Here is a 57671-nt window from a genome sequence, read left to right on the forward strand (position 1 = left end):
GCAGTGGGTTCATCCATGATCAAGACTTTAGGATCAAAGGCGGCCGCGCGGGCGATGGCGATAGCCTGGCGTTGTCCGCCAGACAGATTGCGCACCAGCAAACGTGTGTCGGGAATGGAAATGCCCAGACCTTTCAGCATTTCCCGCGCATCGGTATGCATTTTTTCCTGATCGAGAAAGGGGATGCCGAGAATCGATTTCATCGGCTCGCGTCCCATAAACAGGTTGCCTGCCACATCGACCGTGTCGCACAGCGACAGATCCTGATAAACCATTTCGATATGGCAACGGCGTGAATCCGCAGGATTACTGAAATGCTGCGGTTCTCCATCAATACGAATCGTGCCGCTGGTGGGCACCACTGCGCCAGACAGTACCTTGGTCAGCGTGGACTTGCCCGCGCCGTTATCGCCCACCAGGCCCAGCACTTCGCCAGGCGCCAGCTGTAAATTGACGCCGCGCAGGGAACGTATCGCGCCGTAGGTTTTGGTGATATTCACCATCTCTACCCGTGCCGGGGCAGTATGTAATTGCTGCATTCGATAACTCCCATCACCACTCACGGGAAAAGCTGAACGGAGGTAAAAAAGCGTTATCCTGCACGGTTTACGCCCTTGTAAACCGGTTTACCTGCCAGATAAAGCCTTTATACATAACCTCTGAACAACCGCTGTAACGATATTTGCTTGCCAGATACGCTATTGCAGCATCCGTGCCAGCCTGCAACACAGGCATTACACACGCGGCTTAACCAGTTGTTTTTAAACACGTTTAAATGTTAATTTCTGGTAAACCGGTTTACTAACTATAACGCTGAGAAATTAAAAAGCTCGTTATTTGCGCTAAAATTGTGCGGTTTTGCGCCATTTTGGGACGCAGTTAGCAAATTTGTATGGAATCACGCGCCACCCATTCCACCGCAAGACGGGTTTCGGCGGGGATATCGGCTTCGTCATTCAGGATGCGCAGCATGATGTTAACCGCGGTCTGGCCCAGTTCCCGGGCGGGCTGGCGAATGGTGGAAATGCGGGGTTGGGTAAAATCTGCATAGGTGGCGTCGTCGAATCCCACCAGCGACAGCGCCTCGGGAGCCCGCAGCCCGCGCGCGCGCAGGCCATCCAGCAAGCCCAGCACCAGATAATCACTGGCGGCAAACACGGCGGTCGGGCGGTGCGTCCGGCTGAACAGATGCTGAAGCGCCTGTTCACCAAAGGTGCGCTGGTATTCGCCGTACATCACCCACTCGGGCGGAACCTCCAGGCCTGCCTGCTTCATGGCGGTGCAGAAACCCTGATAGCGTTCGCGCACGCTCATCAGTTCATCCGGCCCGCCCACAAACGCGATATGACGATGACCGGCAGCGATCAGTTTTTCGGTGGCAATGCGACCGCCCTGCACGTTATCGGCAAAGACTTTTGGCACCAGGCTGCCGGGAATATCTTCATCCAGCAGCACGATGCGCTGATGGCGGTTAATTTCCTTACGCAGCAGGCCGTTATCCGGGTGGTTGGTGGTAAACAGCAGGCCATCCACCTGGCAGGTATCCAGCCAGCGAATAAACTGGCTTTCTTTGCCGGGATGGTTACGGGTGATACACAGCACCAGGCTGTAGCCGTGGGCCGAGGCGGCTTCTTCGGCGGCATCGGCCAGTTCGGCAAAGAAGGGGTTGGTAATATCGGGCAAGACCAGGCCTAAGGTTTCGCTGCCGCCCTTGCTCAGACGGCGCGCCAGGCTGTTGCCGCGATAATCCAGTTGGCGAATGGCGGCTTCGATACGGTCGATGGTGTCCTGCGGCAGCATAATGCTTTGATTCATATAGCGGGATACGGTCGCTTTCGACAGCCCGGCCAGCGTCGCTACGTCGGATAACAGCACCCGTTTTTTACTCATATCCACAGCCATATTGCTCAGAATCGGCTATCTGTAACACAGTTACGCGCACCGGATACAGTATTTTTGCGTCAGGCCTGGCGATAAAATATTCGCTTGACAAAATCTGAGCGGAAGAGAATGGTAGAGTGAGTTTACCGCATTACCCGGGAGTCACTCCCAAACCGGCTTAACCCGTTTCAGGTGTTCACCATAATGGACAGTGAACAGAAACGACGTTATTCAGGTTCAGGCTGAATAAGCCCTTCCTACGATATTTGCCCGCCAACAATAATCCCTCTGCATTTCGATGCGGAGATCGACTGGTTATCGCGTATTCCCGACGAGGAATTTTATGATGATGTCATTTAACACCAGAAAATTGCGTTCTGTTGCGCTGGCAACGGGCTTACTGGCAGCGGGTTCTGTTTTTTCTTTGGCTCACGCAGCACCGACTTATGCGCTGGTACAGATTAACCAGCAGGCCCTGTTTTTTAATCAGATGAATAAGGGCGCACAGGAGGCGGCGAAAGCCAGCGGTAAAGAAGTAGTGATTTTTAACGCCAACGATAATCCCGTATCGCAAAACGACGCCATTGAAAATTATATTCAGCAGGGCGTAAAGGGCATTATGGTGGACGCGATTGATGTGAACGGCATCATGCCTGCAATTAAAGAAGCGGCTGCCGCAAAAATTCCGGTGATTGCGATTGATGCGGTATTACCGGCTGGTCCACAGGCGGCGCAGGTGGGCGTGGATAATCTGGAAGGCGGTAAGATTATCGGTAAATATTTTGTCGACTATGTGGCAAAAAATATGGGTGGCAAAGCACGGCTGGGGATTGTGGGAGCACTGAATTCTGCGGTCCAAAACCAGCGTCAAAAAGGCTTTGAAGACACCATCAAGAGCAATCCTGGCATCACCGTGGCCGATGTGGTTGACGGTCAGAACGTGCAGGATAACGCGATGACGGCGGCTGAGAACCTGATCACCGGGAACCCGGACTTAACGGCCATTTATGCCACCGGCGAACCGGCCTTACTGGGGGCGATTGCGGCCGTGGAGAACCAGGGACGCCAGAAAGACATCAAGGTGTTCGGCTGGGATCTGACCTCAAAGGCTATCACCGGCATTGATAACGGTTACGTCACGGCGGTGTTGCAGCAGGACCCGAAAAAAATGGGGGAAGAAGCCGTGAAGGCGCTGAACCAGATTACCGCAGGCAAAAGCGTACCCAAAACCATACTGGTACCGGCCACGGTCGTGACCAAAGCTAACGTCGACAGCTACCGCGCGATGTTTAAGTAACCGATGCCTCGCCGCCTGCACGCAGTAGCGCGGCGAGTTCGTTGACGGAGGGGAAGGCGCTTAGCGTGCCACGGCGACTCACCGTTATGGCGGCGGCCTGGCTGGCATGAGTAAGCGCTAACTTATCTGTCTGAACCTGACGGATGAGCGCCGACGCCAGCATCACCGCAAGAAAGGTATCGCCTGCGCCGGTGGTATCCAGCGCCTGAACGGGCTGGGCCGGGCAAAACGTACGCTGGGAGCCCTGAATCAGCCAGGCACCGGCGCTACCGTGAGTAATCACTAACGTTTTGACCGCTTCAGGCTGCAACTGCCGGGCTTCGTGCTGATTCACCACGGCAATATCCACCAGCGGCCAGCAGGCACTAAATCCGGCATGGACTGGCGAAGGATTAAACACGGTGATCAGGCCACGCGATTTCGCCAGCCGGAACAGCGCATGGGTTTTCTCTGGCGAGAAATTGCCCTGTTGTAGCAGCATATCGCCTGGGCGAGCCGCCGCCAGATGGCTGACGATCGTGTCGAGGCTCAACGCCTCGGCGGCCCCGGTGCTGGTAATAATGGCGTTGTCACCGTCCGCGCTGTTTAAAATAAGCGAGGTATCGCTAAAGGGGTGAACAGGTTCAGCCGGCAGCAAATAAAGCGGCTCCTGCGTGAGCTGCTGGCGAATCCATATTCCATTACTGTCTTCTCCCGTTGCGGCTATTAAATGGGTTTCAATGCCGCAGCGGGATAACAGAATGGCCTGATTCGCGCCTTTGCCGCCGATATCCTGCGACATTTTATTTCCATGAATGGATGCGCCTTTTAGCGGAATATCGGCAATGGACCAGGTTTCATCGACAGTGATATTTCCGGCCACATACACACGCATAGTGTTTCCCTGAACAGGATGAAGAAAAGATGGTTGCTATATCAGCAGGAAAAAATGATGCAATACAAGCGATATTTTCCCGCCCTAAAGCGGTGATTGGCGTTATTCACTGTGACCCGTTTCCCGGTGCGCCACAATATCGGGGGAAACCGGTTAAGGCGATAATTGAGCGCGCCCTGCGGGATGCGGAAAATTATATTTGCGGTGGCGTTCATGGCCTGATCATTGAAAACCACGGCGATATTCCGTTTTCAAAACCCGAGGATATTGGCCCGGAAACGTCCGCTTTGATGGCGGTCATCACGGAAAAAGTGCGTGAACGTTTCGGTGTGCCATTGGGGATTAACGTATTAGCCAATGCGGCACTGCCGGCCTTTGCCACCGCGCTGGCGGGCGGAGCCGATTTTATCCGCGTTAATCAGTGGGCCAACGCCTATATCGCCAATGAAGGCTTTATAGAAGGCGCTGCCGCCAAAGCCCTGCGCTATCGCAGCCAGCTGCGCGCCGAACATATCCGGGTGTTTGCCGACAGCCACGTCAAACACGGCAGCCATGCGATTGTGGCCGACCGCTCTATCCAGGAGCTGACGCGCGATGTCGACTTCTTTGACGCGGACGCGGTGATCGCCACCGGACAGCGCACCGGCGACAGCGCCACCCTGGACGAGATCGACGACATTCGTGCTGCCACCGCCTTGCCGCTGCTGGTGGGCTCGGGCGTGACGCCAGCCAATGTCTGCCAGATTCTGGGCCGCACCCAGGGCGTGATTGTCGCCAGCGCGCTCAAGGTGGATGGCGTGTGGTGGAACAATGTGGATCTGGAAAGGGTGAAACACTTTATGGCCGTGGCGCAGGCGGCGCTGGATAAGGCGTAGCCGCCGTTTAGCGCCAGCCACAGACAACAAAAAACCCCGCTGGTGAGGCGAGGTTTTTTGTTTACATCAGCACGGTTAAGTGCGGTGCACACCATGCAGTATCAACGTTTTGAAATATACGAACAAATCCGCTATAGCGCAAGTGGGTGAGGTTTTATTGTTCGTTCTTCCTTAGCCGTTATGCGGCAGCGCTCGTAATAACGGGTCTTAACGCTTTGTCTATAAAGTTATTTTGTTATGCTTTTCCACGTTGATAGTGATGTGCTCTGAGGCCGCACCGGGTTGTGAAAGCGGCATTCCATGACAGACAAGTCCTGGCTGAAACGGGTGGTGCCGTCAGTGCCTTAACCTCCTGGGGCACATCATGCAGTATCAACCTGATCAGCCTGTCACAGGCAGCGGAAAGGTACGCAGGCTGAAAGTGCTCCTGACCACAGGAGTCAGCGTATGAGATGGATAGAAATCGCACGCGTATTTCTGAAGCTCATGGTTGCGCTACTGCAACTGCTTGAAATTATCGTGAAGACCTTCAGGTAAATCACGTTCAGGCCGCACCTAAGGGAGGTGATATTCACCTCCCTTTAACAAGGCGGTTGAAAAGAGGAACAGCGCCGTTGTAACTCAGGCCAGCCAGCCTTTTACCACCGGCAGCACCGCCGGAATCTGCGACAGCAGGTAGAGAATCAGGCCGATGGTGCCGCCCACCAGCGTCCCGTTGATGCGGATGAACTGCAGGTCTTTACCGATGTTGAGTTCGATCTGCCGGGACATATCACGGGCATCCCAGCTTTTCACGGTGTCGCTGATATGGCGCGTCAGAAAGCCGGCAAACTCAGGCGCAACGCTGCGGGCGGCGTCTTCCAGATGCTGATTCATGGAGCTGCGCAGCCCTTCATCGGCGGCCAGGGTTTCACCCAGCCACAGCGCCGCCAGACGGACTTTGTCCTGCACTTTTGAATCGTCGCTGCTCAGATCGGCTTTCAGCCAGTTACGCAGATCGCCCCAGAGTTCACCGATATAGCGGTTGAGCGTAGGATCGTCTTTTAACCAGCCTTTGATCACCTCTGCGCGCTCGGCCATTTCGGGATCGTTTTTAAGCTTCTCAATCAAACGATCCACCGCACGGTTAAAACCCAGACGCAGCTCATGGCCCTGATCCAGCGCCACATCGTCCAGCAGGGAATCCACCGCATTGGCCACCAGCTCTGCGCTGTGCTCGCCCAGCCATTCAGTTGGCAACATTTTTGCTTTGATAGGGTGCTCGCGCTTCAGCCAGCGCACCAGCTGGCTGGCGATAAACTCCCGGGTACTGGGCTTATGTAGCAGACGCAGCAGCTGATCCACCGCCGCATCCAGCAGTTCCTGATGACGGTTGTTTTTGGTCAGGCTTTCCAGCATCAGCGCGCCGCTCTGACTGAGATCCACCTTGTCGATCGCCTTATGCACGGCCCGGCGGATAAAGTGCTGAATCCGGGCATCATCTGTCAGATCAAGAAAGCCACGCATCACCTGTAACAGATGGCGGCCGATCCGATCGGCATTGCCGGGGGCGCTCAGCCACGAAGCTAACATCTGAGAAGGATCGTGACGGCGGATCAGGTTCAGCAGCGAATCGGTATCTAAAAACTTTTCCTGCACGAAGCGACCAAGATTTTCCCCGATACGATCTTTATTCCGCGGGATGATCGCCGTATGACGGGCGATAAAGGGCACCGGCACGCGCCGAAACAGCGCGACCACCGCAAACCAGTCGGCCAGCGCACCGACCATCGCAGCTTCGGCAATGGCTTTGATGCCGCTAACGTAAAAGTTGGGCGGCAGAAACAGGGTGACCACAAAGGTGGCGGCGGCAAGCAGCAGCAGCGACAGCGCCAGACGTTTCGTCCGTTTTAGTTCGAGTTGTTTATCCATATCCTGATCTTAGCAGCTTGCCTGATAAGTAAGTGAAAAATGCCCGACTGCGCCCGTGCGCCACAGGTCAGAATGGTACTGAATCCTACCCTGTTATTCGGCGAACGCTCCCCGAATCGGACTGTTCCTAAAACTAATCACCGTGAGAATTACCACTCTGATAAACAGTTACACCAGGGTACATTTCGGGTGCAGTCTCAATACGTTGACGCATCTTATCCATGGAACCAGACCAGGAGAATCACGTGAAAGCAATCGCAACGGCAACCGCAAGTCTGTTGATGTTAATGAGTGGCGTGACCGCGCAGGCAGAAGGGCTCACCACCTCGGCGGATGGTAAAAACCTGACCGTCAGCTTCGGCCAGCCCACCATCAAGCAGGTGCTGCACTACCGTAAAATGTACGACAAAAAACCCTTCCCCGATGCCGAGATTTATTACTACGACAACGGCACCTATAAAATCATCTCGCAGGGCGAAAACCACTACGGCGTTTACGTGATGCAGGGTAAGTTCGATGATGAGACCTTTACCGTGCGCTTTATCTCACTGCCGTCCACTGACTGGGGCAATAAAACCGCCTTCCACCAGTTAACCTTTGTGCGCGGCGACAAGCAGAACGTGTTTATCCAGAACGCGATTGTGGATACCGGCGAGGCGATTGCCCAGCAGAACGGCACTTATACGCAGGAAAAGAACACCGTGACCAATCCGGTGTCCACCAGCTGGAAACACAAGTAATCGCAAGGTGGCGGCCTGGCTGCCACCGACTTTTACCGATGGCGACCGCCTGAGAAGGGCACCGCACAGGGCGCGGCCAGCGTCAATAACAGGCGCTGGGCCATGCTTACCCAGGCGCACAACGACTGCCGCTGGCAGGGTTGCCAACAGACTGGCCTGGGGCGTGCGGATATTTAAAAGCCAGCCGCCGTCAGCCCTGAGAATGGGCAAGGCATCAGGCAGGATTGCCCGCCGCCCTCAGATTGACGTCTGCTCCTTTACTTCTGAACCTCTATTTCTCCACCTCTTCAAAATTCAGCAGCGTGACGCCAATGCCTTGTTGCGCGTGCGTCACGTTTTTGCGCAGTGCCACCTGCACCTTGCCCTGCAACATCACCACGTAAGGCGAGTTCTGCTGTAACTGCTGTTGCAGGGACACATAATCGGCCCGACGCTGTGCGGCATCGCTTTCTCCGGCGGCTTTGCGGGTCAGAGCGCTCAGTTCGGGAATATCCCAGCCCACGCGCCAGGCCAGGGTTTTGCTGCCGTTGGGTACGTTATAGGCGAAGGTGCTGGCGTTGGTGTTCGGGTCGATATAGTCCGCGCCCCAGTAGGTAAAGATGGACTCGAAGTTGCGGCTGCGCATTTTGCTCCACAGCTCCGATTCCGCCACCGGCTGGATATCCAGATTCACATCCGCTTTGGCAAAGCTCGACTGCAGCGCCTGGGCGATATCGATATAAGGCGGCTGATTCACCACCGACAGCGCGATATGCGCGCCGGGCTTAATGCCGCCTTTGGCTAAGATCGCTTTGGCTTTTTCGACATCGTAGTGGAACGGTGTGGTCTCCAGCGCGCCGTCAAAACCCTGCGGCAGGAAGCTCTGGTGCACGCGGTATTGCCCTTTCAGCAACTGATTCGCCAGGCTGTCGTAGTCCACCAGCCAGCGCGCTGCCTGCCATAAGGCCGGATTGCCCAGCGCAGGCTGCTGCGGGCTTTTGGTGTTAAAACCCAGGTAGTAGATCAGACTGGAGGGAAAGGCGGCGATGTGCACGTTGGGATCGCTTTTCAGCGAGGCAAGCTGATCCGGCCCCAACTGGTACGCCGCATCCACATCGCCCTGCTGGATCAACAGCCGACGGGTGCCCGGATCGGCCACGCCTTTCAGCAGTACCCGTTTCAGGTGCGATTTCTGCGTGCTGTTGGGATTGGCCTCCAGCACCAGAGCCTGCAGGGGCACAAACTGTTTGATCGCATAGGCCGCGCTGCCCGCCGAGTGGGTTTTCAGCCAGCCATTGCCGAAGTCGTTGTTGGCGGCATGCGACTGCGCCAGCTTGCTGTCAACGATGGAGGAGACGGACGCGGTCAGCAGGTGCAGGGCCAGATCCTGCCCGATCTCTGCCGGCCAGCGCAGCTCCACCTGATGGTCGTTAATAATGGTGAATTGCTGGTCGATATTTTCCGGCGTCCAGCCAAATTCCCCAAGGATAAACGAGGGCGCTTTGTTCAGCTTCACCGCGCGGGTTAAAGAGAACACCACATCCTGCGCCGTTAACGGATTACCGCTGGCAAAGCGCGCCTGCGGGTTCAGGTCAAACACCAGGCTGTGCGGCGTTTTACCCGGCTGCCAGCGCAGCGCCGCCAGCGGGGACAGTTTTTGCGGGTCCTGATTGTCCGGCTGGAGTAAGGTCTGATAGATATTGCGCAGGCTGCCGGTACTGACGGTTTCAAAGCTTTCCGCCGGATCGAAACTGATAATGCCGTCCAGCGGCACGGCGACCACGAAGGTATCTTTCGGCGTCGTCGCGTGGGCGGCAGAGGAGAGAGCAAGGGCGGTAAGCAGGAGCAGCGGTTTGCGCATAGCGGTTATCCTTAATGATTGATAACCCTACTTTAACCCGCGCCAGAGCAGGTCAAAATGCCGGTTTGTTCTGAGCTATGCCAGTTTCGTCTTAGCCGATTTGTCTTAGGTGACAGGCCGCCCAACAGCGGGCGGCTCAGGCCGTCAGTGGAAAGTGTGAATGACTTCCAGCACGCCGTTGATGATGAACTGCACGCCCATGCACACCAGCAGGAAGCCCATCAGGCGCGAGATCGCCTCAATGCCGCCTTTGCCCACCAGCCGCATGATCGCCCCCGAACTGCGCAGGGAAATCCATAAAATCACGCTCACTACCAGGAAGGTCAGCACCGGGGCCACGTTGAGTACCCAGGCGGGAAAATCTACCCCGCTGCGCACCGTGGAGGCCGATGAAATGATCATCGCGATCGTCCCCGGCCCGGCGGTGCTTGGCATCGCCAGCGGGACAAAGGCGATGTTCACCGGTTCCTGCGCGGTTTCCAGCTCATCGTGCTTGTGTTTGGCTTCAACTGAGTGGCCCACCGGCTTCGCCGGAAACAGCATGCGAAAACCAATAAAGGCCACGATCAGCCCGCCCGCGATGCGCAGCCCCGGAATGGAGATGCCGAAGGTGTGCAACACTGCGCTGCCCGCGTACCAGGCCACCATCATGATGGCGAACACATAAATGCTCGCCTGCAGCGCCTGACGGTTGCGCTCCTGAAAACTCATCTCACCGGCCAGGCCCAAAAACAGCGCCACGGTGGTAAGCGGGTTGGCGAGCGGCAGTATCACCACTAAGCCCAACCCGATCGCTTTGATTAACTCCAGCATACCTTAACCCGCTTAATGTTTCGGACGTTCCAGCGCTTCCAGCAGTTCCGGGAAGAAGTCTTGCAGGATCTCCGGCGTCATCAGCTCCGGGTACTGCATCAGGTGCTCGCGGATACGTTCATTCACGTCCGGGATCAGGCGCTGTGCGGCATCGCTGGCGCTGATCTTGTGCTTTTTCATGCTGCGCAGCAGGTCGGCGGGCAGGTTGTCTTCGTCTTCGCTGTCTTCCACCATCTCCAGCGCATCCAGCTCGTCGAACATCTCCATCAGGGCTTCGGTCTGCGGCGTGCGGGATTCATATTCGCGCGGATGTTCCTGCTCCAGATAACGCAGCATGGCGCGCATCGGCGTGCCGTCGGGCGAAGAGGGCGGTTCGGTTGCGAACCAGGTCAGCATCTGGTGGCTGGTAATCTGGTGGACGTGATAGCCCTGATCCACCAGTTCGTCGGCCAGCAGTTCGGCGCTTTCGTTTTCGATCAAACAGATATGCGTGCGGTTAGGATCGTACTGTTCGAGCCACTGGTAGATCTCTTCGATCACGCCGTCGTCGTACTCGAACTTTTTATTAACGAAGCTCCCTTCTGACGCATTTACGCAGGCTGTGATCAGGTCTGGATCGAAGTAAATGGCGATGTTGATACCTTTCATGCGTGCTGTCCTGTTCAAATCAAAACATCACTATAACGCTCAACGCATTAAGAAGGGAAACTTATGGCTAAAGGTGTTGGGATTCAGGGTGATGCATGCGGTAAACAGGGCGGGAATGCGCGGGGAGAATGCCGTGCGGGAAGAGGCGATTGACCTGCCAGCACGGGGCTGGCAGGTGGTTGTCAGGAGATAAAGTTTTTACCCTGTTTCAGCACCACGTCACAGGCTTTGGTTTTCAGCTTCTCGCCCATTGGGGAGTTGCTGAGGCTTTGCAGGTTCAGCTGCTGACCATTGCCGGTGTTCAGCAGCCCGGCCACGCCCTGGGTGTAATCCGGTTTCTGCTGCTGTGCGGCGGTGGTATCCAGGCCAAGCTTGCTCAGCACCTGGTCCTTCACCGACTGCACGTTGTTTTTCACCACGTTGTGCTCAACGCAGTACTGCATGACGCCGGCGGCGTTGGTCATGCTGTTGGCGCTCATGGCTTTGTCGTTGCTGTTGAGCAGGCTGGTAATGGAGGACATCGACAGCCCGCCGTTCTGCTGACCGGATGCACCGTTATTTTGCTGGCTCAGCTGGTTGGCGGCGCTGCTGAGTTGATCCTGCCAGCTTGCTGCTGACGCATTGCCCGCCAGCAGCAGGGCTGCCAGGGTGCAGAGAATATGGCGCTTTTTCATTTCGACCTCGGTTTGGTTTTATGCTTCATGCTGTTAAGAGGCGGTGCGGATGAGAAAGTTCCGACGGTATGATGAGGGGAAGGCGGTTTGGGAGGATTCTGGCAGCGTGAAAGGGCGGGTTTGCCGGGTTCCGTGTGTTTTTTCGCCGCTTAGCGCACAACACAGCGGAATAGGGTTGCGTGCTGGGCACGTAACGGTATAATCCCCAACGTTTTCCGCATCCTCTTCAGTGCCGAAGTGGCGAAATCGGTAGACGCAGTTGATTCAAAATCAACCATCGAAAGATGTGCCGGTTCGAGTCCGGCCTTCGGCACCAAGTGAAGTGAGTTGTAGGACTAAGAAGCTGCCTGAGGGCGGCTTTTTTTGTGTCTGAAATTATAAATTTTTAGTTGAAAATTATTTCAAATACCTAATTATAACCTTGAGGACGTACATAATTCATTAATTAGAAATTAGAAATTAGAAATTAGAAATTAGAAATTAGAAATTAGAAATTAGAAATTAGAAATTAGAAATTAGTTCGATATTTTTATGCATAAATTTTTTTAAATTAACCTAATTTGTATGTTTCAATAATTAATCTAATAAATACTATGCGGCCATCAAGGCATTCCGGATTGTATCTCATATCGCAGTGTAAATCAGAAATCATATAGCCCTGATTAAATATTTATAATCCCATTTGATGAAATAATATTTTTTTAAAAAAATTTCAATAGTTAAGGGCTTTATAAAAAAATAAGAAAAGCATTGAAAATTAAAAATTATAGTGATAAATGTTTAGGACTACACTGCAGCTTTCTTATTTGAAAACAGCAGTGTAGTCCTATGATATTATTAATTAATAAAGTCTAAGCCTATTCTTGACTTTGATACTCCTAATCTACTTAGTAAGTTCAAGGCATATTCATATCTTAACTCAGCTATTATCTCTGCGTCTGTGGTCAAAATATTCACATCGTTACCTTTAGGAGAGGGTTCGGCATATTTTAAAGTAACCTTTTTATCGTCCTCATTAAATACGCCTTGTCTATCAACATAATAATCCCTCGCCTTAGGATTTGCTTTTCCATCGAGACCATAAGTAAAGCTAAGTATTTTTATTTCTTCATCTTTGTTATGATGACGAATAAAAAGAAGATTATTCTGTGTTGCATATTTGAGTATTTCTTTTGTTTCATCTATTTTCGATAGTTTTGGCAATTGAGAAATTCCAAGGGAATCGCACATACTTTCTCGCATGTTCCTCAAGGCTATTCTTGCATCATACATTTGTACTAAAGTCACAGATATAAGATCATTATCACTATTTTTTTGGCCGGGAACAAGATCACACATTGGTGTTAAACAAAGCCAATAATTTCCATTAAAAGTCAATATATGACCAGTTACTAAGTGATGTGTGCTGATTTTCTTTGAACAACTGAAACAATTAGCTTGAATAACTTGGTCAGTAATATTTTCAAGTGTCTCTTTTTCAATAAAGTAGTCAAGAGGATTTTCCATTTTATTTATTGAGTTAACTAAACTAATAGTGAAATCATCAAGGCTATGTTTTATTTCGTAAGCAAGTTCTTCCCACAATTTGGTCACCGCTTGCCAGGCAGAAGTTTTGATAGCGAGATTATCATTGTTTAAAAGTTCTTTAAGCCAAGCCGCCTGAAGTAACTTTTTATTAAGAATATTACTTGCAGCGTAACTGCCATTAGATTCAATTTCATGTCTAAGTTTAGACAATACCAATTTATGCGGGTGAGGTTTAGACTCTGCCATCGCTTCAATAAGTTGATCTGGAATTTCACTAATAGGTGTATCTTTTTTTCCTAACACAGTTAGAAATAAGTCTTCAGTTTTTACCCAATTACATTTTTCATTTTTTCCCCATTCGAAAAATTTTGATGTGCTTTCCGAAAAGAAATTTTCATGGAATTTAAATTTTTCAAACGACAACCACCTCAAGAGGTCTCGTTTGCTTATTTCAATACTTTCAGGCTTGCTATCATATAAAGATTTGAATACATCTAAATATACATGCTCAAAACGAGGATCTTGAATTTTATTCTTGAACGTATTGATAATAAATAACAAATCGATAGTGGATATTGAAGAAAGAATCATTTCTTTTATGTTGTAGTTTTCAATTTCCCAATCATCAAGAGCTGAATTTATTTTTGCTAATTCTCTTTCAGAAATTATACAAATTTTAGGTTTTTCTTGTAACGAAATAATTATATCAATCAGTACATCTTGAACCGTACCTTTATCACCTGTATAACCTTTAGTATGGACGGCAACAATATTATAATGCCTGTTACTTGATAAGTTTTTAATTATATCGATTGATTTTTTACAATATCCTGAATCTTCACCATCGAGATGATAGTCAAGGATTAAAAGGTCGCTATGGTGAAGTCTGTTAGAGACTGTTCCTAATTCTATATTTGTCTCTTGGCCATTGTATATGTCTAGTAGCCAGTTATATTTTACATCGCGGCTCACTTCTACTATATCTCTAAGCCTTCCAATATTTTCTTCTTTGAAATTATTCGGCTTTCTTGAGATTAATTCATCTAAAGTAGGATATTCATCATCAATTACAGTCACCGTTCGGATCGGCTCAATATAGGCTATCTTTAAATGTGGCCTGTAATCAAAAGCAATGTTAGTTTGCATTTTTCAATCCTTTAAAAATGATGGCAAAGTTAGCACCATTTAAAATCTTTTTTTCATCACGGGTTTCATAAAAAATTGAATGACCACTGACTGCAAGATTTTGTTTACAAAGATACAGTCCGACACCACGACCACCTCTTTGCTTTTTCGAAAAGAATATAGTGAATAACTCGTCTACATCATCCATGTCAACGCCAGGACCAGTGTCGGAAACATATACAATGCCATCTTTAACATCGAATAATATTTCCTTGGTAAGTGTTTCGGTTTCCTTTACCCAATATCTTGAATTATTGACCAAATTAATGAAAACGGGATATATGCGTGATGGTTGCTCATATATGGCTAATTTTTCAAAATCGCTGGTGCATCTAAAATAGATGCTATCATTTTCTAATTTGTTTTTGAAAAAATTGTTAACATATGTGTATATATCCAGTCCTGTTAGTAACGCACGGACTTTTTCTCCAGATAATTTAAGAGGGCTTAAAAACCGCCAAGAATCACTTAAAGACTCATGAGCATTAGTTATACTTAACAATGCACTTTTTTGCAATGGATCAAGTGACGAACTACTCAAATTTTTGATTCCGCGCTCAATAGTCATGTCAAATCCTTCAATCTCATGACCTATTATTTCAACAGTAATCCCTAACTGCGCTAACGCATTGACTTGTTCAACTTGCTTTTTCAAACGTGAGTTTTCATTAACTGAAACAATAGCTAAACTTTCCAGGTCTATTTGTTCCTTGAGGTTTTCGAATGCTGAAATATAAGGAGATAATTTTTGTGTTACTTCTATATCTTGAATTTGATAATCTAGTTCTATTAACTCGAGGGTTTGTTTAAGACCAATTTTTTTATTATCAAGATCAGTAAGATACGCTGATACCTTTTCATGAAAAGCTTTATTTATCGCACTAACTGTTTCTTCAAATCTCTCTTGTTCATCTTTAAGAGATTGTCTTCCTTTTGTAGCCAATTTTCGTATCTTTGCATGCAATATAGCCGCTTTACTACGAAAATCTTTCGCAGCTATTTCAATATCATCTTTAACAACTAATTGTTCTAAAGCGAAACTCAATGAGCTATTTATGTCTTTTAACTGGCGCTTTGCATCTAATTCTATATCTCTGTATTCCCTGTAATCTTTTTCAATACTGCCTAAACTCCGTGGCACAGCTCCTAAAGAATAAGATTTTAGCTCGGCATCGAGTTTATCAACTTCTTCTCGTAAAAAGAGAAGTTCTTCTTGATCTATATTTTTATTTTCGATGGTTAAACTTTTAGATATTTCGGATAAATTATTATTGATTAGACTGAGTTTGTTTATATTATTTTGTATGGATGCTTTAATTCTTTTTAATTCTTTTTTAAGAAGTTTTTTCCTGTCTTCTTCAGCCTTGGATGCATTATATTTTGCATTAATTTCTTCGAGTTTTTCTTCTCTAATATGAGAAGAACGGCCAATGAATTTTTTAGCAACTTCAACTAATATATGCTCTACAACTTCTCGAAAAATTTTGGAAGCTTTATTATCGATTATCCCTTCTCGCCCTGCTTTATCACGGAGATTAGGGTTGTGTTCTTTAGTTATTGATACACCACCAAAACAGGCTCTATTACTAAACATATACAGACCTGCATTTTTAGTACGTCTTTTTTCAATTTCAAAAAAATCGTTATCTTCCCTACCATATGGCATAACTCGTAAGTGATCACGAAATACCATTACGCCGCCAAACTGTTCACGTATTGTATCAAATTTAGTATGTTGTTCATCGGACAGTGTCGTATTCTTTTTTTGTACTTCAAATGTACCTAACCTCATGAAGAAAGGACCAAATCTAGTATCAATTCTTGTCTTATAATTAGTTTTTGGTTTTATAGTTATATTTTCGTACCACTCTCCAAAAGCTTTAACTCTTCCACTAAAAAAACCAGTTTCGTCAATATTCCCCTCAACTATATGCTCTAATTGTTCAAAATCGGTTATATCGAAATTTCTCACCTCATCAATAATCAATCTCTGGAGGTTACCATTCCACACTAATACGCTTGTTTTAAAATCAGAAACCTTACTTTCATCGTCACGGCGGAATGGATTAACGAAACTATTTAAGGTTTGTATAAAGCGCTCTTTAGCTCTAAGTTCAGAACCTTCCGCCTCTGAACCTGATTCTAAAGATAATTGGGCTGTCAAATCATAATGTATATCAGCAATGAACATTGCAGTACCACATTCTGAATTATTTTGCCAAACGGGCCAAGATTGAAAATGTTTTTCTGTAAAATAAACATCTATAGCGGTTTTTTCAATTGCAAGTTGCGTAATTTCTTTCTTTTGCTCGGTTTCTAACTCGCTAAATGCAGTCCAAGCACTTTCAATTCTTTTATCACGTGAGGCATCTTTTCCATCCCCCCAAATATTACTCATTAATGCATCAAACATGTCAGGTAATATATTTGATAGCTCACTTTTTGAATTGAACTCGGTAATGGGTATACTTATATCATTGAGCATTAAAAAAGGATTTTCAAATAATCTCCAGTCAAGCAAACATGCTACATAATTATTATTTTTCTTTTTTGATATGAGTAGCATCAAAGAGCCTAAAGCAGCGCAGGACAATCTACCGATACCCTTTTGACCTTGCTTCTCTCTTTTATCGACTATACCGTTACGTTCTTCTATAGGAACTTCTTTATTTGTTGCTTTAGATTCAGTGCCAACTGTTAGCCATTTATTGATTACATCTTCAATTGACATTCCATGACCGTTGTCGACAAGTGTGGCAACAGGAATTTCTCCATCAAAAATATTAAGCGATACACTTGTTGCATATGCATCGTATGAATTTTTCCATAACTCCGAAATAGCTGTAGGACAGTCGGCTATTTGCTCTCTGCCTAAGTGATCAATGGTTCTTGCTCTTGTTTGAAAATTAGCTGAAATAACCATTTTCGCCTCTTGAGATTATTTTAATTTTTCTGAAAATTAGACTATAAGTTGTGAGATTGATGATATTAATATTTCTCCGAGAAGAGGAGGGACTGCATTGCCTATTTGCCTAGCTTGTTCTGTTGTATTTCCTGTAAACAGGAAATCATCTGGGAACGTTTGAAGCCGTGCTGCATGTCTTAAGGTAATTCCATGGTTTTTCCACGGATGAACGAATCTTCCTTTAGATGGGTTATGGCACCCAGTTGTGATAGTATTTGAGGGCAAATGTATCATCATTCTGCCATATACATCTTTGTGTCCTTCATACCCGTCACTGTGACATTTTAATTGAAATTCTAATCCAGCATCAGCACGACTACCGTTTAAAACTGTAGCATTAAAACGCGCCTCCATATTTGGAGTAGGTTTCATATGTATGTTACAAGGATCATTTATATTTACAGGACTAGATTCAAACTCTAAGCTTTCAAGCATTTTAAGAATTTCATCTTTATTATAGTTTTTCTTTTTACTAAAATGTTCTGATAAATATCTTTCAATCAAAGCTGGAGTCAGTTTCTCGAAAACGGAAGATGCTGTACGCCACGCTTTTTTTCCATCAAACTTAACTTCAAAAGAAGATGGGCTAAAATGTGTTTTTAAAGGAGGGAAATGAATTTCTTTTTTATCTTTATAAATATCATTTCTTACACCCAAAATGAAAACTCTTTTACGATTCTGTGGTACCCCATAATCTCTTGCATTCAATATGGAGCAATGAGTAAGTGTATAATTATTGTCTTTAGATAGTTTTTTAAAATCGTCTAAGTAACTTTTGTGACGCTCCCATAGAAGACCTGATACATTTTCAACTAAGAATATTTTTGGCTGAAACTCATCAACAAAAGCAAAATACCTTAAGAGTAATTTATTTCGTGGATCATTAACGCCCGAATCTTTTAATCTGTGGCTTGAGAAACCTTGACAAGGTGGCCCACCAAGAATCAATGATAATTCTTTTTTTTCTAATTTTAATTCAGCTCTAAGCTCTTTAGGGCTTACTAAAAGTATATCTTTTTGTAAAAGCTTTGTTTCTCGTTTCAAACGATTAATTAAATTTTCTTTATACGTATGAGCGGCAGCCTTGTCGAATTCAATTGCAGCGACAACATCAACATATCCTAAATTATGAGCAGCTAAACTAAAACCACCTGCTCCCGCAAATAAATCTAATGCTTTCATGGCTTTCCGAATAAAGGTTAAAACTTTTCCATTATACATTATTCATATTAAATGACAAGCTTTGTTTTTGTTGTGATTTAATTGGAATAACATGTTATTACCCTTTCACTTCTTGAAAATTATGATTTTAAACAAGAATAATTTTAACCTGTTTTTATCTATTGAGTGTTTTCATTTCACTGCATTTAAAATGTATGATTAGAGTTAATTATTCACTGACTATTTTATAACTATCTATACGAAATTTCCTGTGATTGCGTATGGCACTATACACCTTCGCTAAATCTGCTTCCGTCATAGCAACCCTGCATCTGCTTACAACATAACAAACCCCACTCGCCCCCACCTCCGCAGGGGCAAGCCCATCAATCCTTACCAGTCAGTCAACCCAATCGCCTTCATCACCCGTTTTCTCATATGCACAGGCAGTGACGCCAGTTCCTCGATCGATCTCACCCGCGTCCCGTTGATCACGTCCCTGGGTTTAAAGCTGATAATGATCCGCCCCCAGGTCACTTTCACATCCAGTTGCACCCCAATGGGAAAACCCGCTGTTTTCAACCAACAGCCTTTAAGCGTAATCGCCGGAATGCGGCGGTAATCTGGAGTGCGGGTCACATAACCCACGGTCGCATAGCGCTGGGTGTAGTTTGTCTCTTTAGCTTCGTGGTGGCCTGAAATACAATCGCTGGCAGTCATGATTACTATTCCTTACTTAATAGTGATTGTGATCAGCGATGCGGATGTGTTGCCCCACATTCGTATCGCGCTAAATTACCTGATGATTTAATCAGGGAGGCAGGAATGCATCGAGTGTGAAAAGAGAAAACTGCGAAAGGGCACGCAGAAAGATCTCGCTGATTTCAGAGAAGTTCATCGATTTTCGACCTGTATCCAGCTTCCCTCTTTGCCATCTCACAGACATATGAAAATCCAGGTAGATCAAGGCAGTTTCAAGCGCGGTTGAGGCTGGGGCAGACTGTTAAAAACACGCGATTTGAGCCGGTGTCAGGGAAGGGGGCGTTTTCTGTCGCATAACCACATTTCCCTGTCATGAAGACGCGTCATTAAAGGATGTGTGCTGCGTTCATGAAAAATGCTGTTTTAGCTGTCATGGGTAAGGTGTAACGATGCGCCTGAATATCTGAGACATCGGTTCGTAGTTCACATAAACACCGTCTATATTAGCCTGAACCCATTCTTCTGGTGCGATATGGTCCCAGTCAAGGTCGTAACCAGCAGCAAGAGAAAGATGCTCAAATAATAAGCGCTGGACTCTGCCATTCCCTTCGCGAAAGGGATGTATCATGTTAAATTCGCAGTAGTATTCAGCCGCTTTATCGCAGAAAGCATCTTTAGAAAGACCCGACAGCCAGTTATCGTTGTTTAATTTAGTGAATAATTTATTGGCTTCAGCGGTGATCCTGTCGCAATGACAAAACCGTGTCCCGCCTTTAGAAATATCTACGGTTCGCAGCGTACCTGCCCATTCATAGAGATTTGAAAAAAGCTGTCTGTGAAGCTGGCACATATAAGCCAGGTTGTAGGGTGGCTGGCTGAACACGATGTCGTTCACTGTTATCGCAGTGATCTCTCTTTCAGCCTTTTCAAGCACATCGGTCTCTTCGATATTGAGCTTGTTTTTTAATACAGCGCTACCCGGATAGCAGTAATGATCATTAGCGGCATCATACTTATCCATAAGCATTACCTCCTGTATTTTTTCAGGACACTTTCCAGCGATGGTTTTTCATTTGAAATATCAATGTCGATACCTTCCAGCTTTGAGCTACCTTTGAATTTTTTTAATTTTGTTTGCTCGTAATGCGCGTAAGGATCAAAAACGCCTGAACAAAAAACAAAAATGAATGAATCAACTTTTTGCTTCAGTTCCGTCCAGCTTTTGGCTTTGACATTGATTGTCAGAATGTCCGACACTTCTTGTTTTGATTGCTTAAAGTCTTCTTTATTACAGGCAGACTCTAATGCCTCTTTGTTTGAAGAGACAATGTTCTTAAGCTTTTTAATTTTAATGAAGAAGGAATCCCAGCCATTAACCTCGAGCTTATTATTCAGTTCTTGTTCAAAACTGTTCTTAAGCTCGAAGTAGGAGCCAAATTTTCTGAGATCATCTGTTGTCGATGCTTTCAATACTTCGCTTACTTTCATATCGATTAACACCTTCATCACCAATAGGCGGTCTATTATACAATTAGAGCGAGAAGGATGCGCAGAGATTTTGTGAGGCATGGCCCGATACCTGCACAGCAGAGCATCCACAGGCCAGCCAACGTAAAATTTGGCACATGTCCCTCAGCATAAGCCAGTTAATCAGCCTGTCCTGTGTTCAGACATGGCTGCCAGCCACAGGTTTACTGAAAATAAACGCCGTGCCTCAAGGTAACGCTTGCAGCCTGTCCACCCTGAGCGGTTCACCCAGGTCCGCGCAGAACCCAGCCCCTGAGACAGGGAGGGGTTTTGCTCGTTAACACAGTCCTGAGCGTTAACGCCTCATCTCCTTCACGCGACCAGCGCTTTTCTCAGGCTTTTCGTTCTGTGCGACATGCCCAGTGCGCCCCTCACTCACCCAAAACCCACTCCATCTCCACCCACATCAAAAAAATTTTAAAAAAAATTATTTTTTACGATCCATTCAGCCTGTTTTTTTCTCAGAAATATCCCTGGTAGATAAAAATAAAATCGGTGTCAGATAGGGAAATAAAGTCTGCCTTCGGAATAAGGCAGTATCTTATATAAGAAAGATCTGATGGCCTTAATAACACAATAACTCTTTTTAATTAACATGCGGCGTTTTAAGTGTATTGCCTAATTAAAAAACCGCCACTAGAATGCGCCGTGTCCGATAATGACGTTCTGTAACATGTTTATGTAAGACGATCATTACGGTATGCCAGGGAGGCAATTCCCTCGATCACCCTGGCATGGCATATCATGAAATATGCCATCTGATATCATGCTCATATTACTTAATCGTAATAATAAAATAAGGAAATCACAGATGAAAAAAATCAATATGTCTGAAGCAAGCGCAGTTGTCGGTGGAACAACAACGTGTGTAAACAGCTTTGAGCTGAACCTGGTGGGCGACGCCACGGTATGTAACGCAGTAAAAACCTGTACCGATAAAAATGGTGTGGTGACGAAAACTTTCACCCCAGCCGCTATCATCAACTGCGGAAACGCAGGCTAAGATATCGCTCTTTATCACTAAATAAGAGTAAATTTCAGTAATATTTATTCTTAAAGGCGTTGTGTATTATATACAACGCCTTCCTGATAAATACTGAATGTGCCTTATTGTTGTATTCAGGATCGAAGCCCGCCATGAAAAAAAGAATTTCTTACGTGCTGGCCTATACCGTCTTTGTTGCGGTTATTTCAGCAGTGATTACCACCGCCTGGTTCCATATCTTCGTGTTAAATCAAACCAGCAGTGCAGAACAGCAGGTGCTGACCTCGCTTTCTACCGAGAAACTGGATAAAAGCCCGATTGCCGACGGCGACGATATTATCGAGATCTTCTCTTACGGCTGCCATTATTGTGAGATCAACGAAAAGAACGTAGACGAGCTGGAAAAACGGATGCCGCCAGGTAAAAAGCTGGTGCGTTTACACCTCAGCCTGGACAGTCAGGCCGGGCTGGCGCGCTATGCCCCGGTGTTCGCCACGCTGGAAGTCATGGGGATTGAAGAAGCCCATCGCCAGAGCGCCTATGATGCGGTGATGAAAGACAAGATTGATTTAAGCGATGCGACGCAGCGTGACGCGTGGCTGGAAAAAAATAAGATTAACGTCGCGGAATATCACAAAGTCAGTCAGTCCGCCGACGTGAAAGCGCGTCTGGATTATATGACGCGCGTTTCGCAGTATTACGATATCAACGCCACGCCGACCTTTATTGTCGCGAAAAAATGGATGGCGATTCAGGATCGTGATTTCCCGGCCTTCTCTGACAAACTGCTCTCTATTTTAGAAACAGGTAAGGCACCGGAGTAATAATGAAATTTTATGCCCTGTGGTGCGCGCTGTTCTGGCGGAACCTCACCGCCAGATGTCAGTGGCTGGCGTATAAGTTCCAGCTGGCTGGCTACAGGGCGCATTGTTTATTATTTCGGTGTTTCCACTACCGTATTATTTTTGCGTTTGCCCACGTCAGGCGTTTTTTAAAATTAATTCCGCGTGATGTGAAATGGCGCGCAGCGGTGGCGGAATCAAACCGTCAGTGCCTGCTGCGGGATAATAGAAAATTTGATTATATCTGGCTGACCCAGCGGCGAAAGTTGCTGATTGAGGCAGTGACCTACGGACAGAATCGCCGGTTGTTGCGCGAGCTGGCGGCCTGTTCGGCACAGCTTAACGACGTGGTGGAGCCGCTCCAGCGCGCAGGGCAGCCGGTGCTTCTGGCCCCGCTGCACATGGTCTCGGACATCCTGACCACGATGGTGGGCGCGGCGGCCTATCCGGGGAAAGCCACGGTGATCACCTCCCGCAGTGCGGATGCGCATTCCGAAGCCGAGCGGCGGCTGGGTGGGTTAGATCTCACCTATTGTTCGATTCATGAAGATAATAAAAATATTGCCGGAAACTTAATGACCTCGGTGATGGCGGCGGCGGAGAATAAACGCAATATTATTTTATTCCCCGACATTACGCCGGACTTCACCCAGTTTGCCAGTAAAGACAAAGCCGAGAAGTTACCTTGTCGCTTATTTGATCGTCCGGCCAGTTTACACAGCGGAATTATCCGGTTGGCCAGAATGATGTCCGCGCAGGTGGTGTTTTATCATCTTTATTTTGATAACGGATTAAAGATAGTAATTCACCCTCCCGTTGCAGCCAGAAAACTCAAGGATGATATGCCGCGCATTATCGAGCAAAGCATTCGGGATTATTCGACTGACTGGATGCTGTGGCATTCCCACTCACTGTTTTTTATTAATGACTAAACAGCCATCACAAGAGAAAAGAACAGGGCGTTTTAGGGGTTAAATTATGGAAAATAGTATTCCAAAAATCGTTTATCAGGCTGAAACCAATGAATGTGCGTTGGCCTGTATTGCTATGCTGGCGGAAACCCAGGGAATGGATGTGCCGCTGGACGTGCTGCGCGAACAGTATCCGGCGTCGGCCCACGGCACCGCACTGTCAACCCTGTGCGCCATCCTGTCCGACCTGGGGATTCCGGCGTATCCGGTGGCTTTCGACCTGGATGAGCTGGCAGAGCTGCCGTTACCGGCCATTTTGCACTACGGCGCCAGCCATTATGTCCTGCTGGCCTACCGTCAGGGCAGCTATGTGTGCGTGATGAACCCGGCGATTGGCGAGCAACTGTTACCCATCGCCGCGCTGCGCTCCGAAATCAGCGGCTATGCGCTGGTGCTGGATAAAGACGCCATCGGCGAAAAGCCCGCCGTGGCAGCCCACAAGCGCACGCGGCGCTTCCGCGCGCTGGACTGCATGAGCCTGAAACAGACGGCAGGGATTCCGGGCATTTACCGCCTGATGCTGCTGGCGTTTCTGGTGTCGCTGACCCTGTTCATCATGCCGGTGATGGTCAGTTCGGCCATCAACAATGTCTTCTCCTCCGGCGGTGAACGCGATTTCCCGTACTTCTACTACCTGCTGGCGTTTGTGGTATCAACCCTGCTGGCCTTTGTCGTGCGCAGCGTCACCGAGCGCTTTATCAAACGGTTTGTGGTGATGCAAAGCGTCAGGGGGTTCGCCAGCCTGCTGAGCAATACGCTCGCGTACTTTGAAAAACGCAGTCCGGGTGAGATCTACAGTCGCTTCGCCAACTGGCAGATGGCGGCGGCCCAGAAAATCGAGCTGGATAACAGTCTGCGCACAGACTGGATCGTGGGCGTGATTGCGCTGGCGGTGATGTGTTACATCAGCCCGCAGCTTGCCACAATCTCCGCCGTGGGCGTGACCTTAATGGGCCTGGTCAGCGTCTGGGCGATTTTTCGCGATCGCTATTACACCCAGCAGGTGCAGGTGAAAAGCGCGGAGCAAAGTGACTTTCTGCTGGAATCTATCCAGGGTTTCGCCACGCTGAAATCGGCGGGCTTAAGCGCCCAGCGCCAGACGGCGTTTGCTGGCTTTGCCGCGGCCCTGTTTGACGTCAGGCAGAAGCAGAAGGTGTACGAACAGGTCAAGAGCAGCCTGTACCAACTGATTGGCAGCCTGGAGATGGTGTTTTTCATGCTGCTGGCCTTACCGCTGCTGAAAGACAACCACATCTCGCTGGGGGAGTTCTTCGCCTACAGCTTTGTGCGCCAGATTTTTACCGCCTATATCACCCAGATTTTCTTCTCGGTGTTGCAGAAAAACCAGCTGCACGTCATTGATACGCGCGCTGCCGATCTGTTTCCGCAGGCAGAAAAAGACGAGGACGCCGGGGCGCTCGTACCGCCCGTCCACTTCACCCAGCGGCTCGATTACCGTGCGCTGCAGTTTGCCTACGAGCCGGGCAAGCCGGTGCTCAGCAACGTGTCTCTGGCGTTATGCTGGGGGGAAACCCTGGCGATTGTCGGCGAGTCCGGGGCCGGTAAAAGTACGCTGCTGAAAGTGATCACCGGGCTTATCGCGCCCCAGTCCGGCGAAATTCTTGTGGATGGCGAGCAGGTAAGCGCCCGTCAGGCGCAGAAGCTGTTCTTCCTGCAAAGCCAGGGGGACATCCTGTTTAACACCAGCGTCCTGCAAAATATCACGCTGTTCGATCGTCATCACGATGCGCAAAAGCAGCTGCGCATTGATGCGTCCCTGCGCGGCCTGAAGCTCACCGGGGTGATTGACAGCCTGCCGGGAAAACAAAACGCGCTGATCCGCGAAAGCCATCCCGCCCTGTCGCTGGGGCAGCGTCAGCGGCTGATGCTGGCGCGTGCCATGTACAGCGACTGTCCGGTGATGGTGCTGGACGAACCCACCGCCAACCTTGACGAACAGACCGCGCTGCAGGTGATGCAAACCCTGATCGACCACTGCCGTGAATACGGCAAAACGCTGATCGCCGTGACGCACAGTGAAACGGCGCTGCCGCTGTTTGACCGCATCTGCGTGCTGAGAAATGAACAGATGCAAGAAGTTCAGGACGCGGCGGAGACGGGCAGGCTGCCTCAGGGGGAACCGGCGTGAGTGCCGTCATAAAAAAACGTCCCGTGCTGACCGCAAAATTCTCTAAACCCGTTTTTCTGCTGGTCGCGCTGCTGCTTATTCTGCTGGCGGGCGGCGCCTGGGTGCTGCACAGCATGTTGTCTGACCGCGTTGTGCCGCAGGTCTCGCAGGTTATCGATCGCGGTGATATTGAAAAAACCGTGCTGGCCACCGGCATTCTTAAACCCTCTGTGCAGGTGAACGTGGGCGCACAGGTCAACGGTCAGTTAAAAAAGCTCTATGTACGTGCCGGCGATCGGGTCACCAAAGGGCAGTTGCTGGCGGAAATTGATCCAACACTGCAACAGAGCGAACTGCGTAAATCCGAGGCCGAGCTGGACAGTGCGATGGCGCAGAAACAGGCGTCGTTATTTACCTTAACCCAGTACCAGCAGGAGCTGAAACGCCAGCGGCAGATGGATCGTGAAGGATCAGGCACCAAAAGCAACCTGGAGCAGGCGCAGGCCAGAGTGGATACCCAGAAAGCACAGATCAAAGTGAATGAGGCGCAGATCGTGCAGGCGCAGATGGCGCTGGAAACGGCGAAAGCCAACCTGGGCTATACGCGCATTCTGGCACCGATGGACGGTCAGGTGCTGGGGATCGTCACCAAAGAGGGCCAGACCGTGGTCTCCTCGCAAACCGCGCCGACGATCCTGGTGCTGGCGAACGTGGACACCATGACGGTGCAAACCCGTATTTCAGAAACCGACATCCTGAAAGTCCATCCCGGCCAGCCGCTGTCGTTCTACGTGGTCGCGGACCCGCATCATCGTTATCACAGCGTGATGGGCGCGTTGCAGGACGCGCCTGACGAGGCCCTACAGGATAGCAGCCTGCGCGGTCAGCCTCAGCAGTCTTCCGCCGTGTATTACAACGGCGTGTTTAGCGTGCCGAATCCCGACCACCGGCTGCGCACTTCCATGACGGCACAGGTCTTTATCGTCACCGAACAAGCCAAAAACGCATTACGCCTGCCGGTGATGGCGCTGGGTCAGCCGCAGGGTGATGGCCGCTACGCTGTGCAGGTCGTGAAAGGGGAGACAACCGAACAGCGGCTGGTGCGCGTGGGGATTAACGACCGGCAGTTTATTGAAGTGAAAGAGGGCCTGCGTGAAGGCGAACGTGTGGTCACGCAAAACACCGCAGGGGCCGCCAATGGCTAGCGCGCCGGTGATTGAACTCTCTCATATCTCCCGTCGTTTTGGGACGGGCAACGCGGCGGTGACGGTGCTGAAGGACATTTCCCTGCGAGTGCACGTCGGTGAAATGCTGGCGATTGTCGGCGCATCCGGCTCCGGTAAGTCCACGTTGATGAATATTCTGGGGTGCCTGGATAAACCCTCGGAAGGCGAGATGCGCATTATGAATGTGTCCACTCAGGTCGCCACAAGTGACGAGCTGGCACAACTGCGCAGTCAGTATCTGGGGTTTATTTTTCAGCGCTATCACCTGATGCCTTATCTGACCGCCATCGAGAACGTCACGATCCCGGCGCTGTATACCGACATGCCCGTTTCGGCGCGTCAGTCGCGTGCCGAATACCTGCTGGAGCGCCTGGGGCTGGGGCAGCGCATGCACTACCGGCCAGCGCAGCTTTCCGGTGGTCAGCAGCAGCGCGTCAGTATCGCGCGCGCCCTGATGAACGGCGCGCCGGTGATTCTGGCGGATGAACCCACCGGCGCACTCGACAGCGCCAGCGGGCAGGCGCTGATGGGCATTCTGCATGGTCTGCACCAGGCCGGTCATACGCTCATTATCGTGACGCACGACCGCAGCATCGCCGCGCAGTGTCAGCGCATTGTGGAAATCCACGACGGCCAGATCGTCGCCGACCATGCCAACCCGGCGAGCCAACAGGGCCAGCCGCAGGGATTACCCACGGTTGCCGCGACCGGACGCACCACCGTCTGGCAAAGCATCAAAGAAGCGGTGCGCATGGCGTGGCGTTCGCTGCTGGGGCATCGCATCCGCGCGTTTCTTTCCATGCTCGGCATCATTATCGGCATCGCCTCTGTGGTGTCCTCGATGGCGGTGGGCGAGGGCGCGCGGCAAAACATTCTGAGCCAGATAAGCCAGTTGGGCACCAGCACCATCGAAATCCAGCCCGGTCTGGGCTGGGATCAGCCGCGCCCGGATTTTGAGCGGTCGCTGACGCTGGAAGACGTGGCGCTGCTGGGCAAACAGCCCTTTACCGACAGCCTGTCGCCGGTGGTGAGCAAAACCGTGCGGGCGATCCGTGGGGGGAAACAGGTGCTGGTATCGCTGCTGGGCGTGAGTAACGGTTTCTTCCGCGTGCAGGGCCTGCATTTTGTTGCCGGCAACCGTTTTACGCCACGCGACCTCGACGATCGTGAGCCGGTGATCATCATCGATCCCAACGTGCGCAGCACGCTGTTTGCCGACGGGCAGGAACCGCTGGGCGAGATTATCCAGCTTGGCGGGGTGCCATTCCGGGTCATTGGCGTGGCGGACAAACACGGGCCGAAGTCTGTCGGCGAGCAGCCAGGTGCCTGGATACCTTATACCTCGCTGCTTGAACGCATGTCGGGTGATACGCCGCTGCAGTCCATTACCCTGCGCATTGCTGACGGTTACCCGATTGAAACGGCGCAGCAGCAGATTGAGCAACGGCTGGACTCGGCCCATGGCAAACGCGATTTCTTCACCCTGACCAACGATCAACTGACGAAGACGATCCGCAAAACCTCAGAATCCATGACGCTGCTGATCACGGCGATCGCCGGGATCTCGCTGCTGGTGGGCGGCGTGGGTGTGATGAACATCATGCTGGTATCCGTGACGGAGCGCACCCATGAGATCGGCATTCGTCTCTCTGTCGGGGCGCGTCCGGTGGACATCATGCGCCAGTTCCTGATTGAAGCGATGGTGATTTGTACGCTTGGCGGCCTGACAGGCATTGTCGGATCGGGCATCGCGGGGCTGATTTTTTCTCAGGTTACCCAGGAGTTCCGCATGATTTTCACCTGGCCGCCCATCCTTCTGGCCTGCGGGTTTTCCGCGCTGATCGGGCTGGGGTTTGGCTTTTTCCCGGCGCGCAACGCCGCCCGGCTGCACCCGACCGAGGCGCTGGCACGCGAATGAACAGGCTGACGCAATTCTCCACGGCGCTGATGGCGCTGATGCTGACCGGCTGCGGCCAGGCACTGAAAAGCGACTATCAGCGGCCCCTGCTCTCGGTGCCTGACGCCTGGCGCGTACAGGATACCGGCGAAGGCGTGGCGACATTCACCCCGCACTGGTGGGACAACTTTGGCGATCCGCAGCTGTCGCGGCTTATCGTCGCCGCGCTGCAAAGTAATCACGATTTAGCCCTGGCGGGCATCAAGCTTAAGCAGGCACGGCTGGCGGCGGGCCTGTCCGATCTCACGCTGACGCCTGATTTTTCGGTCAACGCCAGCGCCAGCAACAGTAAGAATTTACGGCGTGATACGGCCTCCGTGGAAAATTACAGCAACACGCTGACGGCAGCCTATGAACTGGATCTGTGGGGAAAACTGGCGCGCACGCGTGAGCAGTCGGACTGGCAGGCCAAAGCCTCAGAACAGGATTTGCGTGCCACCGCCCTGACGTTGATCGGCACGGTGTCCCAGCTCTACTGGCAGATAGCCAGTCTGAATCAGCAAATCGGGAACCTGCAGCGCAGTCTGGACATTGCCCGGGATACGCTGCGGAGGGTGACGTCGCGCTGGAAAGCCGGGGATCTCGGCCAGCTTGATTATCTGCAGGCGCAACAAACGGTGCTGAACCGGGAAAACAGCCTGCACGATCTCAGTCAGCAGCGCGAGGAAAGCCGTAACGCCCTTGCGATTTTACTGAGCCGTCCGCCGGGGCAATATCCGGCAGAGCGCCGTTCGCTGGACAGCGAACAGTCTGTGCCGGTGGCGCAGCGCCTGCCGCTGGAGACGATAGCCAAACGGCCGGATGTGCGGGCCGCCGAGCTGAACCTGCGCGCGGCGCTGGCCGGTTCGGACGTGGCACGGCTGAATTTTTATCCCACGCTGACGCTCAATGCCTCCCTGAATGCCGGGGCGTCGGTGTTCCGGCAGTGGTTCAGCAATCCCGCCCGAACGCTTGGATCGGCGCTCGATCTGCCCTTTATCCAGTGGAATAAGGTGCGACTGACGATTGCACAGTCCGATCTGGAGGTGCAAAGCGCGGCCATCCAGTTCCAGAAAACCGCCTACAGCGCGTTGCAGGACATCGACAACGCGATGTCACAGCGCCTGACCTGGCAGCAGGAAAAACAGCGGCAGCGGGATAACCTCGCACTGAGCCAGCAAAGGCTGACGCTGGTGGAAAGCCAGTATCGCCACGGTGCCGTGGCCTATCAAACGCTGCTGGATGCGCAGAATACGCTGCTGGACAGCGAAAACGCGCTGCTGAACACGCAATACAACTACCTCTATTCCACGATGAAGCTCTGGCTGGCGCTGGGCGGCGGGGAAGACGACACAGTGAATCACTAAGGATGAATCATGCAAATGGACAGTTTACAGGCGGCGAACGCGCCACGTCGGGTGGTGGTCACCGGTTATGGTGCGGTCACGCCATTGGGGATGAATGCCGCTGAAAGCTGGGCGGCCATCATGGACTACAAACCCGGCTATCGCTATTGCGACAAGTCTGCCGCAGGGATCAAATCCCGTTTTTACGGGCTGATCGATGAAGAACCTTCACTCAACGGCGTTCCTGCCGCGATCCGCCGCCGCCTGCCGCGTTTCGCGCGGCTTACCCTGGCCGCCGCGCGGGAAGCCATGCAGATGGCCTTTGGTGATGAAAAGCCCGGGCAGCACTACGATCTGCGCGATTGCGGCGTCATCATGGGCACCGGCTGGGCGGGGCAGGACGAAACCCAGTTGCATTATGAGGACTTCCTGCGCACCGGCGTAGGATCGCCATTTGGCTGTTTCTTCTCCATGCCCAACGCCGCCACGGCGGCCGTCAGTCTGTTGTGGGCGCTTCGGGGATACCAGAACACGCCGGTGGCCGCCTGTGCGACCGGCACCATCGCCGTGGGCGATGCCTTTGAGCTGATCCGTCAGGGGCGCGCCAACATGATGCTGGCAGGCGCAGGCGAGTCGCTGCGCTCGGATTCAGCGGTATGGAATATTGATGTGCTGGGGGCGCTGGCCAGTGAGCAAACGGCGTTAACCCGTGCCTGCTGTCCGTTTAGCCAGCATCGCAACGGCTTTGTCCTGAGCGAAGGGGCGGCGGTGCTGTGCCTGGAAGCGCGGGAATCCGCCATAGTGCGCGGTGCGACCATACTGGGCGAAATTCTCGGCTACGGCAATTACTCGGACGCCTTCGATTTTACCGCACCGGCTGACGACAAAATTGCCCGGGTACAGACCATTCGCGGCGCGCTGAACCAGGCCGGCATTGACGCCAGCGCACTGGATTACATTAATGCGCACGGCACCTCCACGCCGCTTAACGATCTCAACGAAACCGAGGCGCTCAAAATGGCGCTGGGTGAGGCGGCGGCTTATGCCACGCCCTGTTCCAGTACCAAATCCTATAGCGGTCATCTGATCGCGGCCGCAGGCAGCTTTGAATCTATTATCTGCCTGCAGGCCTTGCAGCATCAGATTATCCCCGCCACCTGCCATCTCGATGCGCCCGATCCGCAGTGCGATCTGGATTATGTGCCCAATAAACACCGTCCGGCGGCGTTGAACACAACGCTCAACCTGAGTTTCGGCTTTGGCGGCGCGAACGCGGCGCTGGTTATCGGTCGGGGGGAATAAAGCATGTCGGTGCGTTATACGCTGCGTGACGCGGAGCGCTGGGCCGCGTTTTCCGGAGACCGCAATCCGATTCATTTTGATGCCGCCGAGGCGAGACGTCTTGGCCTGGACGGATTATGCGTCCACGGTATGCGCGCGCTGCTGGATGTGAAGGCCGGGCTCAGCCAGGCGCTGGAAAAACACACATTGTGGTCGGACGGTCTGCTGTTCACCAGCCGGCTGCGCGATCCCGTGCTGTGCAGCGTTCCCTATCAGCTGTCGTTAAACGAAACGCACACCGGTGACCGGGTACAGATCAGCGGCAACCTGGTTAACAGCTATACCCTGCAGAGCAGCATCAGCAGCAAGCTGACCGAGGCGAAACCGCTGGCGTTATCGCCGGTCAGCCAGGCGAAGACCCTGCGTGGGGCGGCGCTGGCGGCACTGTATCGCCAGTTTCAGGCGGTGGAAAATCTCCCTATCCCGTTATGGAGCTTTTTTGATGCCGTGCTGTTTCGTCAACTGGTGAACGCCCCGGAAACGCTCGACACCGTACACCGTCTTCTGCCCGATCATCACGCGACCTGCCTGGGGGACATATTCAGCCGGGTACAGGTGGTGCAGACCCATCATCAGACCCATTTTTCGCCGTGGCTGCTCCAGACGGCGGGAAACGCGCTGCAATGTGAACCTTTGCATTATGCCATCCAGCCGACGCTGGTCATGGGCGAAAAAGCGGCCGGCCTGGTGTTAGTGACGGGCATTCAGGCCTGGCGCATCAATGAGCCGCTGATGACCGTCACGGTAACGTTGAAAACCGGGCCGCTGGCTGAATAACAACATATCTATACCACTAACCAAAAATTCGATCTGAACATAAGTAAATCATTGAACTAAAGGAATAAAAAATGGCTCAATTTGATGAAGTTTACACCAAGGTATGCGAGATGCTGTGCGATGCAAAAGATCTGGAGATGACCAGTCTCCGGCCGGACATGCCGCTGTATCTGCTGAAACTCGACAGTCTGGATTATGTGGAACTGATGGTGCTGGCGAAGCGAGAGTTTGGCGTCACGATTGAGGCCGAAATGTTCGCCAGTAACGTCAACATGACGCTGAGCGAGTTGTGCGAGTACCTCAGCGAAAAAAGCCAGTAAGCCATGCGTAATCAATGGATCTTAGTCACCGGTGGAAGCCGTGGGATTGGCCGTGCGACGGTATTGCGGCTGGCAAAACAGTGGAATGTGGTGTTCACCTGGTGCAAGGATGAAAGCGCAGCGCGCGAGGTGGAGCTTGCCTGCAAGGCGTTGCCCGGCAGGGTGGAAGGTTATCAATGTGACGGCGGGGATGAGCAGGCGGTGACCCGGCTGGCGACCGATCTGCTGGCGCGTTACGGCGCGCCCTATGCGTTGGTCCACAATGCCGGCATTACCCTTGATGCCCTGCACATTCATCAAACCCCGGCGAACTGGCGTAAGGTGATGGACACCAACCTGAATACTCTCTTCTACTGGAATCATCATCTGCTCGAACCCATGATGATGCAGGGGACAGGCTCGGTGGTGCTGATGTCGTCGGTGACCGGCGTGAAAGGCAACAGCGGGCAAAGCGCCTATGCGGCAAGCAAAGCCGCGATGATTGGGCTGGCACGCACCTTAGCGGTGGAACTGGGTCGCTTTGGCGTGCGGGTCAACAGTCTGTTGCCTGGCTATATTGACACTCAGATTATGGCCACCATCCCCAACGCCAAACGGGCGGAACTGCGAAAAACTATTCCGCTGAAACGCTTTGGCAAAGTGGATGAAGTGGCGGGTGCCGTCGCCTGGCTGGTCAGTGACGACAGCACCTATATGACCGGTCAAACCCTCATTCTGGATGGCGGTCTTTCTGCCTGATCCCCGGCCTGATCTCTGCTCTGCTTAAACAGGACGTGACCCGTCCTGTTTTTTTTACTGACGACCACTTGTCAGGCGCGTTCTGCCTCTTTCCTGCTGGCTATCCTTAACCTGTCCCTTCTGCGGCTGATTGCACTCAACGGCATTCAATGCGGCGGGCAAAAGGGGCCTTTCGCCGGGTCAGTCAGCCTCATCTAAAAAACGTTGCACGGCTCTTATCGAATCCGGCGCGGGATCTGAGATAAATCCTTGTAAATACGTGCGCCTAAATAAGTCATCCCGGCCAGAAAAGCACAGAAAGGGTGGGCATAAGCCGTTAGTCAGGCGTTTTAGGTCGTGCGGTAACGGCGTTGATGTTAAATAAAACCATTAATCCGTAGATTAAATGCTGTGCGAAATTTAAAATGTTAATGTAATTAAATCCCTCGGTTATATCCTCACAGTTTCACGGGGATTAATCCCGCCGTTTTTTTCATTGCCTTCTGTTTGATGTATTGTCTGTTAAGACGTATATTAAAAATACATCCGTAAGTTATTCACGTGTTACGTAAAGGAGGTTTTATAAACAGCCGGGAAAACTGATCGCTATTATTGCACAAAACATCCTTCGCACGCGCTGTATTAATGCGCGCGTATTGACCCTGTCAGAAAAGCATTTCTGGGTGAGTGCCACCGGACTGAATGTTTATCTGAGACCACATGAATATGAAGAGACACTATGAAAAATCGTAAATACCTGACGCCGTCTGAAGTCGAGAAGCTGCTTGAAGCGACCCTGCACGGCAAGCACCCAGAGCGGGATTACTGCCTGATCTGGATGTGTTTCATCCACGGCTGTAGAGTCAGTGAAATCAGCAGCTGGCGACTGTCCGATATCGATATAGAGGGGAATAATATTTATATTCATCGATTAAAAAACGGCTTTTCTACCGTTCATCCGCTTTACCGACGTGAACGTAAATCATTATCGCTGTGGATGAATAAAAGAAATCATTATCGTGGTGCGGAAACAGACTGGTTATTTCTTTCTAACCGAGGCACAAAATTATCCCGGCAACGCATTTACTGGTTAATCCGAAATTATAGTCAGGCGGCAAATCTGACAATTAATGCGCATCCTCATATGTTAAGACATGGCTGTGGTTTTGCGCTGGCTGACCGGGGAATAGATACCCGTTTGATTCAGGATTATTTAGGCCATCGTAATATACAGAACACCGTTATCTATACGGCAAGTAACGCGCAGCGATTCAAAGAAGTGTGGTAAATAAGCTGTAACGAGTTATTACAATGGAGTCATTTTGAACTAAATTGGAGCTTACTTTAGTGAGCTGTTATATTCCTGTCAATACTGTTTGTATTATCGAGTAACATTTTATTTTAACTATTTAAATTTCAAAGTGTTATGTGAAGATTTTCTGTTTAATTACCTCCCTGCACCCCTCGGTTTTTTCTTATCTCTGTGTCACCCCTTTATATTCCGCATTACGTTAGCTTAAAAAATACTATATCTATATCTTCTTAAATCGTTGTTTTTAAGTGTTTTATCCTGAGTTATCCCTGCTTTAAGGTGTAAAAAACCAAAGGAGTCACTTTAGTTCAAAATGAATCGTTTGTCTTTCGGGTAAAACCGTTCGGCGATTTATTAATTTGAGACGGAGTCTCATGAACTAAATAAAGGAATGACAGATGGTTTTGTCATAACGAATTCGATCGCCGCGTTATAGGCATATCGATTTTAATTGTTTACAGGATAATTCTCGTGAAAAAAACGCTTATTGCTATTGCTCTGATGGCGACTTCCGCTATTTCTTCTTCTGCTTTCGCTTCTGATGGCGCCGTGAACTTCACCGGAACCATTACCGATGCAGCCTGTACGATTGACACTGCGTCTCAGAACCAGGACGTGTTCCTGGGCAACATCGCACGTACCGCTTTCGCGGGTGCTGGTTCTCTGGCTGCGCCGAAGAAATTCACTCTGGTCCTGACTAACTGCCCTGACACCGTCACGGGTGCAACCGTGCGTTTTGACGGTACCCAGGTTTCTGGCGACAACAGCATTCTGGCCCTGACCGCTGGCGACAGCACAGCAACAGGTGTGGGTGTGCAGATTTCTGACAGCCAGAACCGGGTCGTCCCGCTGTATGAAGACTCTTCGGTTTACCCTCTGGTCAGCACCGGTCCTAACAACCTGGACTTCAGTGCGCGCTACATCTCCGTGGCAGATTCCGTCACCGTGGGTGATGCAAACGCGGTAACCCAGTTCACCGTCGTTTATCAGTAATTTCGCGTTCGTAGTAGCAGATCAGAGGCCGCTGTTGCCTCTGATCTTTTTGAATGTTTCAGGGCAGGTAGGGACACCATGAAGAATTGGCGCAAAACAGCGTTGGCAGTGGTATTAACGACTTTTTGCACGATCGCGCAGGCTGGCGTCGTCGTCGGCGGCACGCGTCTGATCTATGACGGTGCAAACAAAGAGTCATCCATCAATATCAGTAATCCCGACAAAAACGTGTACTTGATCCAGTCATGGGTGGACAGCGGGGATACCGCGCCGGGCGCACAGGCGAATAAAGCCCCGTTTATCGTGACGCCGCCGTTATTCCGTCTGGACGGGAATCAGCAAAACATTTTGCGCGTGGTACGGGCGGGTGGCGATCTGCCAGAGAACAAAGAGTCGCTGTTCTGGCTCAATATCAAATCCATTCCTTCTGTAGAGAAACGGCAAAACACCCTGCAAATTGCGGTGAAAACGCGTATCAAACTGATTTTCCGTCCGGCTGGTCTGAAAAGCACGCTGGAAGAGGCGGCCAAAACGCTGACCTGGAAACGAGTGGGTAACCAGCTTCAGGTGACGAATCCCTCTCCGCATTACATCACCTTTTTCAACGTCAGGATCAACGGCACTGACGTCAAAAATGCCACCCTGGTCGCCCCTGAGTCCGATGCCATGTTCGATTTGCCCGCCAGCGTCGCCGGCGGATCGCTGACCTGGCAGTTTATCAATGACTATGGCGGTACCAGCAAGGTTCTGACGGGCAGTCTCTGATCTCGTCGTCGGGGGGCGCATTACGCCTGTCGCCTATAAGGAAGTGATGCACGCAGGCGCCAAACTGCGTGATGAGTTGGAACAAACACAATGAAAAAAATAACAAATATTCCTGCGTCAGCCGGTTTCAAACTGTCCTGTCTTGCACAGCTCGTGGCCTGTCAGGTTGCGCTGTTCATCGGCGGAACGGGTGTGGTCAGTGCAGCGGAATACTTCAACCCGGCCTTATTAGAAATCGATAACCCTGTACAGGGAAAAGCGGATTTATCCATTTTCGAAGACGGCGAATTGCAGCCACCCGGCACCTATCGTGTGGATATTTATCTTAATGGTTCCGAGGTCGATACACAGGATGTCACCTTTACCCTTGCAACGGATGCGTCCGGTAAGCAACGCCTTCAGCCCTGTCTGAGTGGCGAGCAGTTGCGAGAGATGGGCGTAAGAATTGGCATGTTCCCGGATATTCAGGCCACGGATGCCTGCGCCAATTTTACCGAGGCAATAGCGCAATCCTCCGCAATATTCCGTTTTGATCAGCAGCGGCTGGAACTGAGCATTCCGCAGGCGGCGTTAAATTCGCAAGCGCGCGGTTATGTCTCGCCAGAGCTGTGGGACCCGGGCATTCCGGCATTGCTGCTCAATTACAGCTTCAGCGGTGCCAACACCGAAGCGCGGGAAAATGATGCCCGAAACACGAATACCTATTATCTGAACCTGCGTTCCGGCGCAAACCTTGGTGCCTGGCGTCTGCGCAACTATTCAACGTGGAACCGGGACAGTAAAGGTCAAGACAGCTGGAACTCCATCAATACTTACCTGCAGCGCGATATCCAGATACTGCGAAGTCAGCTGACGCTGGGCGACAGTAACTCGCCAACGGAAGTGTTTGATACCGTGCCTTTCCGTGGCATTCAACTCGCGTCTGACGACGATATGTTGCCAGACAGCAAGAAGGGCTATTCACCTGTCGTACGCGGCATCGCGCAGAGTAATGCCCAGGTCACCATCCGCCAGAACGGCTATGTGATCTATCAGAGCTATGTTCCTGCCGGGCCGTTTGCCATTTCTGACCTTTATCCAACGGCGGGCAGTGGCGATCTGAATGTGACCATCAAAGAAGCGGACGGCACCGAACGCACCCTGATCGTTCCTTTTGCTTCCGTACCGGTTCTTCAGCGTGAAGGGCACCTGAAATACAGCTTCACCAGCGGTCAGTACCGGTCGTACAACGATGAGGTTGAAAAAATGCCCTTTACGCAGGGCACCGCCATCTATGGTTTGCCGCATGGCGCGACCGTCTACGGCGGGCTGCAGGCTGCGAGTAAATACCAGTCGCTGGCCCTCGGTCTGGGACAAAATATGGGGCGCATCGGGGCACTCTCTGCTGACGTGACCCAGGCGTGGAGCCGCCAGGAGAATGGCGTGAAAGAAAACGGGCAGTCCTATCGCCTGCGCTACGGTAAGAGCTTCGTTGAAACCGGAACCAACTTCAGCCTTGCCAGTTACCGTTATTCGACGGCGGGATTTTATACCCTGCAGGAAGCGCTCGAAAGCTACGGCAGAGGCAATGACGATAACCGCGATCACAAGAAGAGCCGTGCCGAACTCACGCTCAGCCAGAACTTATGGCAGCAGGGTGGCGCACTCTCGCTGAGCCTGGTGAAAGAAGCCTACTGGAATAACAACCGCTCCAGTGAGTCGGCCAGCATCGGCTACAACAACACCTGGAAAGGGATCTCATACGGTGTGAACTACAGCTATAACCGCAACGGCATGGACGGCAATGGCAACCGCACCTATTACACCGACCAGATTATCGCCCTGAACCTCAGTGTGCCATTGAGCAAATGGCTGCCGGGCAGTTATGCCACCTATAACCTGAACAGCAGCAAAAATGGCAATACCTCGCATAACGTGGGCCTCAGCGGGACGGCGTTACGTGACGACAACCTGAATTACAGCCTCAGTCAGGGTTACACCACTCAGGGGCAAGGCGCGAACGGTTATGCCAGTGCCGACTATAAAGGCACTTACGGTGAAATGAACGCCGGTTACGGCTATGACCACAGCCAGCGCCGCATGGATTATGGCCTGCAGGGCGGCATTGTGGTCCATGAAAATGGGGTCACGCTTTCACAGCCCCTCAGCGAAACGCTGGTGTTGGTGAAAGCCCCGGGCGCGAACGATGTGAGCATCGCCAGCAATACCGGGGTACGAACCGACTGGCGCGGTTATGCCGTCGTACCTTACGCCACCGCCTATCGCCGTAACCAGATTTCGCTTGATACCGCGACCCTGCCGGACAACGTGGATATGACGCTGACCAGTGCGTCGGTCATCCCCACGCGAGGGGCTGTGGTGCGTGCAGACTTCAAGCCAAACGTGGGCCAACGCGTGCTGATGACGCTCACCCGCGCTAACGGCGAGCCGGTGCCGTTTGGCGCAACCGCGGGCATTGATGATGACAAAAAGAGCACTGGCAGCATTGTCGGCGACGGGGGGCAGGTTTATCTGTCGGGCATGCCGGATAGCGGAACGCTGACGGTGAAATGGGGGACTGCGGCGGCACAGACCTGCCGGGTGAGTTATCGCCTGAATGAACAGTCGGCCACCTCGGGGATTCAACTTATTAATGGAGCCTGCCGGTAAGGCGGAACAGGGATATGAACGAACGCATGCAGACCTTTATTCTGGACACGACCTCACACCGCAATTCGTTGCGCCGTTCTTTCGGGGGCAAACGCGCAGCCTGGCTTTGCCTGGCGCTGGCGGGCGGCATGTTAAGTGCCCAGGCGCAGGCAAGTGATTGCGCCCCGACAGACGGGACAAAATCGTACAACTTCAATATGTCTTACCTGCTGGCGGACCCGTCACAGAACACCACGGGCAGGGTGATTAACAATGCCTATCAGTGGAATCTCAGCGGGAACTACAACGTGACCTGCTCATGTACCGGCAGCTATACCGGGGCCTACGTCACGGCAAAAGTACCGGATACCGGGCTGGTCTACAGCGACGGTAATCTCAACTATTACAGCATCAATGAATATCTGGCGGTGGCCAGCGAGGTTTACATCGCCGGCGGTTATGGTGCAAACAGGGCAACACCGTTCACCAGCGTCAGCAACCTGAACAGCGCCACCAACTGCGGCAGGTATCCTTACGCCACCGGCTCACGCGGTTCGATCTCACTGTATTTTCAGCGGCCCTTTGTCGGCGAACAAACCATTCCTCTGACGAAGGTGGTTGATGTTTATCTCGCTTCAGATCCGACAACGCAGTCTGGCGTACCGGTTTCAACCGTCTGGATGAGCGGCACGGTAACCGTGCCGCAATCCTGCGAGATCAATGGCGGGGGCGTGATCACCGTTCCTTTCGGCGACATCATGTCAGGGGATATCGCCACCAAAGGGGAAATGGCGAAAAACTTTACGCCGAAGAACGTCAATTTCAACGTCGCCTGCACCAATATTTCCGAGGGCGTGAAGGTCAGCCTCTCTTTCCAGGGAACGCCAGATGCAAACGATCCGACGCTGCTGTCCACCACCAACCGCGACGTAGGCGTCAGGATTCAGGATACCGCTGGCACAACCATCGTGCCGCTGAGTGGACGCTTGCCGCTGAGGATGGATTACGCCTCGCAGGTCGGCACCTCGGGGATTAACTTATTTCCCGTTAACAGCACAGGTCAGGCACCTGAGACCGGGGATTTTTCGGCGACAGCGACGATTCGCGCCGAAATAGAGTAATTCCGTGATGCAACGCGTAAGGGAAACGAAAATGGTTAAGGAAGCAGCGTTCAGTTTGAGCAACAAAGCAAAAACGCCGGCGTTGATACTGTGGCTGACGGCCATCATGCTGGCCTCGCCGGTGAGGGCGAATACTCAACTTAATATTACTGGCAACATCAAAGCCTCGCCTTGTCACATTGACCTGCCAGCCAGCGGATTGAATGTGGATTTAGGCCAGAACATTTTAGCGACATCCCTGGCTGAGGCGGGCGCGTCAACCGACTGGCGACCCTTTTCGATTGTCCTGAGCGAATGCCCGGCATCGACGCGGGAGGCGACGATGACGTTGAACGGCGTGGCGGATGAGGTCGAAAGCACGATGTACGCGAATACAGGTACCGCCTCTCAGGTACAAATCGAGGTGCAAAGCCGTGACGGTGTGCCGCTCGGCAACGCCACGCAAAGGGTACAGCGCGTGGATAACGCCGGTCGTGGCACCACCTTCGAGATGCAGGCGCGCGCCTACAGTGCGCAGGGCAATGCCACGCCAGGAACCATTGTTGGAACCATGCAGGTCACCTTTACTTATCAGTAGTTGAAAGGGCACGAACAGAGAGAGGAAAACCCACACAGCAAGTCCATCTTCTGGTCGAGAGGAGGCTGCCGTCAGGGCGCGTTACGAAGAAAACAAGGAGGTAAGATGAACGTCGTCACTCATTTAACGCCAGACCCTACTCCATCAGGCACGTCGCCTGCCGGATCAGGGGTACTGATTATGGATGCCTGCCCGGCGACCGCGCTGGGCATAAAGCAGATCCTGGTCGGGTCATGTGGAATAACCGATGCCATCAGCTATGTGCAAAGTCTGGCGGGCATCTCATCGCGCGTGGCCAGCGCGCCGCCAGCGCTACTGATTATGGATATCTGCGGCGAAAAAGAGCGCATGCTGGATGGACTGCGCCTCTTGGGGCAACTGCATGAAACCTGCCCGGCCATGAAGATCATTATCTGCACGGATTTCAGCGACTACCGGATACTTGAGATGCTTGTCTCCTCGAAAGCGCACGGCATTTTGTTAAAACACGAACCGGCACTCGCGCTGGCGCAGGGTGTCACCCGATGTCTCGCTGGCGAGCGGCAGTGGCTAAGCCCCAAAGTGCAGCAGTTGCTGGCAAAGACCACCCCGAAAAATACCGCGCTGACGGCCAGAGAGCTGGATGTTCTCGCTTATCTGTTTTCCGGCCTGAGCGTTTCCCGGGTGGCGCAGGCGCTTCATCGCGATATCCGAACCATCAGTACCCATAAGCGGAATGCCATGGTGAAACTGGGTTTTCACAATGACAGTGAACTCTTTGCGCAGGGCACCTGGATGGCGCAAATCGGTCCCGCTACCGGACTTTAAGCGTTACCTCTGGATGTGTTTCTTAATGGATAAACGGCCGGCAGCCCCGGCCTGCAAGGAGCAACCGCCTGATGAATCAGACCTGCACATCGCCCCGCACCGTGGCGCTAATGGACAGCCATCCTTTAACGCTCGCTGGCCTCTCGACGCTCATTGAGTCTGTCGATACAGACTGTGACATCATCATTCGGGAACCGAGCCTGGGCAAAATGTTCGATGCCCTGATGTACCAGTCCGTGGATATCCTTATCACCGACTTGCAGAGCGCGGAGGAGACGCTCCAGGAAGGCATTGACCTCTTACTGCGGCTGAACGCGCAGTTCCCCGACATGAATATCGTGGTGTATACCTCATGCCATGACAGTAACGGACTGCGGACCTTACTGAATCACTACAATATCAGCGTGATCGCACGCGGGGAATCCCTGGCCAATACACAGGAATTCTTCAAACAGGCGTTTGAGCAGAAGCGTGTACTCAGCCCCAAAATCTGCTGTGACCTTGCGCGAATCAATGAAACCCATCACTGTACGCCGTCGAAATTAACGCGCAGCGAACGTGATGTTTTAAGGCACCTTTTTAATGGCATGGATTTGCAACAGATTGCGCGGATGAAGCAGTTAAGTATCAAGACGATTAGTGCCCATAAATGCAATGCGATGCGAAAACTCGATGTCAGGACCGACGCAGAGTTGTTTCTACAGTTAAATACTATGTTTAATCAAGGATTCGATTTCTCATGATCCAACACGCGCATTTGAGCAGCCTGTGTCAATGTGTTCGTAATAAGGCACCGATTATCGTCCTTTCTGATAATTACTGGTTGTATTTCGGTGTCTCACAACTGTACCCGCATTCGAAGGTTATCCACGTCAGGTTTCTTGATGAAGCGCTTTATCGCAAGTTATGGGGTAATGCTGATTCAGTCATATTAATTATTGATAACGATATCTTTATTCAGGGTGAGTGGTTATCGATGATGGGGATGTTTGAGGTCTGTACGTTCCTGAAAATCATCTGGCTAAAAGGGGATAAAACCGGCGCTTTTATTCCCGTCGATCATGCCAAAAGTTTTCTGGTGGAGAAGAAAAAAGCCCTTTTCGAATTTGAACGTGATTTGAATGACATTTTTTGCGGTCAGGAATTACGGATCGCGAAAAGTCCATGCACAAGTTTAACCAAAAAAGAGCGCTATATGATTAAATACCTGGCCGCCGACCAGGATATTCAGACCATCTCTGAGCGTGCCTGCTTATCTCTGAAGTCAGTCTACCATGTCCGATCAACACTGATGAGCAAGCTTGGCTTCGACAATGCGTATTTCTTTCAGCTTATCCTTTTCAAAAATATCGACATACTCTTTCCCTTTTTTACCAACAGAACGCACGCATTTCATGTCCAGCAGCGTCAGTGAGCCATGAGGCAGGTTGAACCTGTTGAGCCAGAAAAAACAGGGTGCTTATTATTCCATGAGGTGACAACCGCACAGAATGGATAAGCGTTTTTCTACTAAAAAGGGAACGCTGAATGTCAGACTGCCATTTAGCGACTGATCATTTCCCTCATCCTGTGGAACATCAGGTTTAAGATAAATACCAGCATAGATAAATGTATCTGATTGAATGCGGGGCTACACGAATGCGCCCTTGCAAAAGCAAAATGTTCTGGACAAAGCACCCTGGATTAAGTTGCTGTTTTTATGGGTTTTATTTGTATTAAAATAATGCCGGTTTGATATGAATTATAAATAATCCTAAAAGCGGACGTTAAGTTTTAATTTATTACTTTCAGTCTGTTATTGTTAACGTTATTGGGGTAAATCATTCTTTTATTTTGTCTGTTTTATCATTTTTGCAGTTTAATATTCTGGTTGCTCTGTTTTTTATGGGTTTAAGTTCTTTGATATTCATATTTACAACAAATCCGATGATTAAATATTCCGTTTTTATAAAAACACACTTCCAAATATATTCATCTGTGTGATTTAATCTTTGGCCCATAAGCTTATGACAATACCCGAATTCGGATTCGCTACATCACAACCGATGATGCTTGTATGAATTTACATTGAAACAATAAACGGATGTAACAATTTGCTATGTGTTTTTTATGCGTTTATATCACCTTAAATAGGTAGGTGGATTGAAGGGAAGAAGGCCGTAATTATGTTGGTTATATTCTTATCTACAGTTTTTGTTTGAAATCTTATGGAAGAGTAAAAATAAAAAGATGAAAAGAAGAAAATACCTGACGGTGAACGAGGTCGAAAGGTTGATCTCTGCCGTGGGCACCTCAAAAAACAGTGAAAGAAACCAATGCATGTTGCTGATGTGCTTTATACACGGACTCAGAGTCAGTGAGTTGTCGCAACTGAAACTGAGAGATGTGGAGATTTCCAATAAAATCATCTATATATCGAGGTTGAAGAATGGATTTTCAGTCCAGCATCCTTTGCAGCATCGCGAACTGTTAGCGTTAGAGGCCTGGATGCAGAAGCGTTCAAGCTATTTGGGTTCGGATTCTGAATATCTGTTTTTATCGCGACACGGTAAAAAAGTATCCAGGCAGCAGTTATACCGTATTTTCAAGGTGGCCGGTAAAGCCGCAAATATCAACATTGATGTGCATCCGCATATGTTCAGGCATGCCTGCGGCTATGCCCTGGCGGATAAGGGATGTGATACGCGACTGATACAGGATTATTTAGGTCACAGGAATATTCAAAACACCGTCATTTACACGGCATCGAATGCTGCCCGTTTTAAATCTGTCGTGTTTTAGCCTGCGGGGGAATGCCTTTTTTAACGACCAGACCTGCGATGAGGAAAAAGACTCACGCCACCTGAGAGGTGGCGTGAGTCCTGATCGCTGGCGTGTTATTGCACCGGCAAAACCTGTCGGCACGATGTTCCTGTGTCGGCTGGCAGGGGCGAGGTTATCGTGGCTGGCGTCTTCACTCTCCTTTACGCGAAAGTGATGGAGAGAACCTGAGTGCACTGGACTTCAGCGGAAAACTAATGATTAAGGTGTGCTATTTTATGCCGTGAGTCTCTCATTCCATGCATCAGTAAACTGAATATTGCCATCAACAATCCGCCAGGTGATTTTTTCATACTGCAAACTGATACTTTCAACGTGGTTCATTTTATCATTACCCGCTAAGCGGACATTAGGTACGCCGCAGTTGACGCCTGTCACTTTTACATTTTCCATAAGGACTGTGTAATAACAAACTTCTTGTCCTGCATCGTTTATGTGATAGAACTTAATTTCTGCACTTTTTAACGTTTGACCAGTAGCCGCAGCCTTATAAAAGTAAGGTGTAGAATTATCAACATCTTTTTCAATCATCATGGATGAATGCTGACGCGTACCAGTAATTTTCCCGTTAGTGCTATCGACAGGGAGGTTAACGCCATGACCCAGTCCGATGATCTCTATGCTCCCTTCCCGATCCTGAACGTCAACCGATCCTTTAATATCTGCGCCGCCGTCGTCTTTAAGCCACATATAGGGAGGAATTGGCATACTATTTTCTCCTTGTTTTTCTGATTAACATCATTGTTATTAAATAAAAAGCAATACTGATCGTTACGACAGTGAAAAAGTCTATGTAGAAATATGCATCGTAGATTGATTCTGCATTAACATCACCCGTTAAAAATAGGGCTAACTGACTGACAAATTCATGGTCTGCATAGTTCTCGGGATGACCGAGTGAGCGAGCAACAGCGAACGTTATAATCAAAAAAAAGAGGATTTTAACCGCGTTACGGGCAAGCGCTGAAACCATTCGTTACCACCTCAATCCAGCCACGAGCCATGAGATCCCGCATGCAAGGCACCTGAACAGGATCTGTTTTGAGGAGTGCATCTCTTATGCGCGAGTAGTCTGAATTATGTGGAATGGTTAAACATCCCTCTGAGACTTGCCCGGGATGGAGTCTGAATAATCCGCGGTAAACGCCTTCTATCCATGTTCCGTCATCAATACTCAGGTCATCTTTGTACAAAGCAAACCACTCGTCGCGTCCAAAGGCCGTCCCATGGTAAAATTTATTCCATGCATCCTGAATTTGCGTCTTTGTTTTAGAAAATACGCCACCAGAGCCACGTTCTACAATCCAGTATTTACCCAGTGGTAACGGACCATTACTTTTAATGGCTCCACATGCACCGTGATTACGGTAGATACCATTGCCTGAAAAGGCCATGAAAACACCCACCCCATATAAATTAAAAGGCGCATAATCTGCACCATCAAGCGTCAACTTTCCGTGTAATGCCATGATATACCATTCCCTGATGAGGTTTGTGGCTTATCATATAAATGAAAAAATAAGTCATCAACTTTAGCCTTACGATTTTGAATTTATATTCAATTAATGTGGTGTGCATTTGATTTTTCGATTTGCTTTGTTAAGGACTGTCTTTACTGATGAGTTTTATGTGATTTTTATTTTAAATGGATTGGTTTTGTGTTTCTTGGTTTTCATTAATGAATAGTGTGAGTTGTATATCAGGTCAGTGGTTTATAAGAATTGTTTCAGTAAATCATATAATGAGGAGTGAAAACTATTTTTTCAGTAACAAAAGTGTAAATTGAAATTCACTGGCCTTCTGTAAAGGGCGGGTTAATAAGCCAACGGCGATCTTCTTATACAATAAACCGGTGATGGATGAAGGATAGCGCGGATTACGCCTCCGCGAATATAACGAAGGCCTCTGAATGACGTTACCCCAGCGACACTAAAAACCCCACCGCCACCAATGCATAAAACCCCGCACAGATCAGATCACTACGCCGTGCCCGATTGAGGTCTTTCTCTGCGGTTTGCGAAGCAAAAATCAGCGCATACAGGCTAAATATCATCACGCCGGTCAGTGCACAGGTTGCCATCAGAACATCGCACTGCCACTGCGCTGCGGGTCAGCCCATCCTGGGGAGGGAGCCGTTACCGCTGACCATGCCGTCAGCGGGTTGCAGAATAACGGTGATCACTGCCGAGCGCGAATACGTCTGTAATCGGCAGTGTTTTTACATTCAGACGTTGAATGTCTCTACGGCGAGACGCAGCGTCTGAGCCTGTTCAGAAAGCGACTGTGAGGCGGCTGAAGACTCTTCAACCAACGCAGAGTTGTTCTGCGTCACACCATCCATCTGGCTTACCGCCACGCTCACCTGAGAGATCCCCTGCATCTGCTCAGCGGACGACAGGGCGATGGTATCCATTGATGTGGCCAGTTCGTCAACCAAATCGATCACTTTAAGAATATTTTGACCTGTTTCATTCGCCACCGTAACGCCAGATTCCACCTGACTCACCGCCTGCTCAATGAGTGATTTAATGTCTTTTGCCGCCGTGGCGCTTCGCTGTGCCAACGTCCTGACTTCCGCCGCCACCACGGCAAATCCACGTCCGCTTTCACCCGCGCGTGCCGCTTCTACTGCCGCGTTAAGCGCCAGAATATTCGTCTGAAATGCAATACTTTCGATGACAGAGGTAATGTCTCTGACCTTAGACGCGCTTTGTGAAATTTCGCCCATGGTGCCTGACATACGGCGGACATCGTTTTCACCATTTTTTACGTGTAAAGCCGTATCCCTCGCGGCGTTGGCCGTCTGTCTGGCCATGGCGCTGTTACTCTGCACGGTGGCCGTCAGCTGTTCCATACTTGCCGCTGTCTGCTGGAGTGCAGCGGCCTGCTCTTCAGTGCGGGAAGCCAGTTCGTTGTTACCCTGTGAGATTTCGTTTGCTGAAAGCGCAACGGAAGCAGAGCCAGATTTAATGTCTGATACCACCCCGCGGAGCCGCGACTGCATACTGGACAAAGAGGCCATCAGGCTCCGGGTGTCATTTTTGCGTAGCTGAACCGCTGAGGTTAAATCCCCCTGAGAAATCGCATAGGCAAGGCGCTGTGCGGTCACAGGCTCACCACCCAGTTCACTCATCAGCTTGCGAATCAAATAGATGCCCGTGGACAGGCCAAAAATGACCGCGACAGCTAACAGTACCAGTAAGATCACGTAAGCCTGTTCCGTCGTTTTACGGTTGGCACTGACGGCGTCATCAGATCGCTGCGTGAGCACCTGGCCCATGGCCGTCAGTCCGTCAATCAGGGGATTCTGGGCAGGTCTGACGGTATCCAGAAGAAACTTCACTGTTGCGGCGTTATTTTTGCCCAGCGCCAGTGGAACCGTATTACTGAATGATTCCAGTGCATCTTTTTCACTGCTTTTTATCGCTTCAAACGCTTTTATTTCTTCATTGTTGCCCGACTGGTCAATCATCTGCCCCAGTTGAGTGCTGCTGTCGACAAAGCGGGTCTTTAATTTTCCGAGCCGTGCAGATTGCTCCGCGATGCCTTTTTCATCGGTAAATAACGACAGATTCCTTACTGTAATGGCCATGTCGCGCTGGATAAGCGTCAGGTCTGTGATCAGTTTTGTTTTTTTCATATCTCCCTGAACGATGGATTCAAGGGCATTTTTGGACTGATACAAAGAATGAATAGCAACGACTATGCACAGGGAAAAGAAGACGATTAACGTACCAAAACCCGAGCCGAGCCGTGTTGAGATTTTCATAAATCTTTCCTGAAGAAGGGTGGGGAGACGACGATCTTTCGGCGCAGACTCGGCAATCTTTATCCCGGCCGTGATAATTAAAATGTAAGCAATCACGACATAAACTTTTACAGGAAAAACCCCTCTCGCGGGTCTGTTAATATTTCTTATTTATAGGTTTATTTATGGCTCGGCCCGCGGCAGAAAACGGCAGATTGCGAGTGGAAACCGCGTCGCGCCAGCATCTTGCTGAGCATCCGATGGGGACAGGCCCAGTGCCGGTCATGAGGTGAGCCAGTTGCGGTAAGGGCTGTCAGGACATAAGCCATGGGTGGCAATGAAACTATGCAGTCAGCGGGCATCGCGTTAATGGTTGCGATAACCTGCTGGCAGAACGCGTTTTCCAACGGCTGAACCGCGAGCGGTGCTAAATCAGAGATCGTCATCTTTTCTGCGGTTTAGGATGAGTGCAGCCTGCGTCATGTCAGTTTCAAGTCGTATCATCAGGTTGTTATCTGCGAAGCTGACGCGCCAGGCAGATCGAATAACCGCCTGTGACAGGGGCTTTTTTTAACCCAGTGACACCAAAAACCCCACCGCCACCAATGCATAAAACCCCGCACAGAGCAGATCAAAACTGCGCCGTGCGCGGTTGAGGTACTTCTCTGCCGTACGTGAGGCGAAAATCAGCGCATACAGGCTAAATATCATCACCCCGGTCAGTGCGCAGGTGGCGACCAGAACATAGCTCTGCCACTGTGGCGCGTTGCGCGTCAGTCCTACACTGGTCACGGTGAACCAGGTTAACGCGGCTTTCGGATTGGTCAGGTGCAATCCCAGCCCTTGCAGGTAATAGCCGCGTAAACGCGCGTGGGCCTGGGCAGGACGTGCCGAAAGTTCACCGGGTCGTAAGGCACTGCGCAGCGCTTTTGAGGCCAGCCAGAGCAGATAAGCCGCGCCGAGCAGTTTTAACCAGATGATAAAACCGTTGGAAGAAACCAAAATCGCGGACACGCCAAAGGCGGTTAACAAGCCCCAGCACAGGGAGCCGGATATGACGCCGGTGGCCAGCACCAGACCGGCTGTACGGCCATAGTTCATCGCCGCATTCGCAATGGACAGGTTTCCCGGCCCGGGCGAGGCGGTGCCAATGGTGTAAATCAGTAACGCCGCAAAAAATGAAGACATGTCCCACATCCATTCGTCCGACCCGTAACCGTAAGAATGTATTAACATAATTCTGTGAAAAACACATTATGGCCTGTCTGAGATGGGCTTTTGACGCCAGGTTCACGCATTAGATTAATGCATCAGCGTCAGACGCCGGCGGATATCATCCCGCGCTTCCTTATCGGACTCTCACGCCGCCAGCGCTTCTCTTCAGACGAGAAAAAAGAGGCACGCCCCGCAGCGCACCTCCACGTCATATCACGCCACACCACTACGGCGATACGGCTAATTCTGCATCCGACGTTCCGGCATCCTTTGGCGCTTTGATCAAGATCCACAGCGCCGCCGCGCCAATCAAATCAAACACCGCCAGCGCAATGAAGAACGGGCCAAAGCCAATTATGCTGACGAACGCGCCGATAAACAGGTTAAAGATCAACTGACCCGACCAGGCACAGGCACCTGCCATCCCCACGGCGGTCGCCACCTCATCCTTTCTGAACAGATCCGCACCCAGCGTCGCGGCCACGGTAGAGAGCAACTGATGCGAGAACCCCCCAATGCTGATCAGCAACACGGCGATATAGGGGTTGTCAACAATGCTGACCAGGCCGATGGTGGTCATCAGCACCGCCCCGAGAGTAAAGGTAATGCGGCGAGAATTAATCAGGCCAATGCCACGGTCGTTCAGAAACTTCGCCACGAACCCGCTGGCAAGGCAACCCAGATCGGCCATCAGGAAGGGCAGCCAGACGAACATAGCAATCTCCTTCAGGCTGAAGTGCAGGGTTTCCACAAAGAAAATCGGTACCCAGAAGTTGATGGTTCCCCATGCCGGATCGGCCAGAAACCGCGAGATGCCAATGCCCCAGAAATTACGCTGTTTCAGTATGCGTAATGCAGAGGTCTTTTCTTTCTTCCCGGTGTGAAGGTATTTTTCCTGACCGCTTTCAATGTAGGCGCGCTCTTCCGCCGACAGCCGTTTGGCCTCTTTAGGATCGTTATAAAAGATAAACCAGACAAAGGCCGCTACGATAGCCAGGCCGCCGGCAACGACAAATGCAAACTGCCAGCTGTGGAACATAATGCACCAGGCAATCAGCGGCGGAGCCAGCATCGCCCCAAAGGAGGTGCCCATGTTAAATACCCCGGTGGCAATGCCTCGCTCCCTGGCCGGAAACCAGGTGGCCGCGGTTTTCACCCCGGCCGGAATCGCCGAGGCTTCACTAAAGCCCATAATGGCGCGCATACACGCCAGCCCCTGCCAGGAACCGATCAGAGAGTGAGCTAAGGTGGCCAGCCCCCAGACGATAGCGCAGAGAAAGAAGCCCAGCTTCAGGCCGATAGTATCAATTAACCATCCCATCACCGGCTGACCGACGGTATAAGCCAGCTGAAAGGCGCTCACCACCCAGGAATACTGCTCCTTGGTCATGTCCAGTTCTTTCATCATTGTCGGCGCGGCCACGCCCAACGCTGTGCGGTCGAGGTAATTAATGATCGTAATAAAGCACACCAGTAATATCATGTGCCATCTGTAATAGCGGATTGTTTTCATGATTGTTCCCTTATTGTTACCTTTTCCTCATGCTTTCGCTAAACAGGTAACATGATTGCTTAAATTAGATGTAGGTTAATTAATAGAGTGTTAGTTAATCTCATGATTGCATCTTGTTATTATTGGGTAAGCGATTTTGCAATAAACGCATAATCGAGTGGTGTGATTACGCGCATTGTTTAATATCGTGAAAATAACTTTCGGTAAATAATGTGATCGGCGTAACCGACATGGCTACAGCGACTAAATAGCGAGATGCGGGTTTGGCATCATGGTAACGCTAAGCTGTTCCAGCCATAACGTCATGACGAAAGCCTTTTACTGGCGGGCAGAAGGGAAGGTCCCTTACAGGTTGATGGGCTGTTTAGGTTTTTTATTTCGCCGGGTTTTAGGCGTTACGTTAATTATCACGATGGGTTTTAAGTCTGATGGTTAATAAAGCCGTCTGTAGTTGTTAACGCGAATAAGGTCGGGGCGTTATATACACATTTAAATGTTATTCTCTTTTGGTAACTTAACCTGCCAGCGCAGGTGTTTTTATGCTTTACAGAAAATAAAAATTAAGGGCAACATTCAGCGTTGGTGAACATAATAACCTGCAGGAAGGCGCTTCAACGTTATAAGAGGAATCTTAAAAGGTAGTCGTTTGATGTTGAACAGGGTTTCAGTATTATTTTCAGCTTGTGCCACCTCTAAAGGACGTGAGATGCAAATCTGTACGATGGACTACGATCGTCTCTCGCCAGACGGAAAAAGGGTTAAGCTTGACTGCTATGGCATCGGTTCATTTGATGTTTTGTCAGGCATCGATCGCTATATCAATAACCCTGACTGTTCAGATATCGAAAAGGCCGCGATCCCACCGGGCACATACTGGATAGTCGATCGTCCGAAAGGGAGCGTGCTAAACCAACTGCGTGCAGAAGTGATTGATGCTTATCATTTGTACAAAAATCATCATTCCGAATGGTTTGGTTTATACAACGCAGAAACCATGAGTGATCATGTTTACGTCAATGGCACACGGCGGGGCAGCTTTCGTCTCCATCCTTTGAACAGCGACGGCACCGGTGTTTCATGGGGCTGCGTAACGCTGTACAGCTCATCGGAGTTTCAAACCCTCAGAAATGCTTTGCTGCGGATACCCAAGATAAAAGTGCCGGGCGGGAAAGACCTGATGGCTTATGGCCGCCTTGATGTGCGCGGCATTCCAGATTTTAGTCAGTGTGGTGTGAGATGAAAATTGCGGTATTCATTATTGTGTTGCTGGCGGCTTTTGTGCTGATCCCGGATAGCTGGATCAACACGTTATTTATGAGCCATATCACCATCGAAGGCGATGGCGAAGAGGCGATGAACAGTTATTCGTTTACGTTCATCGTGGTTAAGTTCGTACTGTCGCTCGTGCTGGCTGTCCTGGCCTCCTGGGGATACCGAAAACTAAAACGTTAGCCCGCCGCACATGCCTGGCAGGACGCACTTACAGAGGCTTACCGCGGCCAGGCGTTTCCTGAACAGGATGATCTCTATTCAACGCGCGTTTGCGGGTATTTCCCGCCGTTACCGCCCGAAGACAGTTTGTCGCGAATCACACCTGCCGCTTTTCAGCCCTCACACTGCCCGTCTTGATAATGCCGTAGCGGCTGACTCGTTGACTTCCGTTTGCTTCCGTTTTTCCCCGGGTGCTGAGATCTGCATCACTTTCATGCCGCGTGCGCTCCCTTACGCTTAACGGCCAGGCTGGAGGGGCGGAAATGTTTCTGGAAGAACGACGCAATCAGATTTTGCAATGGCTGGACGAATATGAACGCGTCACCGTTAACGGGCTGGCGAGTCAGCGGCGTGTCACGCGGAAAACCAGGCGCAGACAGGGCAAGGTCTGCATTCCGGGCGCATGTCATGTGGATAGCGTCGCCAGGATGGCGCGATTTCCTAAACGTGGTGAATCGCCGATGGCGCACAGCAGCACCTCTGGGCCAGGCGGCAAGGGGGCCAGGCAGGCGATGGCCGCCAGCCGCGCCGGATCGCGCGTTCATTTGGTTGCCAAAGTCGGCACCGAAGGGGTCAGCCAGTTCGCGTTTGATCACCTTTAGTCATCAGACATTCACTCTTTCCGTTTATACCAGACCGATACCGAACCCACGGGCAGCGCCATCCTCGATGCCTCGCAGGAAAACGGCGAGAACATGATTGCTGCCTGTTCCGGGGCCAGTAAAACCCTGACGGATGCCGGGATTGCCGGGCTAACCCACGCATTCACCGAGGCGGATGTCCTGCTGCTCCCGCTTTTCCGGCGCTCAGTGTGGACACCGCCGGCGCGGGCGATGCCTTTAACGGCGCGCAGGCCGCCACCTGGGTATCGGCCTTTGCGTCCCTGGCCGTCGCGCGGGAAGGCGCAAGCACTATGCCCAAACGGCATCGGGCTGTCACCCGACTTAATCAACGATAACCCGACGTAACGCAACCGCCGCGCGCTGGCGCTGGCAGGAGAAACCATGAAAAAGATTGAAGGTATTGTCCCGGTCATGCTGACCCCGTTCACCCCGGATGATCAGATCGATTATCCCGGCCTGTCACGCCTGATCGACTGGTATCTGGCGCAGGGCGTGGACGCGCTGTTTGCAGTGTGCCAGTCGAGTGAAATGCAGTTTCTCAGCCTGGAGGAGCGCGTTGCGCTGGCGCGTTTTGTGGTGGAGAAAGTGCAGGGCCGCGTGCCGGTGATTGCCTCCGGCCACATCAGCGATGGGTTAACTGAACAGACTCAGGAGCTGCAGGCGATGGCCGGAACGGGCATTGATGCCCTGGTGCTCGTCACCAATCACCTTGATCCGCAGCATCAGGGAAGTGAGACGTTTTATGCTCACCTCAATCATCTCCTGGCGGCGCTACCGGCCGATCTTCCGTTAGGACTCTACGAGTGCCCGGCACCGTATCGTCGCCTGCTCAGCGATGAAGAGTTCAGCTTCTGCGCCAACAGCGGTCGCTTTGTGGTGCTGAAAGACGTGAGCTGCGATCTGCCCACGGTACAGCGTCGCGTCAGGCTGGCCGAAGGCACGCCATTGGCGGTAATCAACGCCAATGCGGCCATTGCGTGGCCCGCTATCCAGGCCGGTTCGCGCGGTTTCAGCGGCGTGTTCACTAACTTTCATCCAAACCTGTATGTCTGGCTTTATCACCAGGGCGCACAACAGCCTGAAAAAGCCCATGAGCTGTCGCTGTTCCTGTCACTGAGCGCCGTCACCGAAACCCTGGGCTATCCCAAAAACGCCAAAATTTATCACCAGCGCCTGGGCACCTTTACCAGCGAGCACTGCCGCGTCAACCGGGACAACGTGCTGGAGAAATGCTGGGGACTGAGCGTATTGCTTGACCAGATTCGCGAAGGCAGTGCGCTGTGGCAGTCACGCCTTTTATAACAATCGCTTTACGCTGCTTATGCATCGGTTTACTACAGGGGAAAACACCATGATTGTATGCGATCAACTTGACTGGGCGCGCGAGCGCCATGCGTTTCATCCCATCGTTGACCAGGCGATTCGCTGGATTGCGGCCAACGATTTCAGCCAGATGGAAACGGGAAAATACGATTTGCTGCCTGACAACCAAATGTTCTGCCTGCTGCAGGAAATGGAGACCGAGCCTGCCAGCGCCCGCCGGGCCGAATCCCATTTTCGCTATGTCGATATCCAGTACCTGCTGGCCGGACGTGAAACGATCGGCGTGACGCGTGCCCAGCCGCAGCATGTGATAGCGGAAGACCGTCGGATTGAAAACGATGTCGTGTTTTATCAGGACATCACGGATGAATACAGCATCGCGCTGACGCCAGGGCAGTTTGCGCTGTTCTTTCCCCACGATATTCATCGCCCTGGCTGCGCGTCTCCGCTGGCCCAGCCTGTCCGCAAGGCGGTGATTAAAATTCATCTCGATCTGTTTGCCGTGCAGGCGTTGCCATGAAGCCTTCTGCAACGATGTCAGAGACGACGGTAAGCGAGCAGGGCACGCTGAAAGGGCGACTGCGCTGGGGCATCGTTACGCTGTTACTGCTGGCGGCGATAGTGAATTACCTGGACCGCGCCAACCTCAGCATTGCCAACACCACCATTGCGGCGGAATTTGGCTTTTCCCAGACCGAAATGGGCTTACTGTTGTCGGCGTTTCTCTGGCCCTATGCACTGGCGAACCTGCCTGCGGGCTGGCTGGTGGACAAACTCGGCCCCAAAAAGATGTTCTCCTGGGCGCTGGGACTGTGGTCGGGTTTTACCGTGCTGACGGCGTTTGCCAACAGCTACAGCTATTTCTATGGCCTGCGTATGCTGCTGGGCGTGTCTGAATCCCCATTCTTTACCTCGGGGATTAAAATCACCCACCGCTGGTTTGGTGACAGTGAACGCGGGTTGCCCACCGCGATTATCAATACCGGTTCGCAAATTGCCAATGCCATTGCGCCGCCCATCCTCACCGTGCTGTTACTGACGTTGGGCTGGCGCGGCATGTTCGTTGCGATCGGTGTGATGGGGCTTCCCCTGCTGCTGGCGTGGTGGAAATTCTATCGCGATCCCAATGCCCGTGAGGATGCGCTGCTGCATGCCGGACAATACAGCGCGGCCACACCGCAAGAGAAAACCGCGGTTCGCTGGCGGTCGCTGTTCCGACACCGCACCACCTGGTTTATGGTGATCGGCAATTTCTCAATTATGTTCACGATTTGGGTCTATCTGACCTGGCTGCCGGGCTATCTGGAAAAATCGCTGGGCTTCAGCCTGAAAGCCACGGGCTGGATTGCCTCTATTCCGTTTCTGGCCGGTATTCTGGGCGTGCTGGTTGGCGGTATGCTCTCGGACAATCTGGTGCGTCGGGGCGTCAAAGCCATCACCGCGCGCAAAGTCCCTGTCGTTTCAGGGGCTGCTCTGGCCGCCTGCTTCGTGGCACCGATTCCGTTCGTCGACAGCACGCCGCTGGCAATTAGCTTGCTGTCCCTGGGCTACTTTTTCTCGCAAATGCCGCAGGGCGCGCTCTGGACGCTGGCCAGCGATATTGCACCGAAGTCTCAGGTTGCCTCGCTGGGGGCGATTCAAAACTTTGGCGGCTTCCTGGGGGCGGCGATGGCGCCCATCGTGACCGGCATTATTCTGGATACCACGGGGAAATTCACCAATGTGTTTCTGCTCGGTGCCGCGCTGCTGATGCTGGGCGCGCTGAGCTATGGCCTGTTTGTGCGTAAGCCGCTGCAGGCAAGCTAACAATCCCAACCCTGGCGGCCAGCCAGGGTTGCACCAGGTGGCAGCCCACGCTGACGGTTATCGCTGACAGGGTTTACCTTCGGTTAAAGAGGGCTGACGTGAAATGTACCAGTACGAAACCGTTTAACGCGGTAATCGGCAGAGCAGGGGGCCGATAACGTCAGTTCAGGATGATCGGCGCATCGATTGCCCTTAAAGAAAATGATTCATCCAGACGGGGGCGTTTTCTCCGTCTGTCATCGTCTTTTCTATTCGGGTTAACCTCTTTGCCCGGCGCGTAATTATCGTTTTTCCTCTTCCCGTTAATAAATCGGTTTAATTAAATTCTGTTGAACTAAAAGAGAAAATATAACAACATTGCGGCCGTTTATCATGGTATCAGGCGGTGCACTGCAGGTGGGCGGCCTGAGTCTGGCGGTGTGCACGCCGACGCCGTTTGCGTTGACGGTTGCAGCGATACAAATACAGGGAAACTGAGCGGTCGCTTTGGCAAAGACGGCGAGCAGTGATCACGCTCTACTCAACGCCAGGTCATCTGGCAGGGTTTTGACTTAACGAGAGGGGCAGGGCCTGTGAAAAATAAGCCGCGTTGCTTTAAGCAGAAGCAAGGCGTCAAAGGGCATATTCATCCTGAATCAATATCGCCAGCCTGTTAATAATGGCGTCGAGCGTCCCATCCGATGCGGATGTATGGAGCAATCCCTCAATATAGCGATCGCCGCGAGTATAAACGGTCACCAGACTCAGGCACTCAGCGACATATTGTGGGTTATCCACTGGTTCCAGCCAAAACCCGTCAGCATAAGTTGATTTTTTTCGGCGGATAGCGGCATGTTGTTTTCAATATCGTCCTGGCAGTCAGCGATGAAGCGTTTTAGTACGGTATTGTCTTGTCTGATAATCAGGAGATTAGCCCGTTGCACGATGTCATCGTGCCAGGCCAGCCGTGAAAGCCAGGATTTTGGCAGGGCATGGTAACCGTAATACGCACCCGCAAGCTGACCATAAATAGCGGCGACACTGTCCGCGTCATCGCCAAGATTTGCCGCCAGTAATGCCCCTTCCTCAAATGTCTCGCTGTGCCAGAAACACCAGAGAGCGGCTTCCAGTGAGTGAATCACATAGCCAGAACTGCTGATTTCATCACGCGATTTAAGACGGTAGCGACCTTGAATAATGGCTAAGGAGTCCGGATGCAGTGTTTTTATCCATGCGTACTGCGCAGAATGAAACGCGTTGAATAGCCTTGCTTTGGTCGGCGTGTTATCGCTGTTGAGCAGCATGTGGATCAGGCCCGTGATGTACTGGCAGGCCTCAATACATCGCTGTTCTGCATGAGTGGTGGCGCTGGCCAGTTTCGTCGCTTCAAAGACCGCAGTGAGAGGGGCGTGATGCATGAATAATGCCACAGGCGCGGTGCGCATCAGGCTGCCGTTGCCCGCACTTCTGGGGCGGTGCTGCCCGCCAGCGCAATGCCTTCAGCGCTGAATGTTTTTAACGCGAGGGCGACGGTCGTGCCAATATCGAAACAGGTTCCGGTGCAGGAGTTATAACCATAATCGCGCCAGTTGATATAGCGTCGCATTTGATCGGCAGGTACATTTTCGCCCCGTTCGATCAGGCTGTCAGCCAGACACAGCATCATGGACGTGTCATCCGTCCATTGACCGGGTTCAAGCATAAAGGGGCCACCGCCAACTAGGTCGGTTACCACCGGTTT

At 51.1% G+C, this 57671-nt stretch carries 52 protein-coding genes, 1 tRNA gene and 1 pseudogene (2 of these 54 running past the window's edge); 31 read left to right on the top strand and 23 right to left on the bottom strand.

Annotation, left to right across the window (positions count from 1 at the left end):
* Together CMR03_RS10575 and CMR03_RS10580 are read right to left on the bottom strand one after the other, a co-directional pair.
* Positions 1-503 carry the 5' portion of an ATP-binding cassette domain-containing protein gene (locus tag CMR03_RS10575; protein WP_162287595.1) on the bottom strand. The gene continues 244 nt to the left of window position 1, outside the view, so only the first 503 of its 747 coding nucleotides appear in the window; it begins with the start codon at positions 501-503; its stop codon lies beyond the left edge, outside the window.
* Between the two features lie 376 nt (positions 504-879).
* A complete protein-coding gene (locus CMR03_RS10580; protein WP_096011487.1) occupies positions 880-1902 on the bottom strand; it encodes a LacI family DNA-binding transcriptional regulator in 1023 nt (340 codons plus the stop codon).
* Between the two features lie 325 nt (positions 1903-2227).
* Between CMR03_RS10580 and CMR03_RS10585 the strand changes: the two genes are divergently transcribed.
* Positions 2228-3178 carry an ABC transporter substrate-binding protein gene (locus CMR03_RS10585; protein ID WP_063878204.1) on the top strand — a complete coding sequence of 317 codons (951 nt, stop codon included), beginning with the start codon at positions 2228-2230 and terminating at the stop codon, positions 3176-3178.
* Here CMR03_RS10585 and CMR03_RS10590 read toward each other — a convergent pair.
* Complete coding sequence (locus CMR03_RS10590; protein WP_096011488.1) at positions 3171-4052, bottom strand: ribokinase; 882 nt, start codon at positions 4050-4052, stop codon at positions 3171-3173. The two genes, CMR03_RS10585 and CMR03_RS10590, sit on opposite strands and share 8 nt — an antisense overlap.
* A gap of 29 nt (positions 4053-4081) precedes the next feature.
* On the opposite strand from CMR03_RS10590, the gene CMR03_RS10595 reads away from it, so the two are divergent.
* On the top strand, positions 4082-4927 hold the full coding sequence (locus CMR03_RS10595; RefSeq protein ID WP_096011489.1) for a BtpA/SgcQ family protein: 846 nt from the start codon (positions 4082-4084) through the stop codon (positions 4925-4927).
* 621 nt (positions 4928-5548) lie between these two features.
* Here CMR03_RS10595 and CMR03_RS10600 read toward each other — a convergent pair.
* On the bottom strand, positions 5549-6838 hold the full coding sequence (locus CMR03_RS10600) for a DUF445 domain-containing protein (RefSeq protein ID WP_096011490.1): 1290 nt from the start codon (positions 6836-6838) through the stop codon (positions 5549-5551).
* A gap of 245 nt (positions 6839-7083) precedes the next feature.
* On the opposite strand from CMR03_RS10600, the gene CMR03_RS10605 reads away from it, so the two are divergent.
* Positions 7084-7578, top strand: a complete 495-nt coding sequence (locus CMR03_RS10605) for a hypothetical protein (RefSeq protein ID WP_096011491.1) — start codon at positions 7084-7086, stop codon at positions 7576-7578.
* A gap of 271 nt (positions 7579-7849) precedes the next feature.
* On the opposite strand, the gene CMR03_RS10610 is transcribed toward CMR03_RS10605, so the two are convergent.
* The 4 genes from CMR03_RS10610 to CMR03_RS10630 all read right to left on the bottom strand — a co-directional run bounded on the left by CMR03_RS10610 (position 7850) and on the right by CMR03_RS10630 (position 11553).
* Entirely contained in the window at positions 7850-9418 is a 1569-nt protein-coding gene (locus CMR03_RS10610) for an ABC transporter substrate-binding protein (RefSeq protein WP_096011492.1), read from the bottom strand.
* 144 nt (positions 9419-9562) lie between these two features.
* Positions 9563-10231 carry a MarC family NAAT transporter gene (locus CMR03_RS10615; RefSeq protein WP_063878210.1) on the bottom strand — a complete coding sequence of 223 codons (669 nt, stop codon included), beginning with the start codon at positions 10229-10231 and terminating at the stop codon, positions 9563-9565.
* Positions 10232-10243: 12 nt separating this feature from the next.
* A complete protein-coding gene (locus tag CMR03_RS10620; RefSeq protein ID WP_096011493.1) occupies positions 10244-10879 on the bottom strand; it encodes a hypothetical protein in 636 nt (211 codons plus the stop codon).
* A 182-nt stretch (positions 10880-11061) separates the two neighbouring features.
* Complete coding sequence (locus CMR03_RS10630; RefSeq protein ID WP_096011495.1) at positions 11062-11553, bottom strand: YjjA family protein; 492 nt, start codon at positions 11551-11553, stop codon at positions 11062-11064.
* A gap of 231 nt (positions 11554-11784) precedes the next feature.
* Here CMR03_RS10630 and CMR03_RS10635 point away from each other — a divergent pair.
* Positions 11785-11869: transfer RNA gene (locus CMR03_RS10635), tRNA-Leu, on the top strand.
* Positions 11870-12390: 521 nt separating this feature from the next.
* Here CMR03_RS10635 and CMR03_RS10640 read toward each other — a convergent pair.
* From CMR03_RS10640 to CMR03_RS10665, 6 genes are all read right to left on the bottom strand, one after another.
* Positions 12391-14226: a response regulator receiver domain gene (locus CMR03_RS10640; RefSeq protein ID WP_063878234.1), complete on the bottom strand. Its 1836-nt coding sequence runs from the start codon at positions 14224-14226 to the stop codon at positions 12391-12393.
* Positions 14216-17188, bottom strand: a complete 2973-nt coding sequence (locus tag CMR03_RS10645) for an ATP-binding protein (RefSeq protein WP_096011496.1) — start codon at positions 17186-17188, stop codon at positions 14216-14218. Before CMR03_RS10645 ends, CMR03_RS10640 begins: the two co-directional genes overlap by 11 nt.
* 36 nt (positions 17189-17224) lie before the next feature.
* Entirely contained in the window at positions 17225-18412 is a 1188-nt protein-coding gene (locus CMR03_RS10650; RefSeq protein WP_063878235.1) for a DNA cytosine methyltransferase, read from the bottom strand.
* A 372-nt stretch (positions 18413-18784) separates the two neighbouring features.
* Complete coding sequence (locus tag CMR03_RS10655) at positions 18785-19111, bottom strand: SymE family type I addiction module toxin (RefSeq protein ID WP_096011497.1); 327 nt, start codon at positions 19109-19111, stop codon at positions 18785-18787.
* Positions 19112-19523: 412 nt separating this feature from the next.
* Positions 19524-20114 carry a putative adenosine monophosphate-protein transferase Fic gene (locus tag CMR03_RS10660; protein WP_063881091.1) on the bottom strand — a complete coding sequence of 197 codons (591 nt, stop codon included), beginning with the start codon at positions 20112-20114 and terminating at the stop codon, positions 19524-19526.
* A gap of 5 nt (positions 20115-20119) precedes the next feature.
* Positions 20120-20662, bottom strand: coding sequence for a YhfG family protein (locus tag CMR03_RS10665; protein ID WP_158087018.1), 543 nt, complete (start codon positions 20660-20662; stop codon positions 20120-20122).
* A gap of 769 nt (positions 20663-21431) precedes the next feature.
* Between CMR03_RS10665 and CMR03_RS10675 the strand changes: the two genes are divergently transcribed.
* The 21 genes from CMR03_RS10675 (at position 21432) to CMR03_RS10775 (ending at position 44193) form a co-directional block, all read left to right on the top strand.
* A complete protein-coding gene (locus tag CMR03_RS10675) occupies positions 21432-21623 on the top strand; it encodes a DUF4762 family protein (RefSeq protein WP_063878238.1) in 192 nt (63 codons plus the stop codon).
* A 134-nt stretch (positions 21624-21757) separates the two neighbouring features.
* The gene (locus CMR03_RS10680; protein ID WP_096011500.1) at positions 21758-22429 is read left to right on the top strand and encodes a DsbA family protein; all 672 of its coding nucleotides are present in this window, start codon (positions 21758-21760) and stop codon (positions 22427-22429) included.
* Between the two features lie 2 nt (positions 22430-22431).
* The gene (locus CMR03_RS10685) at positions 22432-23379 is read left to right on the top strand and encodes a lysophospholipid acyltransferase family protein (protein WP_096011501.1); all 948 of its coding nucleotides are present in this window, start codon (positions 22432-22434) and stop codon (positions 23377-23379) included.
* A gap of 46 nt (positions 23380-23425) precedes the next feature.
* Complete coding sequence (locus tag CMR03_RS10690) at positions 23426-25567, top strand: peptidase domain-containing ABC transporter (protein ID WP_096011502.1); 2142 nt, start codon at positions 23426-23428, stop codon at positions 25565-25567.
* A 23-nt stretch (positions 25568-25590) separates the two neighbouring features.
* Positions 25591-26751, top strand: coding sequence for an efflux RND transporter periplasmic adaptor subunit (locus CMR03_RS10695; RefSeq protein WP_096011540.1), 1161 nt, complete (start codon positions 25591-25593; stop codon positions 26749-26751).
* Positions 26744-28690 (top strand): ABC transporter permease, encoded by a 1947-nt coding sequence (locus CMR03_RS10700; RefSeq protein ID WP_096011503.1) that lies wholly within the window; start codon positions 26744-26746, stop codon positions 28688-28690. Before CMR03_RS10695 ends, CMR03_RS10700 begins: the two co-directional genes overlap by 8 nt.
* Positions 28687-30075, top strand: coding sequence for an efflux transporter outer membrane subunit (locus CMR03_RS10705; protein ID WP_096011504.1), 1389 nt, complete (start codon positions 28687-28689; stop codon positions 30073-30075). Before CMR03_RS10700 ends, CMR03_RS10705 begins: the two co-directional genes overlap by 4 nt.
* A 15-nt stretch (positions 30076-30090) precedes the next feature.
* Entirely contained in the window at positions 30091-31356 is a 1266-nt protein-coding gene (locus CMR03_RS10710; RefSeq protein WP_096011541.1) for a beta-ketoacyl-[acyl-carrier-protein] synthase family protein, read from the top strand.
* A gap of 3 nt (positions 31357-31359) precedes the next feature.
* Positions 31360-32172, top strand: coding sequence for a MaoC/PaaZ C-terminal domain-containing protein (locus CMR03_RS10715; RefSeq protein WP_096011505.1), 813 nt, complete (start codon positions 31360-31362; stop codon positions 32170-32172).
* 71 nt (positions 32173-32243) lie between these two features.
* Positions 32244-32492 (top strand): acyl carrier protein, encoded by a 249-nt coding sequence (locus CMR03_RS10720; RefSeq protein ID WP_063878245.1) that lies wholly within the window; start codon positions 32244-32246, stop codon positions 32490-32492.
* A gap of 3 nt (positions 32493-32495) precedes the next feature.
* Positions 32496-33230, top strand: coding sequence for an SDR family NAD(P)-dependent oxidoreductase (locus CMR03_RS10725; protein WP_063878246.1), 735 nt, complete (start codon positions 32496-32498; stop codon positions 33228-33230).
* A 718-nt stretch (positions 33231-33948) separates the two neighbouring features.
* Positions 33949-34497, top strand: a complete 549-nt coding sequence (locus CMR03_RS10730; RefSeq protein ID WP_063878247.1) for a tyrosine-type DNA invertase — start codon at positions 33949-33951, stop codon at positions 34495-34497.
* A gap of 495 nt (positions 34498-34992) precedes the next feature.
* Positions 34993-35514 (top strand): fimbrial protein, encoded by a 522-nt coding sequence (locus CMR03_RS10735; protein WP_063878248.1) that lies wholly within the window; start codon positions 34993-34995, stop codon positions 35512-35514.
* Positions 35515-35592: 78 nt separating this feature from the next.
* Positions 35593-36279 (top strand): fimbrial biogenesis chaperone, encoded by a 687-nt coding sequence (locus CMR03_RS10740; protein WP_063878249.1) that lies wholly within the window; start codon positions 35593-35595, stop codon positions 36277-36279.
* Positions 36280-36369: 90 nt separating this feature from the next.
* Positions 36370-38928, top strand: coding sequence for a fimbria/pilus outer membrane usher protein (locus CMR03_RS10745; protein ID WP_096011506.1), 2559 nt, complete (start codon positions 36370-36372; stop codon positions 38926-38928).
* A 14-nt stretch (positions 38929-38942) separates the two neighbouring features.
* Positions 38943-40028, top strand: coding sequence for a fimbrial protein (locus tag CMR03_RS10750; protein ID WP_244181367.1), 1086 nt, complete (start codon positions 38943-38945; stop codon positions 40026-40028).
* 31 nt (positions 40029-40059) lie between these two features.
* The gene (locus CMR03_RS10755; RefSeq protein ID WP_158087019.1) at positions 40060-40605 is read left to right on the top strand and encodes a fimbrial protein; all 546 of its coding nucleotides are present in this window, start codon (positions 40060-40062) and stop codon (positions 40603-40605) included.
* A gap of 105 nt (positions 40606-40710) precedes the next feature.
* Positions 40711-41412: a LuxR C-terminal-related transcriptional regulator gene (locus tag CMR03_RS10760; RefSeq protein WP_244181368.1), complete on the top strand. Its 702-nt coding sequence runs from the start codon at positions 40711-40713 to the stop codon at positions 41410-41412.
* A 71-nt stretch (positions 41413-41483) separates the two neighbouring features.
* Positions 41484-42155, top strand: a complete 672-nt coding sequence (locus CMR03_RS10765) for a response regulator transcription factor (RefSeq protein ID WP_063878251.1) — start codon at positions 41484-41486, stop codon at positions 42153-42155.
* Positions 42152-42826, top strand: a complete 675-nt coding sequence (locus CMR03_RS10770) for a helix-turn-helix domain-containing protein (RefSeq protein ID WP_096011509.1) — start codon at positions 42152-42154, stop codon at positions 42824-42826. Before CMR03_RS10765 ends, CMR03_RS10770 begins: the two co-directional genes overlap by 4 nt.
* Positions 42827-43641: 815 nt before the next feature.
* Entirely contained in the window at positions 43642-44193 is a 552-nt protein-coding gene (locus CMR03_RS10775; RefSeq protein ID WP_063878253.1) for a tyrosine-type DNA invertase, read from the top strand.
* Positions 44194-44448: 255 nt separating this feature from the next.
* Here the strand turns inward: CMR03_RS10775 and CMR03_RS10780 are convergent, their stop codons facing one another.
* The 6 genes from CMR03_RS10780 to CMR03_RS10810 all read right to left on the bottom strand — a co-directional run bounded on the left by CMR03_RS10780 (position 44449) and on the right by CMR03_RS10810 (position 50708).
* Positions 44449-44940, bottom strand: coding sequence for an Hcp family type VI secretion system effector (locus CMR03_RS10780; RefSeq protein WP_096011510.1), 492 nt, complete (start codon positions 44938-44940; stop codon positions 44449-44451).
* Between the two features lie 242 nt (positions 44941-45182).
* Positions 45183-45701, bottom strand: coding sequence for a DUF2778 domain-containing protein (locus tag CMR03_RS10790; RefSeq protein WP_096011512.1), 519 nt, complete (start codon positions 45699-45701; stop codon positions 45183-45185).
* A 446-nt stretch (positions 45702-46147) separates the two neighbouring features.
* Positions 46148-46312: a hypothetical protein gene (locus CMR03_RS10795; protein WP_244181369.1), complete on the bottom strand. Its 165-nt coding sequence runs from the start codon at positions 46310-46312 to the stop codon at positions 46148-46150.
* A 144-nt stretch (positions 46313-46456) separates the two neighbouring features.
* Complete coding sequence (locus tag CMR03_RS10800) at positions 46457-48001, bottom strand: methyl-accepting chemotaxis protein (RefSeq protein ID WP_096011513.1); 1545 nt, start codon at positions 47999-48001, stop codon at positions 46457-46459.
* 549 nt (positions 48002-48550) lie between these two features.
* Positions 48551-49177, bottom strand: coding sequence for a LysE family translocator (locus CMR03_RS10805; protein WP_096011514.1), 627 nt, complete (start codon positions 49175-49177; stop codon positions 48551-48553).
* A 244-nt stretch (positions 49178-49421) separates the two neighbouring features.
* Positions 49422-50708 (bottom strand): MFS transporter, encoded by a 1287-nt coding sequence (locus CMR03_RS10810; RefSeq protein WP_096011515.1) that lies wholly within the window; start codon positions 50706-50708, stop codon positions 49422-49424.
* A 721-nt stretch (positions 50709-51429) separates the two neighbouring features.
* Here CMR03_RS10810 and CMR03_RS10815 point away from each other — a divergent pair.
* From CMR03_RS10815 to CMR03_RS10840, 6 genes and pseudogenes are all read left to right on the top strand, one after another.
* Positions 51430-51948 carry a DUF2778 domain-containing protein gene (locus CMR03_RS10815; RefSeq protein ID WP_306822223.1) on the top strand — a complete coding sequence of 173 codons (519 nt, stop codon included), beginning with the start codon at positions 51430-51432 and terminating at the stop codon, positions 51946-51948.
* Positions 51945-52160, top strand: coding sequence for a hypothetical protein (locus CMR03_RS10820; protein WP_063878265.1), 216 nt, complete (start codon positions 51945-51947; stop codon positions 52158-52160). Before CMR03_RS10815 ends, CMR03_RS10820 begins: the two co-directional genes overlap by 4 nt.
* A 302-nt stretch (positions 52161-52462) precedes the next feature.
* A pseudogene (locus tag CMR03_RS10825) lies at positions 52463-53157 on the top strand (PfkB family carbohydrate kinase).
* A gap of 46 nt (positions 53158-53203) precedes the next feature.
* Positions 53204-54124: a dihydrodipicolinate synthase family protein gene (locus CMR03_RS10830; protein WP_096011516.1), complete on the top strand. Its 921-nt coding sequence runs from the start codon at positions 53204-53206 to the stop codon at positions 54122-54124.
* A gap of 49 nt (positions 54125-54173) precedes the next feature.
* The gene (locus CMR03_RS10835; protein WP_096011517.1) at positions 54174-54665 is read left to right on the top strand and encodes a NanQ anomerase/TabA/YiaL family protein; all 492 of its coding nucleotides are present in this window, start codon (positions 54174-54176) and stop codon (positions 54663-54665) included.
* Positions 54662-55951 carry an MFS transporter gene (locus CMR03_RS10840; protein WP_096011518.1) on the top strand — a complete coding sequence of 430 codons (1290 nt, stop codon included), beginning with the start codon at positions 54662-54664 and terminating at the stop codon, positions 55949-55951. Before CMR03_RS10835 ends, CMR03_RS10840 begins: the two co-directional genes overlap by 4 nt.
* A gap of 612 nt (positions 55952-56563) precedes the next feature.
* Here CMR03_RS10840 and CMR03_RS25230 read toward each other — a convergent pair.
* The 3 genes in view from CMR03_RS25230 to CMR03_RS25990 are tightly spaced (each overlapping or abutting the next) and all read right to left on the bottom strand, a layout consistent with a single transcriptional unit that may run on beyond the window.
* A complete protein-coding gene (locus tag CMR03_RS25230) occupies positions 56564-56728 on the bottom strand; it encodes a DUF6508 domain-containing protein (protein WP_158087020.1) in 165 nt (54 codons plus the stop codon).
* Complete coding sequence (locus CMR03_RS25985) at positions 56695-57375, bottom strand: ADP-ribosylglycohydrolase family protein (RefSeq protein ID WP_208625018.1); 681 nt, start codon at positions 57373-57375, stop codon at positions 56695-56697. The genes CMR03_RS25230 and CMR03_RS25985 overlap by 34 nt, the downstream gene beginning before the upstream one ends.
* Positions 57375-57671, bottom strand: partial view of an ADP-ribosylglycohydrolase family protein gene (locus CMR03_RS25990; protein ID WP_208625019.1) — the 3' portion only. 99 nt of this gene lie beyond the right edge of the window; only the last 297 of its 396 coding nucleotides appear in the window; the start codon falls outside the window, past its right edge — the gene reads right to left on this strand; the stop codon is at positions 57375-57377. Before CMR03_RS25990 ends, CMR03_RS25985 begins: the two co-directional genes overlap by 1 nt.

The sequence above is a fragment of the Pantoea allii genome, from assembly GCF_002307475.1.
In the GTDB taxonomy this organism is placed as follows: domain Bacteria; phylum Pseudomonadota; class Gammaproteobacteria; order Enterobacterales; family Enterobacteriaceae; genus Pantoea; species Pantoea allii.

Excerpts from the sequence above, each read along its gene's own strand:
- CMR03_RS10715 (WP_096011505.1), top strand. The coding sequence starts at position 31,360 with ATGTCGGTGCGTTATACGCTGCGTGACGCGGAGCGCTGGGCCGCGTTT.
- CMR03_RS10705 (WP_096011504.1), top strand. The coding sequence starts at position 28,687 with ATGAACAGGCTGACGCAATTCTCCACGGCGCTGATGGCGCTGATGCTG.
- CMR03_RS10580 (WP_096011487.1), bottom strand. The coding sequence starts at position 1,902 with ATGGCTGTGGATATGAGTAAAAAACGGGTGCTGTTATCCGACGTAGCG.
- CMR03_RS10795 (WP_244181369.1), bottom strand. The coding sequence starts at position 46,312 with ATGGCAACCTGTGCACTGACCGGCGTGATGATATTTAGCCTGTATGCG.
- CMR03_RS10640 (WP_063878234.1), bottom strand. The coding sequence starts at position 14,226 with ATGCAAACTAACATTGCTTTTGATTACAGGCCACATTTAAAGATAGCC.
- CMR03_RS10760 (WP_244181368.1), top strand. The coding sequence starts at position 40,711 with ATGAACGTCGTCACTCATTTAACGCCAGACCCTACTCCATCAGGCACG.
- CMR03_RS10745 (WP_096011506.1), top strand. The coding sequence starts at position 36,370 with ATGAAAAAAATAACAAATATTCCTGCGTCAGCCGGTTTCAAACTGTCC.
- CMR03_RS10655 (WP_096011497.1), bottom strand. The coding sequence starts at position 19,111 with ATGACTGCCAGCGATTGTATTTCAGGCCACCACGAAGCTAAAGAGACA.
- CMR03_RS10680 (WP_096011500.1), top strand. The coding sequence starts at position 21,758 with ATGAAAAAAAGAATTTCTTACGTGCTGGCCTATACCGTCTTTGTTGCG.
- CMR03_RS10690 (WP_096011502.1), top strand. The coding sequence starts at position 23,426 with ATGGAAAATAGTATTCCAAAAATCGTTTATCAGGCTGAAACCAATGAA.
- CMR03_RS10585 (WP_063878204.1), top strand. The coding sequence starts at position 2,228 with ATGATGTCATTTAACACCAGAAAATTGCGTTCTGTTGCGCTGGCAACG.
- CMR03_RS10800 (WP_096011513.1), bottom strand. The coding sequence starts at position 48,001 with ATGAAAATCTCAACACGGCTCGGCTCGGGTTTTGGTACGTTAATCGTC.
- CMR03_RS25985 (WP_208625018.1), bottom strand. The coding sequence starts at position 57,375 with ATGCGCACCGCGCCTGTGGCATTATTCATGCATCACGCCCCTCTCACT.
- CMR03_RS10600 (WP_096011490.1), bottom strand. The coding sequence starts at position 6,838 with ATGGATAAACAACTCGAACTAAAACGGACGAAACGTCTGGCGCTGTCG.
- CMR03_RS10660 (WP_063881091.1), bottom strand. The coding sequence starts at position 20,114 with ATGGATAAGTATGATGCCGCTAATGATCATTACTGCTATCCGGGTAGC.
- CMR03_RS10630 (WP_096011495.1), bottom strand. The coding sequence starts at position 11,553 with ATGAAAAAGCGCCATATTCTCTGCACCCTGGCAGCCCTGCTGCTGGCG.
- CMR03_RS10750 (WP_244181367.1), top strand. The coding sequence starts at position 38,943 with ATGAACGAACGCATGCAGACCTTTATTCTGGACACGACCTCACACCGC.
- CMR03_RS10620 (WP_096011493.1), bottom strand. The coding sequence starts at position 10,879 with ATGAAAGGTATCAACATCGCCATTTACTTCGATCCAGACCTGATCACA.
- CMR03_RS10685 (WP_096011501.1), top strand. The coding sequence starts at position 22,432 with ATGAAATTTTATGCCCTGTGGTGCGCGCTGTTCTGGCGGAACCTCACC.
- CMR03_RS10725 (WP_063878246.1), top strand. The coding sequence starts at position 32,496 with ATGCGTAATCAATGGATCTTAGTCACCGGTGGAAGCCGTGGGATTGGC.
- CMR03_RS10610 (WP_096011492.1), bottom strand. The coding sequence starts at position 9,418 with ATGCGCAAACCGCTGCTCCTGCTTACCGCCCTTGCTCTCTCCTCTGCC.
- CMR03_RS10840 (WP_096011518.1), top strand. The coding sequence starts at position 54,662 with ATGAAGCCTTCTGCAACGATGTCAGAGACGACGGTAAGCGAGCAGGGC.
- CMR03_RS10790 (WP_096011512.1), bottom strand. The coding sequence starts at position 45,701 with ATGGCATTACACGGAAAGTTGACGCTTGATGGTGCAGATTATGCGCCT.
- CMR03_RS10650 (WP_063878235.1), bottom strand. The coding sequence starts at position 18,412 with ATGAAAGCATTAGATTTATTTGCGGGAGCAGGTGGTTTTAGTTTAGCT.
- CMR03_RS10645 (WP_096011496.1), bottom strand. The coding sequence starts at position 17,188 with ATGGTTATTTCAGCTAATTTTCAAACAAGAGCAAGAACCATTGATCAC.
- CMR03_RS10770 (WP_096011509.1), top strand. The coding sequence starts at position 42,152 with ATGATCCAACACGCGCATTTGAGCAGCCTGTGTCAATGTGTTCGTAAT.
- CMR03_RS10675 (WP_063878238.1), top strand. The coding sequence starts at position 21,432 with ATGAAAAAAATCAATATGTCTGAAGCAAGCGCAGTTGTCGGTGGAACA.
- CMR03_RS10780 (WP_096011510.1), bottom strand. The coding sequence starts at position 44,940 with ATGCCAATTCCTCCCTATATGTGGCTTAAAGACGACGGCGGCGCAGAT.
- CMR03_RS10810 (WP_096011515.1), bottom strand. The coding sequence starts at position 50,708 with ATGAAAACAATCCGCTATTACAGATGGCACATGATATTACTGGTGTGC.
- CMR03_RS10590 (WP_096011488.1), bottom strand. The coding sequence starts at position 4,052 with ATGCGTGTGTATGTGGCCGGAAATATCACTGTCGATGAAACCTGGTCC.
- CMR03_RS10815 (WP_306822223.1), top strand. The coding sequence starts at position 51,430 with ATGGACTACGATCGTCTCTCGCCAGACGGAAAAAGGGTTAAGCTTGAC.
- CMR03_RS10615 (WP_063878210.1), bottom strand. The coding sequence starts at position 10,231 with ATGCTGGAGTTAATCAAAGCGATCGGGTTGGGCTTAGTGGTGATACTG.
- CMR03_RS10720 (WP_063878245.1), top strand. The coding sequence starts at position 32,244 with ATGGCTCAATTTGATGAAGTTTACACCAAGGTATGCGAGATGCTGTGC.
- CMR03_RS10830 (WP_096011516.1), top strand. The coding sequence starts at position 53,204 with ATGAAAAAGATTGAAGGTATTGTCCCGGTCATGCTGACCCCGTTCACC.
- CMR03_RS10740 (WP_063878249.1), top strand. The coding sequence starts at position 35,593 with ATGAAGAATTGGCGCAAAACAGCGTTGGCAGTGGTATTAACGACTTTT.
- CMR03_RS10775 (WP_063878253.1), top strand. The coding sequence starts at position 43,642 with ATGAAAAGAAGAAAATACCTGACGGTGAACGAGGTCGAAAGGTTGATC.
- CMR03_RS10710 (WP_096011541.1), top strand. The coding sequence starts at position 30,091 with ATGGACAGTTTACAGGCGGCGAACGCGCCACGTCGGGTGGTGGTCACC.
- CMR03_RS10595 (WP_096011489.1), top strand. The coding sequence starts at position 4,082 with ATGGTTGCTATATCAGCAGGAAAAAATGATGCAATACAAGCGATATTT.
- CMR03_RS10820 (WP_063878265.1), top strand. The coding sequence starts at position 51,945 with ATGAAAATTGCGGTATTCATTATTGTGTTGCTGGCGGCTTTTGTGCTG.
- CMR03_RS10755 (WP_158087019.1), top strand. The coding sequence starts at position 40,060 with ATGGTTAAGGAAGCAGCGTTCAGTTTGAGCAACAAAGCAAAAACGCCG.
- CMR03_RS10730 (WP_063878247.1), top strand. The coding sequence starts at position 33,949 with ATGAAAAATCGTAAATACCTGACGCCGTCTGAAGTCGAGAAGCTGCTT.
- CMR03_RS10765 (WP_063878251.1), top strand. The coding sequence starts at position 41,484 with ATGAATCAGACCTGCACATCGCCCCGCACCGTGGCGCTAATGGACAGC.
- CMR03_RS10665 (WP_158087018.1), bottom strand. The coding sequence starts at position 20,662 with ATGCCTCACAAAATCTCTGCGCATCCTTCTCGCTCTAATTGTATAATA.
- CMR03_RS10835 (WP_096011517.1), top strand. The coding sequence starts at position 54,174 with ATGATTGTATGCGATCAACTTGACTGGGCGCGCGAGCGCCATGCGTTT.
- CMR03_RS10700 (WP_096011503.1), top strand. The coding sequence starts at position 26,744 with ATGGCTAGCGCGCCGGTGATTGAACTCTCTCATATCTCCCGTCGTTTT.
- CMR03_RS10805 (WP_096011514.1), bottom strand. The coding sequence starts at position 49,177 with ATGTGGGACATGTCTTCATTTTTTGCGGCGTTACTGATTTACACCATT.